This is a genomic window from Streptomyces griseus (assembly GCF_001715295.1).
Lineage (GTDB): Bacteria > Actinomycetota > Actinomycetes > Streptomycetales > Streptomycetaceae > Streptomyces > Streptomyces griseus_G.
Map to the genome: position 1 here is coordinate 754475 of NZ_MDKB01000002.1, position 57342 is coordinate 811816.

At 71.6% G+C, this 57342-nt stretch carries 53 protein-coding genes and 1 pseudogene (1 of these 54 running past the window's edge); 22 read left to right on the forward strand and 32 right to left on the reverse strand.

The features are described 5' to 3' along the window. The first annotated feature begins 181 nt into the window (after positions 1–181). From BA175_RS09845 to BA175_RS09860, 4 genes are all read left to right on the forward strand, one after another. The gene (locus BA175_RS09845; RefSeq protein ID WP_069170920.1) at positions 182–1525 is read left to right on the forward strand and encodes an APC family permease; all 1344 of its coding nucleotides are present in this window, start codon (positions 182–184) and stop codon (positions 1523–1525) included. 55 nt (positions 1526–1580) lie between these two features. Beyond that, positions 1581–2792, forward strand: a complete 1212-nt coding sequence (gene xseA / locus BA175_RS09850) for an exodeoxyribonuclease VII large subunit (protein WP_069170921.1) — start codon at positions 1581–1583, stop codon at positions 2790–2792. Positions 2793–2955: 163 nt separating this feature from the next. Then, on the forward strand, positions 2956–3207 hold the full coding sequence (locus tag BA175_RS09855; protein WP_069170922.1) for an exodeoxyribonuclease VII small subunit: 252 nt from the start codon (positions 2956–2958) through the stop codon (positions 3205–3207). 168 nt (positions 3208–3375) lie between these two features. Continuing rightward, positions 3376–3966 (forward strand): malonic semialdehyde reductase, encoded by a 591-nt coding sequence (locus BA175_RS09860; RefSeq protein ID WP_069170923.1) that lies wholly within the window; start codon positions 3376–3378, stop codon positions 3964–3966. A 148-nt stretch (positions 3967–4114) separates the two neighbouring features. Here the strand turns inward: BA175_RS09860 and BA175_RS09865 are convergent, their stop codons facing one another. Continuing rightward, complete coding sequence (locus BA175_RS09865) at positions 4115–4636, reverse strand: DUF4245 domain-containing protein (RefSeq protein ID WP_069170924.1); 522 nt, start codon at positions 4634–4636, stop codon at positions 4115–4117. Between the two features lie 144 nt (positions 4637–4780). Here BA175_RS09865 and glpX point away from each other — a divergent pair, with 144 nt between their 5' ends. Beyond that, entirely contained in the window at positions 4781–5812 is a 1032-nt protein-coding gene (gene glpX, locus BA175_RS09870) for a class II fructose-bisphosphatase (protein WP_069170925.1), read from the forward strand. A 214-nt stretch (positions 5813–6026) separates the two neighbouring features. Here glpX and BA175_RS09875 read toward each other — a convergent pair whose 3' ends face one another. Both BA175_RS09875 and BA175_RS09880 read right to left on the reverse strand, forming a co-directional pair. Further along, the gene (locus BA175_RS09875) at positions 6027–6398 is read right to left on the reverse strand and encodes a WhiB family transcriptional regulator (RefSeq protein ID WP_069170926.1); all 372 of its coding nucleotides are present in this window, start codon (positions 6396–6398) and stop codon (positions 6027–6029) included. Positions 6399–6561: 163 nt separating this feature from the next. After that, entirely contained in the window at positions 6562–7233 is a 672-nt protein-coding gene (locus BA175_RS09880) for a DUF1707 SHOCT-like domain-containing protein (protein ID WP_069170927.1), read from the reverse strand. A gap of 224 nt (positions 7234–7457) precedes the next feature. On the opposite strand from BA175_RS09880, the gene BA175_RS09885 reads away from it, so the two are divergent. The 7 genes from BA175_RS09885 (at position 7458) to BA175_RS09915 (ending at position 16109) form a co-directional block, all read left to right on the forward strand. Next, positions 7458–9125, forward strand: coding sequence for a fumarate hydratase (locus BA175_RS09885; RefSeq protein ID WP_175420794.1), 1668 nt, complete (start codon positions 7458–7460; stop codon positions 9123–9125). A gap of 222 nt (positions 9126–9347) precedes the next feature. After that, the gene (locus BA175_RS09890) at positions 9348–9845 is read left to right on the forward strand and encodes a SigE family RNA polymerase sigma factor (RefSeq protein WP_069170929.1); all 498 of its coding nucleotides are present in this window, start codon (positions 9348–9350) and stop codon (positions 9843–9845) included. Continuing rightward, complete coding sequence (locus BA175_RS09895; protein ID WP_069170930.1) at positions 9838–10239, forward strand: hypothetical protein; 402 nt, start codon at positions 9838–9840, stop codon at positions 10237–10239. Before BA175_RS09890 ends, BA175_RS09895 begins: the two co-directional genes overlap by 8 nt. A gap of 54 nt (positions 10240–10293) precedes the next feature. Further along, on the forward strand, positions 10294–11538 hold the full coding sequence (locus BA175_RS09900) for a mannosyltransferase family protein (protein ID WP_069170931.1): 1245 nt from the start codon (positions 10294–10296) through the stop codon (positions 11536–11538). A gap of 142 nt (positions 11539–11680) precedes the next feature. After that, a complete protein-coding gene (locus BA175_RS09905; protein ID WP_069170932.1) occupies positions 11681–13084 on the forward strand; it encodes a class II fumarate hydratase in 1404 nt (467 codons plus the stop codon). 38 nt (positions 13085–13122) lie between these two features. Further along, positions 13123–13812: a cytidylyl-2-hydroxypropylphosphonate hydrolase gene (gene fomD / locus BA175_RS09910; protein ID WP_069170933.1), complete on the forward strand. Its 690-nt coding sequence runs from the start codon at positions 13123–13125 to the stop codon at positions 13810–13812. Positions 13813–14192: 380 nt separating this feature from the next. Next, positions 14193–16109, forward strand: a complete 1917-nt coding sequence (locus BA175_RS09915; protein WP_069170934.1) for a SpoIIE family protein phosphatase — start codon at positions 14193–14195, stop codon at positions 16107–16109. Positions 16110–16208: 99 nt separating this feature from the next. Here BA175_RS09915 and BA175_RS09920 read toward each other — a convergent pair whose 3' ends face one another. Beyond that, complete coding sequence (locus tag BA175_RS09920) at positions 16209–18416, reverse strand: transglycosylase domain-containing protein (RefSeq protein ID WP_069170935.1); 2208 nt, start codon at positions 18414–18416, stop codon at positions 16209–16211. A gap of 222 nt (positions 18417–18638) precedes the next feature. Between BA175_RS09920 and BA175_RS09925 the strand changes: the two genes are divergently transcribed. Next, complete coding sequence (locus BA175_RS09925) at positions 18639–19610, forward strand: SPFH domain-containing protein (RefSeq protein WP_069170936.1); 972 nt, start codon at positions 18639–18641, stop codon at positions 19608–19610. Next, positions 19607–19927 (forward strand): hypothetical protein, encoded by a 321-nt coding sequence (locus BA175_RS09930; RefSeq protein WP_069170937.1) that lies wholly within the window; start codon positions 19607–19609, stop codon positions 19925–19927. Before BA175_RS09925 ends, BA175_RS09930 begins: the two co-directional genes overlap by 4 nt. A gap of 32 nt (positions 19928–19959) precedes the next feature. Here BA175_RS09930 and BA175_RS09935 read toward each other — a convergent pair whose 3' ends face one another. Further along, positions 19960–20919 carry a hydrogen peroxide-inducible genes activator gene (locus BA175_RS09935; RefSeq protein ID WP_079159488.1) on the reverse strand — a complete coding sequence of 320 codons (960 nt, stop codon included), beginning with the start codon at positions 20917–20919 and terminating at the stop codon, positions 19960–19962. Between the two features lie 132 nt (positions 20920–21051). Here BA175_RS09935 and BA175_RS09940 point away from each other — a divergent pair, with 132 nt between their 5' ends. After that, on the forward strand, positions 21052–21606 hold the full coding sequence (locus tag BA175_RS09940; RefSeq protein WP_069170938.1) for a peroxiredoxin: 555 nt from the start codon (positions 21052–21054) through the stop codon (positions 21604–21606). 12 nt (positions 21607–21618) lie between these two features. After that, positions 21619–22155, forward strand: coding sequence for an alkyl hydroperoxide reductase (locus BA175_RS09945; protein ID WP_069170939.1), 537 nt, complete (start codon positions 21619–21621; stop codon positions 22153–22155). Positions 22156–22225: 70 nt separating this feature from the next. Here the strand turns inward: BA175_RS09945 and BA175_RS09950 are convergent, their stop codons facing one another. From BA175_RS09950 to BA175_RS09965, 4 genes are all read right to left on the reverse strand, one after another. Beyond that, positions 22226–23644: an AI-2E family transporter gene (locus BA175_RS09950; protein WP_069170940.1), complete on the reverse strand. Its 1419-nt coding sequence runs from the start codon at positions 23642–23644 to the stop codon at positions 22226–22228. 168 nt (positions 23645–23812) lie between these two features. After that, on the reverse strand, positions 23813–24523 hold the full coding sequence (locus BA175_RS09955; RefSeq protein ID WP_069170941.1) for a transglycosylase domain-containing protein: 711 nt from the start codon (positions 24521–24523) through the stop codon (positions 23813–23815). A 389-nt stretch (positions 24524–24912) separates the two neighbouring features. After that, on the reverse strand, positions 24913–26211 hold the full coding sequence (locus BA175_RS09960) for a PhoH family protein (protein ID WP_069172032.1): 1299 nt from the start codon (positions 26209–26211) through the stop codon (positions 24913–24915). Positions 26212–26615: 404 nt separating this feature from the next. Beyond that, positions 26616–27407: an isoprenyl transferase gene (locus BA175_RS09965; RefSeq protein ID WP_069170942.1), complete on the reverse strand. Its 792-nt coding sequence runs from the start codon at positions 27405–27407 to the stop codon at positions 26616–26618. Between the two features lie 206 nt (positions 27408–27613). Here BA175_RS09965 and mgrA point away from each other — a divergent pair, with 206 nt between their 5' ends. Then, a complete protein-coding gene (mgrA, locus tag BA175_RS09970) occupies positions 27614–28651 on the forward strand; it encodes an L-glyceraldehyde 3-phosphate reductase (RefSeq protein ID WP_069170943.1) in 1038 nt (345 codons plus the stop codon). Positions 28652–29352: 701 nt separating this feature from the next. On the opposite strand, the gene BA175_RS09975 is transcribed toward mgrA, so the two are convergent. The 3 genes from BA175_RS09975 to BA175_RS09985 form a co-directional block, all read right to left on the reverse strand. Then, positions 29353–29823 carry a hypothetical protein gene (locus BA175_RS09975; protein ID WP_069170944.1) on the reverse strand — a complete coding sequence of 157 codons (471 nt, stop codon included), beginning with the start codon at positions 29821–29823 and terminating at the stop codon, positions 29353–29355. A gap of 105 nt (positions 29824–29928) precedes the next feature. Beyond that, positions 29929–30792 carry a class I SAM-dependent methyltransferase gene (locus BA175_RS09980; protein ID WP_069170945.1) on the reverse strand — a complete coding sequence of 288 codons (864 nt, stop codon included), beginning with the start codon at positions 30790–30792 and terminating at the stop codon, positions 29929–29931. 99 nt (positions 30793–30891) lie between these two features. After that, positions 30892–31677, reverse strand: a complete 786-nt coding sequence (locus tag BA175_RS09985) for a prepilin peptidase (protein ID WP_069170946.1) — start codon at positions 31675–31677, stop codon at positions 30892–30894. Between the two features lie 103 nt (positions 31678–31780). On the opposite strand from BA175_RS09985, the gene BA175_RS09990 reads away from it, so the two are divergent. Next, the gene (locus BA175_RS09990) at positions 31781–32194 is read left to right on the forward strand and encodes a DUF192 domain-containing protein (protein WP_069170947.1); all 414 of its coding nucleotides are present in this window, start codon (positions 31781–31783) and stop codon (positions 32192–32194) included. Between the two features lie 96 nt (positions 32195–32290). Here the strand turns inward: BA175_RS09990 and BA175_RS09995 are convergent, their stop codons facing one another. After that, positions 32291–33478, reverse strand: a complete 1188-nt coding sequence (locus BA175_RS09995) for a hypothetical protein (RefSeq protein ID WP_069170948.1) — start codon at positions 33476–33478, stop codon at positions 32291–32293. 417 nt (positions 33479–33895) lie between these two features. Between BA175_RS09995 and BA175_RS10000 the strand changes: the two genes are divergently transcribed. The 3 genes from BA175_RS10000 to BA175_RS10010 all read left to right on the forward strand — a co-directional run bounded on the left by BA175_RS10000 (position 33896) and on the right by BA175_RS10010 (position 37126). Next, positions 33896–35878 carry a hypothetical protein gene (locus BA175_RS10000; protein ID WP_069170949.1) on the forward strand — a complete coding sequence of 661 codons (1983 nt, stop codon included), beginning with the start codon at positions 33896–33898 and terminating at the stop codon, positions 35876–35878. A 178-nt stretch (positions 35879–36056) separates the two neighbouring features. Beyond that, positions 36057–36656, forward strand: coding sequence for a hypothetical protein (locus tag BA175_RS10005; RefSeq protein WP_254667843.1), 600 nt, complete (start codon positions 36057–36059; stop codon positions 36654–36656). A 20-nt stretch (positions 36657–36676) separates the two neighbouring features. Beyond that, positions 36677–37126, forward strand: a complete 450-nt coding sequence (locus BA175_RS10010) for a DUF3592 domain-containing protein (RefSeq protein WP_069170950.1) — start codon at positions 36677–36679, stop codon at positions 37124–37126. Positions 37127–37284: 158 nt separating this feature from the next. On the opposite strand, the gene BA175_RS10015 is transcribed toward BA175_RS10010, so the two are convergent. The 19 genes and pseudogenes from BA175_RS10015 to BA175_RS10105 form a co-directional block, all read right to left on the reverse strand. Further along, positions 37285–37740, reverse strand: coding sequence for a hypothetical protein (locus tag BA175_RS10015; protein ID WP_254667844.1), 456 nt, complete (start codon positions 37738–37740; stop codon positions 37285–37287). A 26-nt stretch (positions 37741–37766) separates the two neighbouring features. Beyond that, positions 37767–38522, reverse strand: a complete 756-nt coding sequence (locus BA175_RS10020; RefSeq protein ID WP_069170952.1) for a hypothetical protein — start codon at positions 38520–38522, stop codon at positions 37767–37769. 33 nt (positions 38523–38555) lie between these two features. Next, entirely contained in the window at positions 38556–40901 is a 2346-nt protein-coding gene (locus BA175_RS10025; RefSeq protein ID WP_069170953.1) for a restriction endonuclease fold toxin 5 domain-containing protein, read from the reverse strand. Positions 40902–41435: 534 nt separating this feature from the next. Next, on the reverse strand, positions 41436–42680 hold the full coding sequence (locus BA175_RS10030) for a hypothetical protein (protein ID WP_069170954.1): 1245 nt from the start codon (positions 42678–42680) through the stop codon (positions 41436–41438). Positions 42681–42813: 133 nt separating this feature from the next. Further along, positions 42814–43266, reverse strand: coding sequence for an SRPBCC family protein (locus BA175_RS10035; protein WP_069170955.1), 453 nt, complete (start codon positions 43264–43266; stop codon positions 42814–42816). Positions 43267–43769: 503 nt separating this feature from the next. Beyond that, positions 43770–44426 (reverse strand): OmpA family protein, encoded by a 657-nt coding sequence (locus tag BA175_RS10040; RefSeq protein ID WP_069172034.1) that lies wholly within the window; start codon positions 44424–44426, stop codon positions 43770–43772. An 8-nt stretch (positions 44427–44434) separates the two neighbouring features. Beyond that, the gene (locus tag BA175_RS10045) at positions 44435–45022 is read right to left on the reverse strand and encodes a hypothetical protein (RefSeq protein ID WP_175420795.1); all 588 of its coding nucleotides are present in this window, start codon (positions 45020–45022) and stop codon (positions 44435–44437) included. 27 nt (positions 45023–45049) lie between these two features. Then, positions 45050–45649, reverse strand: a pseudogene (locus BA175_RS10050) (pilus assembly protein TadG-related protein); the annotation flags it as partial. A gap of 35 nt (positions 45650–45684) precedes the next feature. Further along, positions 45685–45915 carry a hypothetical protein gene (locus tag BA175_RS10055; RefSeq protein WP_069170957.1) on the reverse strand — a complete coding sequence of 77 codons (231 nt, stop codon included), beginning with the start codon at positions 45913–45915 and terminating at the stop codon, positions 45685–45687. 239 nt (positions 45916–46154) lie between these two features. Then, a complete protein-coding gene (locus BA175_RS10060) occupies positions 46155–47234 on the reverse strand; it encodes a response regulator transcription factor (RefSeq protein WP_069170958.1) in 1080 nt (359 codons plus the stop codon). An 81-nt stretch (positions 47235–47315) separates the two neighbouring features. Then, positions 47316–48716: a histidine kinase gene (locus BA175_RS10065; RefSeq protein ID WP_069170959.1), complete on the reverse strand. Its 1401-nt coding sequence runs from the start codon at positions 48714–48716 to the stop codon at positions 47316–47318. A 10-nt stretch (positions 48717–48726) separates the two neighbouring features. Further along, positions 48727–49614: a DUF5936 domain-containing protein gene (locus BA175_RS10070; RefSeq protein WP_069170960.1), complete on the reverse strand. Its 888-nt coding sequence runs from the start codon at positions 49612–49614 to the stop codon at positions 48727–48729. 13 nt (positions 49615–49627) lie between these two features. Further along, entirely contained in the window at positions 49628–50563 is a 936-nt protein-coding gene (locus BA175_RS10075) for a type II secretion system F family protein (protein ID WP_069170961.1), read from the reverse strand. 10 nt (positions 50564–50573) lie between these two features. Next, positions 50574–51911 (reverse strand): CpaF family protein, encoded by a 1338-nt coding sequence (locus BA175_RS10080; RefSeq protein WP_069170962.1) that lies wholly within the window; start codon positions 51909–51911, stop codon positions 50574–50576. Positions 51912–51942: 31 nt separating this feature from the next. Further along, positions 51943–52335, reverse strand: coding sequence for a TadE/TadG family type IV pilus assembly protein (locus BA175_RS10085; protein ID WP_069170963.1), 393 nt, complete (start codon positions 52333–52335; stop codon positions 51943–51945). A gap of 6 nt (positions 52336–52341) precedes the next feature. Then, positions 52342–52755 carry a TadE/TadG family type IV pilus assembly protein gene (locus BA175_RS10090; protein ID WP_069170964.1) on the reverse strand — a complete coding sequence of 138 codons (414 nt, stop codon included), beginning with the start codon at positions 52753–52755 and terminating at the stop codon, positions 52342–52344. A gap of 5 nt (positions 52756–52760) precedes the next feature. Beyond that, positions 52761–54029, reverse strand: coding sequence for an AAA family ATPase (locus BA175_RS10095; protein WP_069170965.1), 1269 nt, complete (start codon positions 54027–54029; stop codon positions 52761–52763). Positions 54030–54036: 7 nt separating this feature from the next. Continuing rightward, positions 54037–54741, reverse strand: coding sequence for a Flp pilus assembly protein CpaB (gene cpaB / locus BA175_RS10100; protein WP_069170966.1), 705 nt, complete (start codon positions 54739–54741; stop codon positions 54037–54039). An 80-nt stretch (positions 54742–54821) separates the two neighbouring features. Beyond that, positions 54822–55670 (reverse strand): hypothetical protein, encoded by an 849-nt coding sequence (locus tag BA175_RS10105; protein WP_069170967.1) that lies wholly within the window; start codon positions 55668–55670, stop codon positions 54822–54824. Between the two features lie 588 nt (positions 55671–56258). Between BA175_RS10105 and BA175_RS10110 the strand changes: the two genes are divergently transcribed. Then, a protein-coding gene (locus tag BA175_RS10110) for a chitinase (RefSeq protein WP_069170968.1) crosses the window boundary here: on the forward strand, positions 56259–57342 show its 5' portion. The gene runs 650 nt beyond the window's last position; the window shows 1084 of its 1734 coding nt (coding positions 1–1084); it begins with the start codon at positions 56259–56261; its stop codon lies off the right edge, out of view.

Below are 57342 nucleotides of genomic sequence, written 5' to 3' on the forward strand. Positions count from 1 at the left end.
GACGGCGATCACGGCACGGTCCACGCCGGCGCAGTAGCCACGGGGTGCTGCGAGGAGGACTCGGCGGGCAGGCGAAGCAGTCATGCGTCCCATCGTAAGGCCGTACCGAACAGGCGCCGGATCGACGGGCTCGGGAGACTGAAGCCCCGGGTGACGGGGCAGGCGAAGCGACGGAGGTCCTATGGCCGGCAGCAGCGCGGACGAGCAGAGACTGCGGCGCACACTCGGATTCCGGGACCTGGTGGTCTACGGACTGCTGTTCATCGCCCCGATGGCCCCGGTGGGCGTGTTCGGCACCCTGGACGCGAGGTCGGGCGGCGCCGTCGCACTGGTGTACGTGGTCGCGACGGTCGCGATGGCGTTCACCGCCTTCAGCTACGCCCAGATGGTGCGCGTCGCACCGCTGGCCGGCTCGGTCTTCGCCTACGCCCGCAAGGGGCTCGGCGAGGGGCCCGGTTTCATCGCCGGGTGGATGGCGATGCTCGACTACCTGCTCATCCCCGCCGTCGCCTATCTCTTCTCGGGGATCGCGATGAACGCGCTGGTGCCGGAGGTGTCGCGGTGGGTGTGGACGGCGATCGCGGTCCTCGTGACCACGCTGCTCAACCTCTGGGGCGTACGGGCGGCGGCCCGGGTGGGCTTCGCGGTGCTCGCCATGGAGATCGCGGTCCTGCTGGTGTTCGTGGTGTCCGCGGTGGTGGTGCTCGTACGGGACGGGGCTCAGCGCGGCTGGCTGACCCCGCTCACCGGGGACTCCGGGTTCTCGACGACGGCGGTGATCGGGGCGGTGTCCGTCGCGGTGCTGTCCTACCTGGGTTTCGACGCGATCGCCTCGTTCGCGGAGGAGGTCACCGGTGGCTCGGCGAAGGTGGCACGGGCGGTGCTGTTCTGCCTGGTGCTGGCCGGGGCGCTGTTCGTCCTCCAGTCGTATCTGGCGGCCTTGCTGGAGCCGGTCTCCTCGGCGGAGCTGGCGGCGGATCCGGTGAAGCAGGGACCGGCCTTCTACGACGCGGTCGACGCCTCGGTCGGGACCTGGCTGCACGACCTGGTGGCCGTCAGCAAGGCGGTCGGCGCCGCCTTCGCCGCGCTGGCGGGGCAGGCGGCGGCGGGGCGCCTGGTGTTCGCGATGGCGCGTGAGCGGCGGCTTCCGTCGTTCCTCTCCCGGATCGACGGCCCGTCCGGGGTGCCGCGGGTGGCGATCACGTGCGCGGCGGTCGTGACGCTGGTCGCGGCGGTGTGGGCCGCCCGGCGCGACGACGGCCTCGACCATCTGGTGTCGGTGGTGAACGTCGGGGCGCTCACGGCGTTCGTGCTGCTGCACGCGTCGGTGGTGGGGTGGTTCGCCGTGCGCCGCATGGAGGGCCCGCCCAGCTGGTGGCGCCATGTGGTGATGCCGGTGGTGGGCGCCGGGGTGCTGATCGCGGTGATCTGGGAGGCGACGGCCACCGCTCAGCTGGTGGGGCTGTGCTGGCTGGGTGTGGGGCTGGTGGTGCTCGCCGTCCAGTGGGGGCGCCGGACTGCCTGAGCGCGTGCGCGCGGGCGTGCCCCGGATGTCGGTACCGGCCGATACGCTCCCCCGTATGGCTCTCACTACGTCCCCGGAAGCCCCACTGCCCGTAGGCGACGTGTCGCGCCTGATCGGGGGGTGGATCGACCGGCTGGGCGCGGTCTGGGTCGAGGGACAGATCACCCAGCTGTCGCGGCGGCCGGGCGCGGGGGTGGTCTTCCTGACGCTGCGCGACCCGTCCCACGACATCTCGGTGAGTGTGACCTGCTTCCGGCAGGTCTTCGACCGGATCGCCGACGTGGTCACCGAGGGCGCGCGCGTCGTCGTCCTCGCCAAGCCGGAGTGGTACGCGCCGCGCGGGCAGTTGTCCCTGCGGGCGACGGAGATACGGCCGGTGGGCATCGGGGAGCTGCTGGTCCGGCTGGAGCAGCTGAAGAAGGCGCTGGCCGCCGAGGGGCTCTTCGCCCTGGACCGCAAGAGACCACTCCCCTTCCTGCCGCAGCTGATCGGGCTGGTCTCGGGCCGGGCGTCGGCGGCCGAGCGCGACGTCCTGGAGAACGCCCGCCGGCGCTGGCCGGCGGTGCGCTTCGAGGTGCGCAACACGGCCGTACAGGGGGTCCACGCGGTCAGCCAGGTGGTCCAGGCGGTGCGGGAGCTCGACGAGCTGCCCGAGGTCGACGTGATCGTCGTCGCCCGGGGCGGCGGCAGCGTGGAGGACCTCCTGCCGTTCTCCGACGAACAGCTGATCCGGGCGGTGGCCGCGTGCCGTACGCCGGTGGTGTCGGCGATCGGCCATGAGCCGGACTCCCCGTTGCTGGACCTGGTCGCCGATCTGCGGGCGTCCACACCGACGGACGCGGCGAAGAAGGTCGTACCCGATGTGGGTGAGGAACTCGACCGGGTGCAGCAGCTGCGGGACCGGTCGTTGCGCACCCTCCGGGGGCTGATCGACCGCGAGGAGCGGGGGCTGGCGCACGCGCTGGGCAGGTCCTCCATGGAGCGGCCCCAGCGGATGGTGGACGAGCGGGAGGCGGAGATCGACGCGCTGACCGGGCGGAGCCGCCGGGTGCTGGGGCACCTGCTCGACCGCGCCGACTCCGAGCTCGCGCACACCCGCGCCCGGGTGGTCGCCCTGTCGCCCGCCGCCACGCTGGAGCGGGGGTACGCGGTGCTGCAGCGGCCGGACGGACACGTGGTGCGTTCCCCCGCGGACGCCGGGCCTGCCGGCGGGGAGCTGCGGGCCAGGGTCGCGCAGGGTGAGTTCACGGTACGGGTGGAAGGGTGACCGGCCGATTCCCCGGTACCCACGGGTTCCTCCGGGACCGGCGGTACCTCCGCCACCGGCGGTTCTCGACGACCCGGCGGCCGGGTGCCCCGTGGACTCCGGACGCGGGTGGCCCGGCGGCGGGCGGCCCGGTTTGTCAGACCTCACGCATAGGGTGGATCACATGACGGACGACGGGACGACGGCGGCTGCCGCGACGGGCACGCTCGGGTACGAGCAGGCGCGGGACGAGCTGATCGAGGTCGTGCGCCGCCTGGAGGCGGGCGGCACGACGCTGGAGGAGTCACTGGCCCTGTGGGAGCGGGGCGAGGAGCTGGCGAAGGTGTGCCGCCACTGGCTCGAAGGCGCGCGCGCCCGGCTGGACGCCGCGCTGGCCCGCCCCGAGGAGCCCGTGACGGACGGCGCGACGGACTGACCGGGCCCCTGCATCCGCCCCCGGTCCTGCCGGGGCGGTCGCGTACCGGCAGGGTCCGGCGCGGTGTGCAGTGGATCACCCTGCCACCATTTAGTTGAAAGTTAACCTACTTCTCGGTTACGGTGATCGCGTTGCTCATCCCCGTACCACCGGAAGGCAGTACCCCCGATGTCCCTCGTTCTTGACCCCGCCGCTCAGGACCTCCTCTTCCGTGAGGCCCGCACCGCCAACACGTTCACCGACGAGCCGGTGACCGACGAGCAGGTCCAGGCGATCTACGACCTGGTCAAGTACGGCCCCACCGCCTTCAACCAGTCGCCGCTGCGCGTCGTCCTGGTCCGCTCCGCCGAGGGCCGCGAGCGCCTTGTCCAGCACATGGCCGAGGGCAACCAGCCCAAGACCGCCACCGCGCCGCTGGTCGCACTCCTCGTCGCGGACCACGAGTTCCACGAGGAGCTCCCGGCCCTCCTGCCGCACTTCCCGCAGGCCAAGGAGGCGTTCTTCTCCGAGCGCCCGGTCCGCGAGCAGTCCGCCCTCCTCAACGCCGCCCTGCAGGCCGCCTACTTCATCATCGGCGTCCGCGCCGCCGGCCTCGCCGCCGGCCCGATGACCGGCTTCGACGCCGCGGGCATCGAGAAGGAGTTCCTGGACGGCGACCACAAGCTGCTCATGGCCGTCAACATCGGCAAGCCGGGCGAGGACGCCTGGTTCCCGCGCCTGCCGCGCCTCTCCTACGACGAGGTCGTCACGACCGTCTGACCGTCACGCCCGATACGGAAGGGCCCCGCCGTGCCGAGCGCACCGCGGGGCCCTTCCGGGTACGGCGAAGAGTGACGCGGACCCGTTCCTCGACGGGGGCCGGCACCCGTTCAGGCGTTCGCCCCTGCGGGTGTGCGGCCCGACGAGGTCAGCTGTCCGTCCTGAGCGCCGCGGCCATCTCCGCCAGCCGCTCCATGGGCGCCGAGCCCGTGACCACCGTCGTCGCATCCTTGCCGTGCAGCACGAGGGCGTCGTACTTCGGCCCCTCCCAGCGCTGCCACTCCTCGCCGGCCACCCGCTGCGTGCGCCCGGTGTCCTCCGCCTGCCGGCTGACCTGGGGCACGTACTTCTTCGCCGGGGTCGTGGACTGCTCCACCGCGACGTACCTGCCGTCCGGGTCGAGGAAGCCGAGGTGCCAGCCCGCACCGTTGTGCCCCTCGTAGGAGACGGACGTCGGCTTCCAGCCCTTCGGCAGCCCGTCCGGGGCGGCGACCGGATACGGTGCGGCGCGCCTCGCGGTCGCGAGTTCGACGCGGTAGTCGACGGCCTTCAAGGGGTCGGCCTTGTCGTCGTGCGGGATGAAGATGTAGACGACGCCCGCCACTGCGGTGATCACGAGCATCGACAGGAACATGTCCCGGACCGTCTGCTTGCCTCGCTTGCTTGCCACGGACTCAATGGTGGCATGAGCAGGTACACCACCGGCCAGCGGGGCGCCGCTCATCCGTGCCCCGCAATGCTCATTTTATCGGCCTACCGATAGAGTCACAGCACCCTCTTTTCCGGTCGTCGTCGTACAGAAAGGTGCGCTCCGATGTCCGAGCATCATCTGCCGTCCCAGCTCGAGGTCTCCCCGGAGGCCCCCGACCGCAACCTGGCCCTGGAGTTGGTCCGGGTAACCGAGGCCGCCGCCATGGCCGCCGGGCGCTGGGTCGGCCGCGGCGACAAGATCGGCGCCGACGGCGCCGCCGTGAAGGCCATGCGCACCCTCGTCTCCACCGTCTCGATGAACGGCATCGTCGTCATCGGTGAGGGCGAGAAGGACGAGGCCCCCATGCTGTTCAACGGCGAGCGGGTCGGCGACGGCACCGGCGCCGAGGTCGACATCGCCGTCGACCCGATCGACGGCACCACGCTCAACGCCAAGGGCATGCCGAACGCGATCGCCGTGCTGGCCGCCGCGGACCGCGGTGCCATGTTCGACCCGTCCGCCGTCTTCTACATGGACAAGCTGGTCACGGGCCCGGAGGCCGCCGACTTCGTCGACATCAACGCCCCGGTGTCGGTGAACATCCGGCGCGTGGCCAAGGCCAAGAGCTCCACGCCCGAGGACGTCACCGTCGTCATCCTGGACCGCCCCCGGCACGAGGGCATCGTCAGGGAGATCCGGGAGACGGGCGCCCGGATCAAGTTCATCTCCGACGGCGACGTCGCCGGGTCGATCATGGCGGCCCGCGAGGGGACCGGCGTGGATCTGCTCATGGGTATCGGCGGCACCCCGGAGGGCATCATCTCGGCCTGCGCCATAAAGTGCCTGGGGGGCGTCATCCAGGGCAAGCTCTGGCCCAAGGACGAGGCCGAGCGGCAGCGCGCCCTGGACGCCGGGCACGATCTGGACCGCGTCCTGTCGACCGATGACCTCGTCAGCGGGGACAACGTCTTCTTCGTCGCCACCGGCATCACCGACGGCGAACTGCTGCGCGGTGTGCGGTACCGCGCGGAGACGGCGACCACGGAATCCCTGGTGATGCGCTCCAAGTCGGGCACGATCCGGAAGATCGACTCCACGCACCGGCTCTCGAAGCTGCGTGCCTACAGCGCGATCGACTTCGACCGCGCGCAGTAGGGCGGGGCGGCGGGTGTCCGGGGCCGCTGGTGCGGGCGGCCCCGGACATCGCCGGTCCGTGGGCCGGGCACTCGGCGCCGTGAACAGGACGTCACCTCCGTACGCGAGAGACCGAGCCCTCGGCCCGTGACTCCAGGTGCCCTGCCGGCAGGCGCCGGTTTCGTACGGAGACGCCGGGAGGGGACGTCAGGGCGACGGTTCCGGACACCGGCCGTCAGCCCGCTGCGGCTATGCGCTCCCCGGGGGCCGCCGTCTTGCGTTCGATGTCGCGCCTGCGCCGCCGGGCGAGCGCCACACGGCGCTCGGCGGCCGTCAGGCCGCCCCACACCCCGTACGGCTCGGGCTGCATCAGCGCGTGTTCGCGGCACTCCACCATGACCGGGCACCGGGCACAGACCTGCTTGGCCGCCGCCTCGCGGGACAGCCGGGCAGCAGTCGGCTCCTTCGACGGGGCGAAGAACAGCCCCGCTTCGTCCCGGCGGCACACCGCCTCCGCGTGCCAGGGCCCCGTCTGGTCCTCCCGCGCGGGACTGCGCTGGGACGGCACGGCGGCGACCTGCAGGGGCTGATGCGGCAGTTGCAGCACGGTCCACTCCTGACGACGGCTTCGGCTTCGTGAGCGAGAGGCGATGCAGCACTCCCTACCCGCTGTACGCACGCCTATGCACTGAGTGGCACCGACTCCGGCCGTCGGCAAGACCGCGCGGCCCTGTTCTGGCCTGAATGCGGCAGGGGCCGCGCGGCGGTTCTCAGTGGCCCAGGTGCTTGCGCAACTGGGCGTGGAGATTGGCGACGAGCTTGCCCCGCTTCGGCTTCGCCTCGACGTGCCCGAAGACCGAATACCCGTTCACGACGACCACCGGGGCCTCCGGGTCGGTCGATTCCAGGGTGTCGACCTCGAAGTTGCCGAAGATGCCGGTGCCGCTGCCGCGCAGCGAGATGTTCTCCGGCACCTTGATCTCGACGCTGCCGAAGAGGGACGTCGCGTTGACGACCGTCAGACGCTGGCCGAAAAGGGCTTCCGTCAGATCGATCTCCACGCTGCCGAAGAGCGCGAAGGCGTTCGTCCGGCCCCCCACACGCCAACGCCCTCTGCGCGTCGAGCTGCTGAAGACCGCGACGAGGTTCTCCGCGGGACCGGCCGGGGCCTCGGGGCCGTACGCGTACGGGGACGCGGCCTGGCGGGCCGCAGCACCGCTCGCCGGCAGGTCGCTCACCAACGGCTCCAGCTCGCCCACGGTCTTGGCCCGGTAGACCAGGTCCACCCGCTCGGCGTGCTCCTCGGCGGTCAGCCGGCCTTCGGCCATGGCCTCTCGCAGGATGTCCGCGATCCTGTCGCGGTCCGCGTCGGACGCACGGATACCGGCGGGCGCGGGACCGGCCGGCGCGACGGGCTGCTGGGGCTGCTTCTCGAGGTCCACCGGGTCAGCGTACCCAGACGCGATAGATCGCGACCAGTACCTCTGCGGCCCTGCGCCCGAATACTCCGCGCGGGAAACTCGGGAAAGCGGCCGGGCCGAAAGGACCCGGCCCGCCGGGGGGGTGAGCCCTACCTCACAGGTACGGCGCGTCGGCGGCGCTCTACCCTGGTGGATGCGCTGCCCGAGGGAGGTCAGCCGCTGTCGCCGAGTGAGGAATGGCCGAAATGCCAGAGTTTGCGTACTCCGATCTGCTCCCGCTGGGAGAGGACACCACGCCGTACCGGCTGGTGACCGCCGAGGGCGTCTCGACCTTCGAGGCCGACGGCCGTACGTTCCTCAAGGTGACTCCGGAGGCCCTGCGCACGCTCGCCGCCGAGGCCATGCACGACATCTCGCACTACCTGCGCCCGGCCCACCTGGCGCAGCTGCGGCGCATCGTAGACGACCCCGAGGCCTCGTCCAACGACAAGTTCGTCGCGCTGGACCTCCTGAAGAACGCGAACATCGCCGCCGCGGGTGTGCTGCCCATGTGCCAGGACACCGGTACGGCGATCGTCATGGGCAAGCGCGGGCAGAGCGTGCTCACCGAGGGCGGTGACGAGGAGGCCCTGTCGCACGGCATCTTCGACGCGTACACGAAGCTGAACCTGCGGTACTCGCAGATGGCCCCGCTGACCATGTGGGAGGAGAAGAACACCGGCTCGAACCTCCCGGCCCAGATCGAGCTGTACGCCACCGACGGCGGCGCGTACAAGTTCCTCTTCATGGCGAAGGGCGGCGGCTCGGCCAACAAGTCGTTCCTCTACCAGGAGACCAAGGCGGTCCTCAACGAGGACTCCATGATGAAGTTCCTGGAGCAGAAGATCCGTTCGCTCGGTACGGCCGCCTGCCCGCCGTACCACCTGGCGATCGTGGTCGGCGGTACGTCGGCCGAGTTCGCGCTGAAGACCGCCAAGTACGCCTCCGCGCACTACCTGGACGAGCTGCCCGCCGAGGGTTCCCCGACCGGTCACGGCTTCCGGGACGAGGACCTGGAGCAGAAGGTCTTCGAACTCACCCAGAAGATCGGCATCGGGGCGCAGTTCGGCGGCAAGTACTTCTGCCACGACGTGCGCGTCGTCCGTCTCCCCCGCCACGGCGCCTCGCTGCCCGTCGCCATCGCCGTGTCCTGCTCGGCAGACCGCCAGGCGACCGCGAAGATCACCGCCGAGGGCGTCTTCCTGGAGCAGCTGGAGACGGACCCGGCGCGCTTCCTGCCGGACACCACCGACGAGCACCTGGACGAGTCCGGTGACGTGGTCAAGATCGACCTGAACCGCCCGATGGACGAGATCCTGGCCGAGCTGACCAAGTACCCGGTCAAGACCCGGCTGTCGCTGACCGGCCCCCTGGTCGTGGCGCGCGACATCGCGCACGCCAAGATCAAGGAGCGGCTCGACGCGGGCGAGGAGATGCCGCAGTACCTCAAGGACCACCCGGTGTACTACGCGGGCCCGGCGAAGACGCCCGAGGGTTACGCCTCCGGTTCCTTCGGCCCCACGACGGCGGGCCGGATGGACAGCTACGTCGCGCAGTTCCAGGCGGCGGGCGGCTCCAAGGTGATGCTCGCCAAGGGCAACCGGTCCCAGCAGGTCACGGACGCCTGCGACGCGCACGGCGGCTTCTACCTGGGCTCGATCGGCGGGCCGGCGGCCCGGCTCGCGCAGGACTGCATCAAGAAGGTCGAGGTCGTCGAGTACGAGGAGCTCGGCATGGAAGCGGTCTGGCGGATCGAGGTCGAGGACTTCCCCGCGTTCATCGTGGTCGACGACAAGGGCAACGACTTCTTCACCGAGCCCGCCGCGGCCCCCACCTTCACCAGCATCCCGGTCCGCGGCCCCGGCCTCGGCTGACCGGACGACGGCCGAAGGGGCGCTCCGGCCGCGGGCCGGGGCGCCCCTTCGGCGTGCGGGCCGGACCACGAGGGCCGGGCAGGTGGGAGGCGGGGGTCGTGTCGCGGGTTCCTTCCGGCCGCGTTCCGTGATGACCATCACACTGTTCCGGCGTCCCGCATGTCGACCGGACGCCCCGCGCCGGGCGTATGCCTGGTGAGGCGAGAGATCCGGGAGTGGCCCTTGACCGTCGAGGAGTTCGAAGAGTTCTACGCCCAGCGGGCGGCGCGGCTCACGGGGCAGTTGTACGTGATGCTCGGCGACCTGCACGAGGCCCAGGACGTGGTGCAGGAGGCGTTCGTCAAGGGGTGGAACCGGCGGCGGCACCTGGACCGCGACGGACAGCCCGACGCGTGGATCCGCACGGTCGCGTGGCGCCTGGCGGTGAGCCGGTGGCGTGGGAGTCGGCGTACGGCGGACGCGTGGACGCGCACCGGCGCGCCGCCGGACATCGACGGTCCGGGGCCGGAGCGCGTGGCGCTGGTGGAGGCGTTGCGCGGGCTGCCGCCCCAGCAGCGCCGCACGCTGACGCTGCATTACCTGTGCGACCTCACGGTCGAGCAGATCGCCGGCGAGACCGGGCTGTCGGCCAGCACCGTCAAGACGCACCTGGTCCGCGGCCGTTCCGCGCTCGCTCACCGCCTGCAGGACCCGCGTATGGAGGAGGTCACCGGTGCCTGAGACCCACGAGACGCTGAGATCACTGTTCGAAGAAGCGGCCGCGGCCGGGCAGTCCCACGCCCGCACCGCGCCGGTGGCCCGTATCGCCGAACGCGGGCGGCGGGCCCACCGGTGGCGCCTCGCCGCGCTCGCGACGTGCTGCCTCGTCCTCGTCGGGGGCACCGTGGCGACATCGGTGTTCCTGTCGACGAGCGCACCGGCCCCGGTGACACCGGCGACCGGCGGTACGCCGCCGCCCGCTCCCGCGTCCGTCCCCGGCACGCCGCCGTCCGATGCGACGGAGTCCCCTGCGCGGCCGTCCGGCGACCGGACGGCGGGCCGTACGCCGACGTCCGCGGGCACGCCGACGGACTCGGTCCCGCCCGGCGGGGCCACCACCACGTCCCCGTCCTGACCGCGTCCCCGTGACCCGGCGATCCCCCACGCCCGCCCCCCTCCGGAGAGCCGTATGTCCGCCACGTCGTCCCGTCCGCGCGAGAGCGCACCCGTGCCCGAACGACGCCCCGTTCCGGATCCCCCGCCGGCCGGGGACGGGACCGCCTCACGCCCGTGGGCCCCGCGCGCGCTCCTGGACCCCGCCGACCGTCAGGTCCTGTGGCTGTACCTGCTGACGCGCGTGGCCGTCTGGGGGACCGCTTACGCCGCCCGCCGGGTGTTCACGGCCGACCGGGGCGCCCGTCACTCCGGCTCCGTCGCCTCGGCGTTCGAGCAGTGGGACTGGGGCCACTTCCTGCACATAGCGAGGGACGGATACTTTCCCGGGCGGTCCGGGCCCTGGACGGCCGGCTGGGACCACCGGGAGGCCTTCTTCCCCGGGTTCCCGCTCGTGCTCCGGGCCGTCCACACCGTCATCCCGGACTGGACCGCGGCCGGCCTGCTGGTCTCCTTCGTCTCCGGCGGCGTCGCCGTCCTGGCGCTGGCCCGGATCGCCCGGTTGCACCTCGCCCACCAGGACGTGGGCCGGCGTGCCGTCCTGATGCTGCTGTGCTCGCCGTGCGCGGTCTTCCTGGCCGCGGGCTACACGGAGTCCCTCTTCCTCGCGCTGGCCCTCCCCGCCTGGCTCGCCGCCCGGCGCCATCACTGGGTCCTGGCCGGCACCCTGACCGCGCTGGCCACCACGGTCCGGGTGAGCGGCCTCTTCCTCGCCGCCGCCCTCCTCGTCCACTTCCTGCTGTCGAAGCCCGCCCACCGGCGCCCGCGCCACCTGCCCTGGCTGGCCCTGCCCGCCCTTCCCGTGGTCGCCTACTCCTCCTACCTGCACGCGCACACCGGCGACTGGATGGCCTGGAAACACGCCCAGGAGGCGGGCTGGTACCGCACCTTCCACACGCCGTGGGAGGCCTGGGGCAACACCTGGAACGCCGCCTTCGGCCACGCCCACGGCCCCGGGTACGCCTTCATGTCCCAGGTCGAACTCGCCGCCATGGTCGTCGGGGTCCTCCTGTTCGGCCTGCTGGTCCGGCAGCGCCGCCCGGCCGAGGCCCTGTACGTCGCTCTCAGCCTGTGCGCGCTGGGCACCTCGTACTGGTACACGTCCGTCCCCCGCGCCACGCTCCTGTGGTGGCCGCTGTGGATCACGGTGGCCGTACGGAGCCTGCGCACCCCGCGGTTCCTGACCGCCTACCTGTGTCTGGCCGCACCCCTGACGACCGTCTTCGCCCTCGCCTTCCTCTCGGGGCGGTGGGCCGGCTGACGCCCGGTGGCGGTCCGGGCCGCGCGGTGCGGTCCGCGGGCGCGCGGGCCGCATGCCCCCAACGGCGCCGGGGCTGGAGTACAAGGGAGGGGGAATACGGCGGGCAGGCCCCGCGCTCGCTCCAGCAGGAGGTTCACTGACCATGGACGGATCGGCCGACAGCACCCGGTACCGCATCGAGCACGACTCGATGGGCGAGGTGAAAGTACCCGAGCACGCCAAATGGCGGGCCCAGACGCAGCGCGCGGTGGAGAACTTCCCTGTCTCCGGCCGGCGGCTGGAGCGCGCGCACATCGAGGCCCTGGGCCGGATCAAGGCCGCCGCGGCCAAGGTCAACGCCGAACTGAAGGTGCTGGAACCGGACATCGCCGACGCGATCCAGGAAGCCGCGGCGGAGGTCGTGGACGGGCGGTGGGACGAGCACTTCCCCGTCGACGTGTTCCAGACGGGTTCCGGCACCTCGTCCAACATGAACACCAACGAGGTCGTCGCCACGCTCGCCACCGAGCGGCTGGGCCGCGCGGTCCACCCCAACGACCACGTCAACGCGTCCCAGTCGTCCAACGACGTCTTCCCGTCGTCCATCCACATCGCCGCGACCGCCGCCGTGACCGTCGGCCTGATCCCGGCGCTCGAACACCTGGCCGAAGCCCTGGAGCGGAAATCGGCCGAGTTCGCGGAGGTCGTGAAGGCCGGACGTACGCATCTGATGGACGCCACGCCCGTCACACTGGGCCAGGAGTTCGGCGGCTACGCCGCCCAGATCCGCTACGGAGTCGAACGCCTCCAGGCCTCGCTCCCTCGCCTCGCCGAACTGCCCCTGGGGGGAACGGCGGTGGGCACCGGCATCAACACGCCACCCGGGTTCTCCGCCGCCGTGATCGCCGAGGTCGCCCGCACGACGGGCCTGCCCCTCACCGAGGCCCGTAACCACTTCGAGGCCCAGGGGGCCCGGGACGGGCTCGTCGAGGCGTCCGGGCAGCTGCGCACCATCGCCGTGTCGCTCACGAAGATCTCCAACGACCTGCGCTGGATGGCCTCCGGCCCCCGCACCGGCCTGGCCGAGATCAGCCTGCCCGACCTCCAGCCCGGCTCGTCGATCATGCCGGGGAAGGTGAATCCGGTCGTTCCGGAGGCCGTCCTGATGGTCGCGGCCCAGGTGACGGGGAACGACGCCACGGTCGCCGCGGCCGGAGCGGCCGGGAACTTCGAGCTCAACGTGATGCTTCCGGTCATCGCCAAGAACCTGCTGGAGTCCGTACGACTGCTCACCAACGCCGCCCGGCTGCTCGCCGACCGCACGGTCGACGGCATCACCGCCGACGTGGAACGGGCCCGCGCGTACGCGGAGTCCTCGCCCTCGGTCGTGACCCCGCTGAACAAGTACATCGGCTACGAGGAGGCCGCCAAGGTCGCCAAGAAGTCGCTGGCCGACGGCACGACGATCCGTGAGACGGTGCTGGCGGCCGGTTACGTCGAGCGCGGGGACCTGACCCTGCGGCAGCTCGACGAGGCCCTGGACGTCCTGCGGATGACCCGGCCGTGACCGGTGCCCCGCCGGACGGGGCGCTCTAAGATCCTTTCATGACAGCCACGGACGCAGGGGCTACCGAAGCGGAGAACAGCGGGCGCTGGGCGCCGGGGGACCACATCCTCTGGCGCTACCGGGGCAACGGGGGTGACGACGCCGTGCACATCTGCCGGCCCGTCACCGTCGTGCAGGACACCGGCGACCTGCTCGCCGTGTGGATGGCATCGGGTACCGAGTGCGTCAAACCGGTGCTCGCCGACGGCACCCAGGTGCACGCCGAGCCGCTCGCCACCCGCTACACCCGCCCGCGCACCACGGTGCGTTCACGCTGGTTCGGCTCGGGTGTGCTCAAGCTCGCCCGGCCCGGCGACCCCTGGTCGGTGTGGCTCTTCTGGGACCGCGGCTGGCTCTTCCGCAACTGGTACGTCAATCTGGAGGAGCCCCGCTCACGCTGGTCGGGAGGCGTGGACTCCCAGGATCACTTCCTCGACATCTCCGTTCACCCGGACCGTAGTTGGGCGTGGCTGGACGAGGACGAGTTCGCCCAGGCCCAGCGGGTCGGCCTGATGGACCGGGCCACCGCACGCCGGGTACGGGCGGCCGGCGAGGCGGCGGTCGAGGTCATCCGCGCCTGGGGCTCCCCGTTCGCCGACGGCTGGGAGCACTGGCGGCCCGATCCGCGGTGGCAGGTGCCCCGGTTGCCCGATGACTGGGACCGCACCCCTGTCAGCAACCTGCCGTGAGACCCTTGGTGCACCCCCGGGGGACATACGTAGGATCATCCCCCGTACGCCGCTCCCCCGGACCGCTTCACCGCAACGCGGGTGTGCGGCAAGCTAACTGACCACAAGTCACCGCACATATCGCAGGTGTCGCACGGACCACGGAGCCGGGTGACGCGTGCGGTCGAACCACCACGACGAGGGGGTGGAGACATGCGCGCTGCCCGCTGCCCCGCCACCGGACAGAGCCGTATCGGCCCACTGCGCGGCCGAACGGTTTCGGCCCCGCGCACCGGGGCATCCGGTGACAGCCGTTGTTCTCACCGCTCTCGCCGGGGCACAGTGGCGCCCCACGAGGTGATCGCCTCATACAACCGGCCCGGACGGACGGAATCCCACGCGTGACGGAGCATCCCCCCTCCCACGAAGGCCGGCAGCCACTCGCCGCCCGGCCGCAGGAACGCGCCCGGCCCCGGCAGCAGGAGGCCGCACCCGGCGCCGCCACCACCGCCTCGCTCCCCGGTCCTTCGGCGGCGGAGCCGGGGCCGGCCACCGCCGCCGACACCGCCCCGCCGGGCACCGACCACCAGGCGGCCGCCCGGCGCGAAGGTGACCGCCTGCGGTTCGTCGGGGCGGCGACCCGCCGGATCGCCCGGGGCATAGACCTGGACGAGATCGTGCTGGGCCTCTGCCGGGCCAGTGTCCCCACGTTCTCCGACGCCATACTCGTCTACCTCCGCGACCCGCTCCCGGTCGGTGACGAGCGCCCCGTCAACCCCTTCGTGCTGCGACTGCGCCGCACGGACCGGCTGCGGCTGACCGACGAGGACACCGACGGCGGGCCGGAGGGCGAGCGGCTGCGGCTGCCCGTCACCGGCCCGCTGGCCGGCCTCATGCCGGCCGCCGACCTCTGCGAGGTCCTGGCCGGCGGTGCGCTGGCCGAGGTGCTGCGCGGCGTACGCCCGGTGTTCGGGGACGCCGCCGCGGCGCGCGTCGCCCTGCCCGAGCTGCTGGGCGCCGGCCTGAGCGTACCCACCGGACACCGGGCGATCCTGGCCCCGCTGCGGGGCCGGCGCCGGGTCATCGGTGCCGCGGTGTTCCTGCGGGGCACGGACCGGCCGCCGTTCGAGGCCAACGACCTGCTGGTCGCCGCCCAGCTGGCGACACACACCGCCCTCGGCATCGACAAGGCGGTGCTGTACGGCCGTGAGGCGTACATCGCCGACGAGCTGCAGCGCACGATGCTGCCCGACTCGCTGCCCCAGCCCACCGGCGTACGCCTGGCCTCCCGCTACCTCCCGGCGGCCGAGACGGCCCGGGTGGGCGGCGACTGGTACGACGCGATCCCGCTGCCCGGCAGCAGGGTCGCGCTGGTCGTCGGGGACGTGATGGGCCACTCGATGACCTCGGCGGCGATCATGGGCCAGCTGCGCACGACCGCGCAGACGCTGGCCGGTCTCGACCTGCCGCCGCAGGAGGTCCTGCACCACCTGGACGAGCAGGCGCAGCGGCTGGGCAGCGACCGCATGGCGACCTGCCTGTACGCGGTGTACGACCCCGTCGCCCACCGGATCACCGTCGCCAACGCGGGCCACCCGCCGCCCGTCCTCCTCCACCTGGGCGGCCGGGCAGAGGTGCTGCGGGTGCCTCCGGGCGCGCCGATCGGCGTCGGCGGGGTCGACTTCGAGGCCGTGGAGCTGGACGCCCCGGCCGGCGCCACGCTGCTGCTGTACACGGACGGTCTGGTGGAGTCGCGGATGCGCGACGTCTGGACCGGCATCGAGATACTGCGCGAGCGCCTCGCGGCCACGGCCCAGCTGACCGGGCCGGACCACTCGCCGCCGCTGGAGGCGCTCTGCGACGACGTGCTGGACATGCTCGGCCCCGGTGACCGGGACGACGACATCGCGCTGCTGGCCGCCCGGTTCGACGGGATCGCGCCGAGCGATGTCGCCTACTGGTCCCTGGATCCGGAGGACGCCGCCCCGGGGCGGGCCCGCCGGCTCGCCCGCAGGGCACTCGACCGGTGGGGGCTGGACGACCTCTCGGACGAGATGGAGCTGCTCGTCAGCGAGGTGGTGACCAACGCCGTGCGGTACGCGGAGCGGCCGGTGACCCTGCGGCTGCTGCGCACGGACACGCTGCGCTGCGAGGTGGGCGACGACTCCCCGCAGCTGCCCCGGCAGCGCCGGGCCCGGGAGACGGACGAGGGCGGGCGCGGCCTGTTCCTGGTCAACCGGCTGGCGAGGCGCTGGGGGGCGACCCGGCTGTCGACGGGCAAGGTGGTCTGGTTCGAGATGGCCACCTCCGGCGCCTGAGGGCTGTCCGCCATTCCCTGCGGGCGCGGGGCAGCCCTCAGGCCGTCGGCGGGGAGCGGTGGAGGGGTGGTGCCGGCCGGCACCACCCCTCCACCGCGTTCACTGCCCCGGCAGGGCGGGGTCGCCGACCGGGCGCTCGCCGGGCGGCTGGTCCACGTTCCCCGTCGGCTCGGGCGCGCTGGGCGTCTCGCTCGGTGTCGAGGAGGGCGACTCGCTCGGCGGCCGGGACGAGGGCGACTCCCCGCCCGGGGTCTCGCTCGGGCTCTCGGAGGAGGCGTCCGGCTCCGGGGACGGGGTCTCCTGCGGTGACGGCGTCTGCGACGGGGTGACGGAGGGGCTCTCGGTCACCGTGGTCTCACCGCGTTCCACGCCCTCCAGGTCGAAGGTCGCGTCGGAGCCGCCGCCGAGTGCCCCCAGGGTGTAGTCCGCCCAGATCCGGGCGGGGAAGCCGCCGCCGTTGGCCCGGCCGGAGTTGGCCGTACCGGTGAGGCTGACCTGCGTGCCGCCCTGGGGTGACTCGCCGTACAGGGCCACCACCGTGGTGAGCTCGGGTGTGTAGGCCGCGAACCAGGCGGACTTGTTGTTCTCCGAGGTGCCGGTCTTGCCCGCGGCGTCGTACGCGGCGGTGTCCGCCTCGTGGCCGGAGCCGACGTCGACGACCTCGGTCAGCGCCTTCGTGACGGTGTCGGCCGAGGTGCGGCTGATCACCTGGCCGCCGGTGCCGTCGACGGGTTCCATGGTGCGGTCGCGGTGCTCGGCGCTCTTGACGATGGCCGGGGTGACCTTCTTGCCGTGGTTGTCCAGCGTGGCGTAGACACCGGCCATGTCCCACGTCGAGGCGTTCATGGTGCCGAGCGTGATCGCGGGGCTCGTGGGGAAGTTCTTGTCCGGCACTCCCAGGGAGAGCGCCGTCTTCTTCACGGCGCTCGGGGTGACGTCGACGACCATCTGCGCGAAGACGGAGTTGATCGACTTGTCCATCGCCTTCCGGACGGTCGGGCTGTCGTAGCTGACGTCGTCCTCGTTCTCCGGGGCGAACGGGATGTCGCTGCCGACCACGGGGCGCTTGCTCGTGCCGTCGTAGACCGTGTCGAGGCCGATCAGGTCGCCGTCCTGGGTGGTCGACCCGTTCTCCAGCGCGGAGGCGAGAACGAGCGGCTTGAAGGTGGAGGCGGGCTGGTAGTCCCGGCGGGTGGCGTTGGATATGTAGTGCTCGGTGGCGCCCACCCCGCCGTACAGCGCGAGGACCTTGCCGGTCTTCGGGTCCACGGAGGTGGCGCCCGCCTGGACGGTCGCGTCGACCTTGTTGTCCTTGCGGTCCAGCCGGCTCTCCAGCTCCCGGTCGACCGACTTCTCGAGCTGCTTCTGCTTCTTCCTGTCGATGTTGAGGGTGATGGTCCAGCCGCCGGCCTCGCGCATCTCCTCGGTGACGCCCTGGCGCGCCATCTCCTGGTTGGCCGCCTCGACGAGGTAGCCGGTCTGGCCCTCCATGCCGGGGGCCGCCTTCGGGGACTGCGGGACGGGGAACGTGAGCTTCGCGCGCTCCCCCCGGTCCAGCCATCCCTCGTCGACCATGTTGTCCAGCGTGTAGGCCCAGCGGTTCTTGACGAGCTTCTTGCCGGTCGCGGAGGCGACCGCCCAGTCGTACTGGCTGGGGGCCTGGAGCAGCGCGGCGAGATAGGCGCCCTGGGAGACGTCGAGGTCCTTGGCGTCGACGCCGTAGTAGGCCTGCGCCGCCGCCTGGATGCCGCTCGCGCCGCGTCCGTAGTACACGGTGTTGAGGTAACCGGCGAGGATGTCGTCCTTCTTCATGCGCTGGTCGACCTTGAGCGAGATGACCAGTTCCTTGAGCTTGCGGGTGACCGTCTGGTCCTGCGTGAGGTAGTAGTTCTTCACGTACTGCTGGGTGATCGTGGAGCCACCCTGCTTGCCCTTGCCGGTCAGCGTGTTGAACATGCCGCGTGCGGTGCCCTTGAGGTCGACGCCCTGGTCCCGGTAGAAGGACTTGTTCTCGGCGGCGACGAAGGCGTGCTGGACCTTCCGGGGTACGACGTCCAGGTCGACTATCTCCCGGTTGACGCCGGAGCCGGTCCGGGCCAGGAGAGAGCCGTCGCTGTACTTGTAGACGTTGCTCTGCTTCTCGGCCTGGGCGTTGGCGGCCGGCACGTCGACGTACAGGTAGAGCGCCGCGAAGGCGCCCATCACGAGCAGGCAGAGCCCGAAGAAGGTGCCCAGCAGCTTCCGCCAGGTGAAGAGCCGGCGTATGCCCCCGCTTCCGGCGGCCCGGCGTGCATCCGCTCGACCCATTGCAGTGGTGCTCCTGTTCCTCGCTCGGACCGCTCCGGTCAGACCTGCCAGCTAACACCGAAAGCCTGGACAAATGACAAGCGATCCGGTCTTTTCCGGGCGTGAGAATGAGCACCCGCCCTTGATGGAACCGACTCACGAGGGGTGCGCAGGGTTGCCACGGCAGGTAATGTGTAATCACATTGCTAGCTCGGTGATGCACCGTACGAGACGGGGGAACCCATGTCCGCACCTGACGACCGCACCGGCGCCACAGGCCCTGGCACCGACCTGACACCCGACGCACCCGACATGCCCGCTCCGCAGGTCAGAGAGGTGACGGCCCACTCGATCCCCGGCGGTCTCGGCCTGCTGCTGACCGTGCTCGGAGTACTCCTGGGCATAGGACTCGCCATCGTCGGCGGGGTGCTCGACTCCCGTGGCCACAGCGGCGCCGGCGTCCCGGTCCTCATCCTCGGCCTGCTGCTCTTCGTCGCCTCCCTGTTCTGCATGAGCGGTGTGAAGATGGTCGCTCCCGGCGAGGCACGGGTCATCCAGCTCTTCGGCAGGTACGTCGGCACGATCCGCGCGGACGGACTGCGGTGGATCAACCCGCTGACCTCCAGCCGCAAGATCTCCACCCGCGTCCGCAACCACGAGACGGCCGTCCTGAAGGTCAACGACGCCTACGGGAATCCCATCGAGCTCGCCGCGATCGTCGTCTGGAAGGTCGAGGACACCGCCCAGGCGCTCTTCGAGGTCGACGACTTCCTGGAGTTCGTCGCCACCCAGACCGAGGCGGCCGTGCGGCACATCGCGATCGAGTACCCGTACGACGCCCACGAGGAGGGCGGCCTCTCGCTGCGGGGCAACGCGGAGGAGATCACCGAGAAGCTGGCCGTCGAGCTCACCGCGCGGGTGCAGGCGGCCGGCGTCCTGATCATCGAGTCGCGTTTCAGCCATCTCGCGTACGCCCCCGAGATCGCCTCCGCGATGCTCCAGCGGCAGCAGGCCGGGGCGGTCGTCGCGGCCCGCCAGCAGATCGTCGAGGGCGCGGTCGGCATGGTCGAGATGGCACTGACCCGAATCGCGGAGCAGGACATCGTCGAACTCGACTCCGAGCGCAAGGCGGCCATGGTGAGCAATCTGATGGTGGTGCTGTGCGGGGACCGCGCGGCCCAGCCGGTCCTGAACACGGGCACGCTCTACCAGTGACGGACGACACGGCCCCCGCCCCCGGCGGGCCCCGGCGCGGGCCGCAGCAGCGCAAGCAGATGCTGCTGCGGCTCGATCCCGCGGTGCACGACGCACTGGCCCGGTGGGCCTCGGACGAGCTGCGCAGCGCCAACGCCCAGATCGAGTTCCTGCTGCGGCGCGCGCTGGCGGATGCGGGGCGGCTGCCGGGGGGCGCGGCGCCGATCCCGCGCCGCGGCCGCCCGCCGAAGGCTCCGCCGGAACCACCCGGGGAAGCCGGCCCCCGAGGGCTGCCCCCCGGCCCGGGGCTCGGGGCCGGGGGCTCGGGGCAGCCGTGAGGGTGGCCCGGCCCGTGCGGGCCGGGCCACCCTCATCCGCCTTCCGCCACCCGCACCGGCAGGTCCGTCATCGCCCCGCGCAGCGCCTCCGCGAACTCGGCGAACTCCTCGTACCTCGCCGTTCCCGCGCGTACGGCCAGCGCCACCCGCCGCGAGGGAGCGGGGTCCGTGAAGTACCCGGTCGACAGCGCCTCGTTGCGCCCGGTCTCCACCGTCACCGCGGTACGGGGCAGCAGGGTCACCCCGAGCCCGCCCGCGACGAGTTGCACCAGTGTCGAGAGACCGGCCGCCGTCGTCGTCACCGGCGCGCCCTGGGTGCGGCCCGCCTCCCGGCAGATGTCCAGCGCCTGGTCGCGCAGGCAGTGCCCCTCGTCGAGCAGCAGCAGCGGCAGGTCGCGCAGTGTCTCGCGCGGCACGTCGAAGCGGCCGCCCAGCGGGTGCTCCTTCTCCATGACCAGGACGAAGTCCTCGTCGAACAGCGGGAGTTCCGTCACACCGGGGACTCCGAGCGGTACGGCGAGCAGCAGCAGGTCCAGTCGGCCCGCCGCCAGTCCGTCCAGCAGCGAGGAGGTCTGCTCCTCGTGGACCTGGAGGTCCAGTTCCGGGTAGCGGTCGTGGACCAGCTTGAGCACGGTGGGCAGCAGGTAGGGCGCGACGGTGGGGATCACCCCGAGCCTGAGCACCCCGGTGAACGGCGCGCGCACCGCCTCGGCCTCCTCCATGAGCTCGCCGACGGCCTCCAGGACCGCGTGGGCCCGCAGGGCGAGCCGCTCACCGGCGGGCGAGAGCAGCACCTTGCGCGTCGTACGCTCGATGAGCTGGACACCCAGTGCCACCTCCAGCGCGGACACCGCCCCGGAGAGTGCGGGCTGGCTCATCCCGATCGCCGCCGCCGCGTCCCGGAAGTGCAGATGCTCGGCCACGGCCGCGAAGGCGCGCAACTGGGAGAGGCTGGGCTGCTTGGGCCTGCCGGTCTGGTTCACATACGTCACTGATAGGTACCTCCGATCACCACGCCCGAGTGTAGCTATTTCCGTGATCAATGCACTCTGTGCCAGAGTGATGACCGTCCAACCCTCAGGAACGCCCCCAAAAGGGGATTTCCTACGCTTCAAGGAGTGCGCGTGCTCACTGTCGGTGACAAGTTCCCCGAGTTCGACCTGACCGCTTGCGTGTCGCTGGAGAGCGGCAAGGAGTTCGAGCAGATCAACCACAAGACCTACGAGGGTCAGTGGAAGGTCGTCTTCGCGTGGCCGAAGGACTTCACCTTCGTGTGCCCCACCGAGATCGCCGCCTTCGGCAAGCTGAACGACGAGTTCGCCGACCGGGACGCCCAGATCCTCGGCTTCTCCGGCGACTCCGAGTTCGTGCACCACGCCTGGCGCAAGGACCACCCGGACCTGACCGACCTGCCGTTCCCGATGATGGCCGACTCGAAGCACGAGCTCATGCGTGAGCTCGGCATCGAGGGCGAGGACGGCTTCGCCCAGCGCGCCGTCTTCATCGTCGACCAGAACAACGAGATCCAGTTCACGATGGTGACCGCCGGTTCCGTGGGCCGTAACCCCAAGGAGGTCCTGCGGGTCCTCGACGCCCTGCAGACCGACGAGCTGTGCCCGTGCAACTGGACCAAGGGCGAGAACACCCTCGACCCGGTCGCGCTCCTCTCGGGCGAGTGAGCTGATACGGACATGGCTCTCGACGAACTGAAGTCCGCCGTTCCGGACTTCGCCAAGGACCTGAAGCTGAACCTCGGTTCGGTCATAGGCAACAGCGAGCTCCCCCAGCAGCAGCTCTGGGGCACCGTCCTGGCCTGCGCGATCGCCTCGCGCTCCCCCAAGGTGCTGCGTGAGCTGGAGCCGGAGGCCAAGGCGAACCTCTCCGCGGAGGCGTACACCGCGGCGAAGGCCGCCGCCGCCGTCATGGCGATGAACAACGTCTTCTACCGGACCCGGCACCTGCTGTCGGACCCGGAGTACGGCAACCTCCGTGCGGGCCTGCGGATGAACGTGATCGGCAAGCCGGGCGTGGAGAAGGTCGACTTCGAGCTGTGGTCGCTCGCCGTCTCCGCGATCAACGGCTGCGGCCAGTGCCTGGACTCCCACGAGCAGGTGCTGCGCAAGGCCGGCGTGGACCGTGAGACCATTCAGGAGGCCGTCAAGATCGCTTCGGTGATCCAGGCGGTCGGCGTGACCCTCGATGCCGAGGCCGTCCTCGCCGAGCAGTAACCCCTGTACGAGAAGGGCCCCGAGGACGACCGACCGTCCCCGGGGCCCTTCTTACGCGCGGTCCGCCGTATCACGTGGCGGGCGCCTCGTCCCGTGTACCGGGGACGTCTCCCGCCCGGTCCGGCCCGTCGGCCGGCCGGGGACCGGGATCGGCCGCCCCGGGGGACGTCCGCCCGGCGGCCGGGTCCGTCGGTGCCGTCGAGACCGCCGTGGCACCGTGCGGGCCGGGGCCGTGGCGCAGGGCCGGCTCCACGCTGTACGACCGCAGGTAGCCGACCACCGTGTTGGTCACGGCGACCAGCGGCACGGCGACGACCGCGCCGCCGATGCCCGCGATCATCCCGCCCGCGGCGACCGAGAGGACGACGGCGAGCGGATGCACGCGCACGGCCCGGCCGAGGATGAACGGCTGCAGGATGTGGCCCTCGATCTGCTGCACGGCGAGCACCACGATCAGCACCATCAGGGCGGTGAACACGCCCTGCGTGACGAGCGCGACGACGACGGCGAGCGCTCCGGAGACCACGGCGCCGACCAGCGGGATGAAGGCGAACAGGAAGATGAAGACGGCGAGCGGAACCGCCATCGGCACGTCGAGGAAGTAGATCCCGAGCCCGATGAAGATCGCGTCGATCAGGGCGACGATCACCGTGCCGCGCACATAGGCGGTCAGCGTCCGCCAGGCACGCGGTCCCGCGCCCGCGACGCCGGGCCGGGCCTGGGCGGGTACCAGCTTGAGCACCCACTGCCAGATCCGCTTCCCGTCGTACAGCAGGAAGAGCGTCGAGAACATCGCGAGCAACAGCCCGGTCAGGAACTCCACCATCACGGTGACGCCCTGGAGTCCGGCGGAGGTGATCTCCTCCGTGTTGGTGCCGATGGTGTCGCTGAGGTTCTTGGCGATGTCGTTGATCTGCGACTCGGTGACGTGGAAGGGGCTGTCCAGCAGCCAGCGCTTCAGCTCGTCGATGCCGTCGCGGACCCGGTCGGAGAGCGTGTCCAGGTTGTCCATCACCTGCCACACGACGAACCAGCCGACGAGGCCGATGACGACGAACCCGAGGACGGCGGTGACCGCCGTGGCGAACCCGCGTGGCAGCCCGAGCCGCTTCAGCCGTACGACGGTGGGCTGGAGCATCGCCGTGACGAGCAGCGCCGCGACGAAGGCCAGGACGACCAGCTGCACGGCGCTGATGACCCGCATCAGCACCCAGAGCGTGCCCGCGAGGACGAGCAGCCGCCAGCCCGCCTCGGCCGCGACGCGCATCCCCCACGGGATGGCGGCGACGGGATCGGGCCGGGCTGCGACGGCGGGCGCGTACGCGGGTGGGGGCGGCACCTGTTCGGGGGCCGACGCGACGGGGAAGTCCGCCGCGGCCACGTCCTCGTCCTCCATACGGTCGTCCTGCGCGCGCCGCTCTTCCAGGCGCGCCCCGATCTCGGTGAGTTCGGCACCCAGCCGACCGAGCCACCCCGGAAGTCTCGACATGATGTTTCCCTTTCCCCCGCAGGCCCGCACCACGCCCCCGGATCTCTCCGGACCGACCGTACACCTGAAGCCCCGCACCGTAGGACGGTGCGGGGCTTCAGGAGGTTGAAAGCCGGGGGCGGGCCCAGCAGGTTCTCCGGGTGGCTTCACGGGCCTCCCGGCTCCCTCCTAGTACCAGCTGTTGGCCTGCCAGAAGGACCAGGCGCCGCACGGGCTGCCGTAGCGGCCGTCCATGTAGCTGAGGCCCCACTTGATCTGGGTGGCCGGGTTGGTCTGCCAGTCGGAGCCGGCGGAGGACATCTTGGAGCCGGGCAGCGCCTGCACGAGGCCGTACGCCCCGGAGGAGGGGTTGGAGGCCCGGTAGTTCCAGGTCGACTCGTGGTTCACGATGTTGCTGAAGCACTGGAACTGGTCCGCGGGGACCATCTGGCGGGCCATGGCCTGGACTTCCGCCACGCTGTACGACCCCTGGGCCGAGAACGAGGAGGCGTCGCGGACGGCGGACCGGCTCGCACGCTCGGCCTCCGCCTTCTCCTTGGCCTCGCGCTCCGCCTCGAGCTTCGCCTCGGCAGCCTTCTTCTTGGACTTGGCGTCCTTGGCCGCCTGGAGGCGGGCGGTCTCCTCGGCCGACTTCTTCGCCTCCGCGTCCGCCGCGGACGCCTGGGCGTCCGCCTGCTGCGTGAGCGACGCGGTCTGAACCTGGGCCTGCTGGCCCGCGGGGATGTCTGCGAGCAGCGTGGTGTCGGCTGCGGCCGCCTCGAAGTTGTTGCTGTCGTCGGCAGCGGGAGTGCTGCCCGAAGCAACGCCTACGACGGCGCCTACGGTGGTGACCGCGGTGGCGGATGCCACGGCGAACCCCCGGACCGAAATCCGGCTCACACGGTGTCCTTCCAGCATCGCCCGCTTAGGTGACCTCGCGGGCGCAATCGTGCCCTTGACACTGGCCTCCCTACTGCTTGGGTCACGGGAGGCACGGGCCCGGTGGGCAGCTCCCCTGCGGGAGTGCCGCGTGGTACTCGCGGGCGGCATACGGACGGCGGTTGTTGAGTTGTGTGGTGCGTGGCGCCTCTTGAGGTGCCCAAGTGCCGTATGCGGGGCCTGACGGAAGCAAGACTCTGCCGGACGGACACGGCCTGTTGCAATTCTGTGTCGGGTGTTAAAGCTCACACCCCGTTCGGAGCACCTCTTTCTCGAAAATGACGGCGCAGCACGATGCCGCCCGGCTAAGCTCCTTGGCCCGCCGGGCGGCATCAATCGGATGTTCCCCGTCAGATGTGGCCTTCCTCCAGCATTTCGGTCACGAGCGCGGCGATGGGCGAACGCTCGGAGCGGGTCAGCGTGACGTGGGCGAAGAGCGGATGGCCCTTCAGTTTCTCCACCACCGCCACGACTCCGTCGTACCGGCCGACCCGGAGGTTGTCCCGCTGGGCCACGTCATGGGTGAGCACCACACGCGAATTCGTCCCGATCCTGGACAACACGGTCAGCAGGACGTTGCGCTCCAGCGACTGGGCCTCGTCCACGATCACGAACGCGTCGTGCAGGGAGCGGCCCCTGATGTGGGTCAGCGGCAGGACCTCCAGCATCCCGCGCCCCAGCACCTCTTCGATGACCTCGCGCCCGGCGACCGCCGACAGGGTGTCGAAGACGGCCTGTGCCCAGGGGCTCATCTTCTCGGCCTCGCTGCCGGGAAGGTATCCGAGCTCCTGACCGCCGACCGCGTACAGCGGCCGGAAGACCATCACCTTCTGATGCTGTCTGCGTTCCAGGACGGCCTCCAGCCCCGCGCAGAGCGCGAGGGCCGACTTGCCGGTGCCCGCCCGGCCGCCCATGGAGACGATGCCGACGTCCGGGTCGAGGAGCAGGTCCAGGGCGATGCGCTGCTCGGCGCTGCGGCCGTGTATCCCGAAGGCCTCCCGGTCACCGCGGACGAGACGGACGTTCCCCTCGGCGGTGACCCTGCCGAGTGCCTTGCCGCGCTCGGACTGGAGGACCAGGCCGGTGTGGACGGGGTATTCGGCCGCCTCCGGGACGTACAGCGTCTCCTCACCGAACAGCAGGTCGACCTGGTCCGCGGCGAGGGTCAGCTCGGCCATCCCGGTCCAGCCGGAGTCGGTGACGGCGAGCTCGGCGCGGTACTCCTCGGCGAGCAGACCGACCGAGGAGGCCTTGATCCTCAGCGGCAGGTCCTTGGAGACGACCGTGACGTCGTACCCCTCGGCCTGGAGGTTGCGCGCGACCGCGAGGATCCGTGAGTCGTTGTCCCCCAACCGGTAGCCGGCGGGCAGGACGCCGGGGTCGGAGTGGTTGAGCTCGACGCGGAGCGTTCCGCCCAGGTCCCCGAGCGGGATCGGGGCGTCCAGCCGGCCGTACCTCACACGGAAGTCGTCCAGCAGGCGCAGGGCCTGCCGGGCGAAGTACCCGAGCTCGGGATGGTGCCGTTTGGCCTCCAGCTCCGTGACCACGACGATCGGGAGCACCACTTCGTGCTCGTCGAAGCGGGCCATGGCGTTGGGGTCGGCCAGCAGGACGCTGGTGTCGAGAACATAGGTGCGCCTGTCGGGCATGCGGCGCTTGCTGGTCACCACGGAAGGACGTACCCCCTCGGACGAGGTCGGGGAGTGCGACGGGCGTCGCGGAACTTCCCGAAGGAAGAGGACGGACCGGGTTCGGGCCCCGAGCGCGGGCCGAACACCGGCCCTCCGCGTCGGCCGCACGGTGTGCGGTCCTTCGTGTGCAAAGGGCCTCCCGGGCGAGCGGGCTGGGTGCCGCTCACTTGGCTGCGACGTCCGCCTGGTTGGTGACCGGACATCGACCTGAGAGGGGTATTCCCAGCCACACGCGAAGCCATGCAGCCGCCTGCCACAAGGTCAGCACGCGTCCTGGTGAACGGGCGAGGGCGACCGGGTGGACGGCCGGGGCCGGCGGACAGCCGGACGCGGGGGCGGCGGGCCCGTGCGGACGGGGAAGTTCAGGTGCCGTAGCGGCGGTGGCGGGCCGCGTAGTCACGCAGGGCCCGCAGGAAGTCGACCTTGCGGAAGGCCGGCCAGAAGACCTCGCAGAAGTAGTACTCCGAATGGGCGCTCTGCCAGAGCATGAAGCCCGACAGCCGCTGCTCCCCGCTGGTGCGGATCACCAGGTCGGGATCGGGCTGCCCGCGGGTGTACAGGTGTTCGGAGATGAGGTCCGTGGAGACGACCTCGGCGAGCTCCTCGAAGGTCGTGCCCTTGGAGGAGTGCTCCAGCAGCAGGGACCGCACCGCGTCCGCGATCTCCTGGCGTCCGCCGTAACCGACGGCGACGTTCACGATTATCCCTCTGCGGGAGCCACCGGCCCCGGAGCCGCCCCCGACGCCCGCCGTGGCCTCCTCGGCCTCCTTGAGCACCGTCTGGGTCCGTGCGGGCAGCAGGTCGAGCGTGCCGACGTGGTGGATCCTCCACCGGCCGTCGGCGGCCAGGTTGCGCACGGTGTTCTCGATGATCCCGAGCAGCGGGACGAGTTCCGCCTCCGGCCGGTCGAGGTTGTCCGTGGAGAGCAGCCAGAGCGTGACGACCTCCACGTCGGTCTCGCTGCACCAGCCGAGCAGCTCGGAGATCTTGTCGGCTCCGGCCTGGTGCCCCTGCACGGGCGATCCGCCGGACGCCTTCGCCCACCGCCGGTTGCCGTCGAGGATGACTCCGATGTGCTTGGGCACCTGGTCGTGGTCCAGGCGGCCCTCCACCCGGCGTGCGTAGAGCCCGTACACCAGGTCGCGCAAGTTCACTGAGTTCACCCTCTCGGTTCCGTACGGGCCCGCGGCCCGTCCTCCCCGTCACCGGGGGCCGGGGGGTCGCCCCCGGGGGAGTGCCGTGCGGTCCGCGCACCGCGCTCCCGCGCCGCGGATCGGCAAGTCCCGAAGCGGCCACATTACTGCGGGTGGGCCTCGGGGGCCCAGCCCGGACTGTCACAACTCCGTGATAAGGGTGAAACGTGACTGATTCCCTCTTCTACCGCGCCGACGCCTCGCGCTACGACTCCATGGAGTACCGCCGCACGGGCCGCAGCGGCCTCGAACTCCCCGCCGTCTCGCTCGGCCTGTGGCACAACTTCGGCGACGACCGCAGCCTCGGCTCCCAGCGGGCGATCCTGCGCCGCGCCTTCGACCTCGGCGTGACCCATTTCGACCTGGCCAACAACTACGGCCCGCCGCCCGGCTCCGCCGAGCTCAACTTCGGCAAGATCTTCCGGCAGGACTTCGCTCCGTACCGCGACGAGCTCGTCATCTCCACCAAGGCGGGTTACGAGATGCACCCGGGTCCTTACGGGGAGTGGGGCTCCCGTAAGTACCTGCTGTCCTCGCTCGACGCGTCACTGCGGCGGATGGGCCTGGACCACGTCGACATCTTCTACTCCCACCGCTTCGACCCGCACACCCCGCTGGAGGAGACCATGGGGGCGCTCGCCTCCGCGGTCCACCGGGGTAAGGCCCTGTACGTGGGCGTGTCCTCGTACAACGCCGCACAGACCGCCGAGGCGGCCGGGCTCCTGCGCGAGATGGGCGTCCCCGCCCTGATCCACCAGCCCTCCTACTCGATGGTCAACCGCTGGGTGGAGGCCGACGGGCTGCTCGACACGCTGGAGACGGCGGGTATGGGCTGCATCTCCTTCGCACCGCTCGCCCAGGGCCTGCTCACGGACAAGTACCTCGCGGGCATCCCGGAGGGCTCGCGCGCGAGCCAGGGCAAGTCCCTGGACCCGGGTCTGCTCTCCGACGAGATGGTGCGCCGGCTGCGCGGGCTGAACGAGATCGCACGCGGCCGCGGCCAGTCGCTCGCCCAGCTGGCCCTCAACTGGGTCCTGCGGGACAGCCGCATGACCTCGGCCCTGATCGGCGCGTCGAGCGTGAAGCAGCTGGAGGAGAACGTGGCCGCGCTCGGCGCACCGGCGCTGTCCGCCGCCGAGCTGAAGGAGATCGACACCTTCGCGGTCGACACCGCTCGCACGAACATCTGGGCGAACCGGGGCTGACTCCGGGCCTTCCGTCCGGGTCGGACCGGTACGAGCCGAGGGAGGCGCCCTCGCCCTCCCCCTGCCTCCGCACACCCTTCACGGGGCGCGAGGGAGCGGGGCACAAAAAACGGGCCGGTCCGTGGGGGGGGATACGGACCGGCCCGAGGGGGGGTTTCCACCTTAACCCTTCGTAAGTGCCGATGGGTGCCACGCCACTCCACAATTACTCTCCGGATGCGCGGGAACGCGCTGCGGAGACGTTTCCGTACGAGGGACTCGGCGGACCGGCCACGCCCGGCCGGCCGCTCCGGCGGGACCGGCCGGAGTGCGCGGAGGCCTCCCACCCAGGACCGGCCGTCCCGGGGAGGGCCGGGGACACCCGGTGGCCCTCGGCTGCGGCACACGGTGCGCGGCCCCGCCCCCCGCTTCGACGCGCTCACCGTCGGCTCCCGGTCCCGCGGGAACCGCTCCACCCGCCGGGGGCGGCCTGCGAGCGCGCCCCGGCGGGTGGTCCGGCGGGCACTTCCCCGTGCGGGTGGACGGTGGGATCCGGCGCAGGCGACGCCCCGGGAGTCGCATCGACGTGCGGCCCGCCCCTCTGCCGGTCCCTGCGGCGGGCCGGCGTGGCGACCGGAGGGTACGGCTGGACACGATCTCGGCGTGGGCTGCGCGACTGACGGCACATCAGCTCACGGCGGGGACGCAGGGCCGCCCTCATGTCAGTGGCGGAGGAACCGGATCTCCACCGTGTCCCCGCCGTTGACCACGAAATCACCGTTCTCGCACCGGATCACGGCCTCGCAGACCTCCCCGTAAGCGTCGCGCGTCTCGTGCGTCCCGATGACCGTCCACGCCCCGCCGTAGGGCGGTGGTGGCAGCCGGCTCAACTCCGCCAGCTGCCACTGGCCCGCGGGGACACACCAGTCGGGAAGATCGGGCCAGGCGCCGGAGGTGATGCGCAGTGACCGGTCGGAAGCGCAGGTCAGGAGCACCGACTGCCCGTCCGCGAGCACGAATTCGACGGCTTCCGGTTCTCCCGCGCATCCTTCGGGCCGGTAGAAGAGGCCCTGCACGGCGGTGATCCGCGCTCCCGTGAGCCAGTCGGCCTTGCCGTGGCGCGGGCGGCCGGGCGGCCGGTCCTCCCGGCCTGGGCTCAGCTCGTCGCCGGACGTTTCCCTTCCCACCGTCATGACCCGCTCCTTCGTTGTGCGCTCAACCGAAACAAGGGTCGCACTACCGGTGAGTGGGACGGTGGGGCAGCTGACGCAGTTGCGTCCGGCGGCGGTGAACTCTGCTCAGCGGCAGGCCTGTTCCGCGCGCTTCGGCTTGCGCGCCTCGATCAGGAAACGGGCGGAGTGTGCGACGAACAACCCCTCGGCCTCGATCAGGCGGTGCAGGGAGCGGAGCCGGGGCAGGTAGGCGTCGACGGTGAAACCCGGGACCATCCAGACGACCTTGCGCAGGAAGTGGACGACGGCCCCGATGTCGAGGAACTCGACGCGCAGTCGTTCCTCACGCAGGTCGACGACGTCGAGCCCGGCCGCCTCGGCGTCGGCGCGGGCGCGCCGCGGATCGCGGGCGGCGCGGGCCGTGGCCGGCTGCGGACCGAGGAAGTACTCGACGAGCTCGAACACGCTCGCGGGGCCGACCTGTTGGGAGAAGTACGTGCCTCCGGGCCTCAGCACCCGGGCGATCTCCTCCCACCATGTGGTCACCGGGTGCCTGCTGACCACCAGATCGAACGCCTCGTCCCCGAAGGGCAGGGGAGGTTCGTCCGTGTCCGCGACGACGACGGCGCCGCGCGGGTGCAGCAGGGCGGTGGCGCGGGCGACGTTCGGGGGCCAGGACTCGGTGGCGACCGTCAGCGGCGGGAGTACGGGCACCGATGCGAGGACCTCACCGCCGCCCGTCTGGAGGTCGAGCGCCGCCCCGGCGCGTGCCATGCGGTCCGCCATGGCACGGGCGTACCCCCAGGACGGGCGCTGCTCGGTGGCCCGCCCGTCGAACCAGGAGAAGTCCCAGCCGTCGACGGACACGGCTTCGGCCTCGGCGACCAGGGCGTCGAACCGCGCGTCGGAGGCGGCCGGCCCGGGCCCGGACTCGTGCCCTCGTGCGGGCCGGGGTTCCGGTCGGGGTCCGGCGAGGGGCGGTTCGCTCATGCGGGCATGGTGTCAGCCGGTGGCGGAGTACGCGACCGTATATCGGGGTGCACCGGCGGACCCGCACGGGCGCACCCGTACCTCCGCGCTTTGGGGTGGTCAGGCGGCGACTCCACCGGCCAGGAGGCCGAGCAACGCCCCCGCGATCATGAACGGGCCGAACGGGATGCCCGTCCTCCGCCCGGCCCGTCGCAGCAGCATGAGGCCGACGCCGTACAGGGCGCCGAGCAGGAACCCGGCGAACCCGCCCGCGCACAGCACCGCCCAGCCGTACCAGCCGAGTGCCACGCCCAGGGCGAGCGCGAGCTTCACGTCGCCGAAGCCCATGCCGTTCGGGTTGACGAGGAAGAGCAGGAAGTAGAAGCCGCCGAGCGCGGCCCCGCCCAGGAGGGCCGACGTCCAGGATCCGGCGTGTCCGGGCAGCAGGGCCGCGCCTCCCAGCAGCAGGGCGGCGGCACCGGCCAGGGGCAGCGTCAGCCGGTCCGGCAGCCGGTGGACCCGGCGGTCGATGACGGCGAGGAGCACGGCAACGGGGGTGAGCAGGAGCCAGACGGCCAGTTCCGGCCGGGCTCCGGTCGCGGCGGCCAGGACGGTGCAGGCGAGCACGGTGACGGCGGGGGCGAGGACCGCGGGCGCGTAGCGCGCGGCCGGGACGGGGACTGCGGGGGCGGTGCTCCCGGGGGCCGACGGGACGGCCACGGCGCAGGTCGCGCACCGGGTCGAGCCGAGCCAGCCGCCGCCGGGCCCGGTGAGCGTGTGTCCGGCCGGACAGGCGTCCCGCCAGGGCTCCTCCGGCCGGACGGAGAAGCGGTACGCGGCGCGCGGCAGCAGCAGTCCGGTGGCGGCGCCCCAGAGCACGGCGACCGCAGTCAGTGTGGCGTCCACGGACCGACCCTAGTCCGGTCCTCCCGTGGGGTCGTGGGCCCGGGGGCCCACCGGGTACCGTTCCGGGCCCACGGGGCGGCCACGGAGGCTACGGTCGGTGTCCATGGGGACATGGCGCAACGGCAGCGGTGTACTGACGGTCGGCACGGGGGCCGGGAGCCGGGAGGTGCCGCTGCGGATCGCGGCCTCGTACGGGGCGAGGGCGCGCGGACTGCTGGGCGCGGACGGGGTCGACGGGGCGCTGCTGATCACCCCGTGCGGGAGTGTGCACACCTTCCGGATGCGGTTCGCCATCGACGTGGCCTACCTGGACCGGGAGTTCACGGTCCTGGCCGTCCGGACGATGCGGCCGGGCCGCCTCGGGCTGCCCCGGCCGCGCGCCCGCCATGTGGTGGAGGCGGAGGCGGGGGCGATGGAGAGATGGGGAGTCCGTCCGGGCACCCGGCTCCGGGTCATGGCGACGGACGGCGCCGGGGCTACCGGCCCCGTCACGGACGGCGGCCACGGGCCCCGCTGAACCCGAACCGGCCGAGGGACGGCGGCCCCTGACCCCGGACCGGCGGCGGGCGGCTGCGGGGCGCCCCGCCGAACGCCGCCGCCCCCGGGACCGGCGTCACGGCGGCCCGGAGCCCAGCAGGGTCCAGGCGCCGTACGCGGCCGAGCCGAGGGCGAGCACGGTGACGGTCACGGCCGCCCGGACCGCCGTACGCGGCCCTGCCAGCGCGACGGCGGGCGGGAGCAGCAACGGGAAGGCCGGCATCATCAGGCGCGGCCGGGACCCGAAGTAGCCCGAGCCGATCAGCGAGACGACGACGATCGCGAGGCCGTACACCAGCACGGGAAGCGGCTGCCGCTGCCGTACGCACAGGAACACCAGCCATGCCAACAGCCCCAGGGCCGCGCAGAGTCCGAGCGCGGCGGGGAGCGGCAGCCCGACGACGAACGCGGCCAGTGCCCGGCCCCCGTCGATGCTGTTTCCCCACTGTGCCTGGACCTCGAAGTACGCGAACGGGCTGCTCTCGCGCACGGCGACGAACACCACATGGCCCAGCCAGCCCAGCGGGGCGACGCAGACCCCGGCCAGCATGCGCCGGTTACGGCGCAGCAGCCCGTCCCCGCCGGCGGTCCGGTACTCCCGTACGAGGACGGCGACGGCGCTCACGCCGAGGGCGGCGACGAGCGCGGCCGCCGAGGGGCGGGTCAGCCCGGCCGCGACGCAGAGCGCGCCCGCCACGATCCAGCGGTCGCGGAGCACGGCGTACAGCGCCCAGGCGGCGAGCGCGGTGAACAGCGTCTCGGTGTACGCCATCGACTGCACGAACGCCGTCGGGTACACGCCCCACAGCGCGGCCAGCAGCACCCCGGTCCGCCGCCCGTGGAGCCTCGCCCCCACGGCGTACATCCCCCAGGCGGCGAGCAGTCCGGCGGTCCAGGCGACGAGCAGCCCCGCGTCCCGCACGGTGAGGGGGGTCAGTTCGGCGAGGGCCCGTTCCAGGGCGGGCAGGAGCGGGAAGAACGCCAGATCGGGGTGGAGGCTGCCGTCGGGCAGGGTGGCGGTGTAGCCGTAACCGTGCTCGGCGATCCGCTGGTACCAGACGGAGTCCCACCGCCCGCCGAGCAGGTGCACGGCGTCCTTCCCGGCGGCGGAGGCCCAGAGGTGCAGGACGAGGAGCCCGACGGCCCGGACGGCGGCGTAGGCGCCCAGAGCGGGTGCGGCGGCGGTGAGCGCGGCCGTGACACGGTGCCGGCCGGCGGGCGTGCGGGGCGCTGCCGGCCGGGAGCGCGTCTGCTGTTCGGGCATGGGGCCGATTATGACCGCACCCGTCCACGGCGCGGCCCGGCCCGGCACCGTGGGGGGTGCGCCGGGACGGGCGTCGCTCCGTGACGGGAGAAACGCTAGCCGTCACCGGGGCCCACGTCGTGGGCCCCAGGGCCCAACCCGCTCCCGATTCCGCCCGATGGCCGAGGCGATCACACGCTCGGTCACCGCGCCGGCGCGGCCGGCCCCGCCCGGTGCTCCGGCAGCCGGAAGCCACAGGGGCGGTGAAATGCCGTCGAACCGGGCGTGAGCATGTCCTCGGCCTCACCGCGCCCCGCACGTGACGCGCGGCCCGCGTGGGCCCGGGAATGGGGCCGGGGGCCCGGGTCAGGCGGTGGGTCGCGACCGTACGCTCCCCGCGGGCAGGCAGCTCGGCGAGTGGTGGAGAGGGGTCGGACCGTGAGCGGTGGCGAGGGCTGGGGACGCGGGGACGCGGGCCGTACACCGGGCGGTGGGGGTGGCGGCTGGTTCTTTCCCCTGACCCGCAGTTGGGCGGCGGGCGCGCTCGTGTACGTCGCCGCCGGCTACGTCGTCACGCGGGCCCTGGTCGAGACGCTCGCCACCGCGGAACGGCTCGACGTCTTCGGATGGCGGCTGGCCCTGCTGCATCTGCCGGGCGTCGTCGTCACCGTACTGACGGTGCTGGCCGCCGTCCGGGCGCTGCCCGAGGAGCGGCGCGACTCGCGGGCGCCCCGTCTGCTCGCCGCGTCGGCGGTGCCGGTGGCCGGGCTCGCCTACGGCTACGCCGTGTCGTGGGACGTGGTGGACGCCGAGGGTGTCACGATGCCGGTCGTCGTGATGGTCACCGGCGCGGCGGTGGGGCTGGCGCTGGAGCGGCTGCTGGAGGCGCGCGGCTCGGAGCGCCCGGCCCCGACGCCGTACCACCGCTCGTACGACTGGCGCGACGCCGGTGCCACCGCCACGGAGTACCTGGGCGTCATCGTCCTGGTGGCCGCGTTGATCGGCGCGCTCGCCATGGCCGGTCTCGGGGGCCGGATCGGCGAGGGCATCCGGTGTGCGATCAGTTCGCTCACCGGTGACGGCAGCGGGTGCACCGCGGGCGGGAACGGCACGGCGGAACCGAAGACCGACGACGACTACGAGCCGGCGCTCTGCCAGGTGTCGAGCATCTCGGACACCGCCGGCGGCAAGGTCAAGATCGGCTGGTTCGAGTGGGGAGAGGAGTACGGCTTCCAGCAGAAGGTCGCCCAGGCCAAGACCGACGTGAACGAGGACGGGAAGGTCGACGAGAACGACAAGCTCGTCTACATGACGTTCACCGACGCCGCGTCGGCCGGGCTCAACGCCAGTACGCCGGGCGTCAAACTCGGCAAACTCGGCAAGGCGGACATCGATGTCGGCGGCGGCGTCAAGATAACCAACGGGGACACCTGGGTGTTCACGAGCGAGACGGACGCCCAGAAAATGAGGGACGACATCGAGGAGATGAAGATGTGGGAGACCTCGATGAAGCACAGCGGCGGCTACGGCGGCAACTGGTACTCCGGCATGAAGTGGGCGGAGAAGAAGGAGGCCGTCGAGAAGAAGATCGGTGACAAGAAAATCTCCTACTCGACCATCGGCATCAACGTGTTCGCGGACGGCGGCCTCTCCCTCAAGCCGGGTGACGACACGAAGCTCGGCGCCAAACTGGGCGGCAAGGCGAAGTTCTCCCCGGACGTGACGATCACCAAGGACGACGTGAAGGGCAACGAGTCCTACACGTACACCGCCAAGCTGGAGATCGAGGGCAAGGTGAGCGGCACAGCGGGCCCGCTCGGCGGTACGGCCGGCGCGAAGGACACCCGCACGGGAGCGCTCACCGTCACCCGCGACCAGAAGACCGGGAAGATCGTCCGGATCGACATGACGCAGACCGTGGAGAAGACCTCGACGTCCGACAAGGGCGAGGCCGGGGGCGACAACGGGGAGAAGGGGAAGGACAAGCGCGGCGGGAAGGGCAGCGTGACCGACTCCTCCGGGGACACGGGCATCGAGGTCCGGACGAACTCGATCGTCTTCGGCAAGGAACCGGACAAGGTCACGGAGGCCAAGCGCGACCTGGCCGAGCAGTGGCTGGACGGCTCCGGCAACAACACCGCCCCGTTCGAGTACATGTTCGGCGACCATTCCCTGGAGAAGAAGCCTGCCGGGAGCGACCCCTTCGAGCAGATGATGTTCCAGGACGGCCTGTCCAGCACGATGCGGTACCACGGCGAGGCGGACGCACAGGAGTTCGGGTTCGAGGTGTCGCTCGGCATGAGTCTGGGGTTCTCGGTCTCCGACGAGCACAAGAAGGAGACACTGACCGATGCGCGGTTCCTCGGGGCTCCGCGGGGCGACAAGCGCTCGTACCTCCCGTACAGCTACTGCGCCCGGTGACGGGCACGACGAAGAGGCGATGACGTTGACGAAGTCCGAGGCGCTGGACCGCGGGTCGAAGAGGGTGCCGTCCGCCCGGAGGGCTGGCCCGGCGGCGTCCGGTGCGTGTGCCCGCACGGCCTGGGGCCGACCCGGTACCGGCGGTACCGGGGTGATCCCGGCGACGCGGCGCGCGTGCGTGCCTGGAGCCGCCGGGCGGAAGGGCCTTCCGGGACGCGGCCTGGGCGCGGTGGCCGCCGCCGCCCTCGGTCTGACGCTGCTCACCGGCTGCGGCGGCGGGGACACCGCGGCGGTCCCGGAGGGGTGGGGCACGCTGGACACGAAAAGCGTGTCCGTCGGCTACCCGGAGGACCAGGGGTACGCCCCGCAGCCGGCCGCCGAACGCGGCCCGGCGAACGCGGCGGTCGCGGTCAAGGAGGAGAAGGGGCTGCGCACCGGCATGGTCTCGGTGCAACTGGACTTCGCCACGGGCGTCGGCGACGCCGGCGAGGCCGCCGCCGCGGCAGGCGCCGGGATCGGGCTCGGGACGACCCGCAAGGACACCCGGGACGTGCGGCTCGCAGGCGAGGAGAGCGCCCGCGACGCCCGCAGGATCGACTACGAGTTCACGTCGGGCGGCGAGGACCGGACCCCGGCGAAGGGCACGCGGATGACCGGGGTCGTGGTGGCCGGGGTGGACTCGCGGGACGTACCGTTCGCGGTCCGGGTCAACGCGGTGAAGGGTGCGCTGACCCCTGCCGACCTCGACGCGTTCGTCGGGTCCATCACGGTCAAGTAACCCGCTGCGGAGCCCTTTTCATGGACGTACTGCCCGGTGGCACGGCCACCTTCCTGCTGGTGTTCGGCCTGTTCCTCGGGGCGTTCGCGGGCCGCTCCGCCCTCCGGCTGGTCCGGGTGCTCGGGCTGATGAGGCGGGGCGCGCATGCCGAGGGGCGGTGCTCCGAGCGGCGCGTCGTGGACCGGGGCGCGGGGACGGAGCGGCGCTACACCACCGAGTACGTCTTCGCCTTCCGCACCCCGGACGGCCGGGAGGTGGAGTTCACCGACCACTCCCCCGGGCCGTTCGGCCTCGAGGTCGGGGCACCGGTGCGGGTCTCGTACGACCCGGCGGACCCGGCGCGGCGGGCCACCGTCGCGGGGCCGGGCGCGTGGGGTCCGGTACTGATGCCGACGGTGTTCGCCGTGGTGCTCGGTCTCTTCTCGCTGGGCCTGCTGCTGGGGTTCGCGGCGATGCGGGGGTGGATCTGACGGGCCGGGTACGGGGTACGCCGGGACAGGTGCCGAGGCCCGGTCCTTACGGGGTGCGCGGCGCCGTGTGAGGGCGGACGCGGTGGCACGGACCTCATGAGACGGCGGACGCCGTGACCCCGGACCTCACGTGACGGCGAACGCCGTGGCCCCGGACCTCATGTGACGGCGGACGACGTCAGGAGGACGGCGAAGAGTACGACCGGTTCCTCCCGGTCCATCTGCCCCACCCCGACCCCGACCCGGCGCCCGTCGCCCACGTCCCAGATCTGCAGGTCGCCGTAGTAGCCGAGTTCGAAGAGCGCCTCGAAGAACGGCGGCACGGACCCGCCCTCCACATCGCGTTCGGCATACGCGTCGGTGGAGAGTACCCGGTGCGGCCCCCAACGCTCGTCCAGCGCGAGAACCACCCCCCAGCGCTCGCTCTCGAACTCCTCGTACGCCGCCTCCGACGCCCCGCCGTCCCCGGGGCCGTAGAAGTCCTCGCTGACCCGGAGCGCCACGACGGCGAAGTCCTCGCCGGGGGCGGATCGGGTGGCGTCGGCGCAGCCGGCCCAGGGCGGTGCGGTACTGCCGGTGCGCAGGGCCTCGACCGCCGCGAGGGCAGCGTTCACCCTGGCCGCGAACCCCGGCGCCCCACTCACCACGCGGCCCGCGGCGCCGACGCGGACAGCGGCTCCAGCGCGCCCGCAGCGGACAGCGTCCGCTGGGCGGCGACGACCGCTTCGGTGGTGTCGCCGGTGTCCAGGACCAGCCCCCCGCCCGCCGTGGAGCGACGCGTACCGGAGAAGTCGGCGGGCACGAGGGCGGCGCGGTTCGCGGAGAGGTACGTCGCCCAGCCGCAGCGCGGGTGCGAGTTGCGCAGGCCGAAGGCGGCCTTGACCGCGCTGAACAGCTCCCGGTCGTACGTCAGCCCCGTGTCGGGGTCCCAGGACTCGGCGAGAACGGTGAGCGCCTCGGACAGCCGGTCGGTGAGAGGGGCCGGCCCGGGCACCGCCCCGGTTGCGGCTCCGGGCGCTGTTCCGGTCACTGCTGCTGGGGAGGGGAACAGCTGGAGCGTCGCCGTGAACGGGGTGTACTCGTCGCTGCCGCCGCCCTTGGCCCGCAGGTAGGCGTAACCACCGTCCGGCCACCTGCCGACGACGGCAGCCGTCCGGCCGACGATGTCGGCGTCCTCCTCCGGTCCGCCGGCCTCGACCACCACGGCCACGTCCTCGGCCGTGTCGGGGACCACCTCGCCCGTGTCCGCGCCGTCCACGTCCCAGCGCCAGTCGACCGCCGCACCACCCGAGAGCTCCGTCAACCCGCGGAGCATCACCAGCCAGCGCTCCGCCAGCTCGAGGGACGACTCGGGCCGGGGCCCCCAGGACACCTTCACTACCACTTCGCCGGACATCCGCGTCTCTCCACCCTCGTGCGTCCACTGACGTTACTTCTCTACCGCAGTGTGCTTCACGATCACGTCCACGTCGGCGTCGTCGAACGCCTTCTGCGCCGCTTCGGCGACCTTCGGGTTGGAGAAGTTCCATTCGACCGGCTTGCCCCGGGCCGCGCGTACCTGGCGCTGCGCCTGTTCCACGAACTTCGCCGCCTGCCCCGGTTCGAGGGTGCCGTCCGGCCGGACCTTCTTGCCGTACCCGAACTTCGCCTCCTTGTACGTCTGCGAGGCGGAGTCCCAGCCGTCGAAGTCGACGTCCCGCCCCGTCCGGGGGTCCTTCACGGCATACTCCTTGCCGCGCTTCACGCCCGACACCTGTTCCTGGTAGCGCATCCAGCGTTCCATGCTCGGCCAGTACGCCACGGACTTCTTGGCCTTCCAGGTGCCGTCGCCGAGGTCCTTGGACCCCTTGCGCGGGTTCTTCAGGTCGCCGTACCAGGACGGCTTCGTCCACTTGGCCACCTTCTTGCGACTGGCTTCCTTCGCCGCCGCCTTCGCCGCGTCCGCGTCCTTCTGCGCCTGCTCGGCGGCGTCGACCTCGTCCTGGTCGACGCCCTCGCACTTCTTCTGCGTGACGAGGAGGACGGGCGATCCCTGCACGCGGTACGCCACCGCCACGTGTCCCGCAGCGTTCACGCCACCGGCGTACGAGGGCTGCCGCGGGCCGGGGCCGTCCAGGCCGGGGCCGAGCGGGCGGGTGCCGGGGGGCCTCTTGTCGAGCGGCCCCGCACCGATGACGCATCCCTTGCCCGCCAGTTCCTCGGCCGCGTCGTCGGCGTGCCGCTGGGCCTCGTCCGCGGCCTTCCTGGCCCCCTCGACGTCCCCCTTACCGGCCGCCTTGCGGGCCCGTTCCGCCGCCTCGCCCGCCTTCCGGGCGGCCGCGCCGAGCTTGCCCAGTTTCCCGAGCTTGCCGACTTTCCCGAGCTTCTGGACTACCTTCGCCTCGCCGTACCCGGGAATGAAGAGTGACCCGACGTTCCATACGACGTTGGTGGCGGCCCGGGTCTTCTGACCGTTCTTCCACTGGTCCTTGACGTCCTCGCCGATGAACATGTCGTCGAGGACGGTCAGTCCGGTGTCGACGGAGGCACCGCCCCAGTCGGTCAGCGCATCCCAGTAGTCACCCTTGCGCCATTTGTCACCGGCGTCCTTCGTACCCTCCGACCACGCGTCGCCCAACGAGCTGCCGTAGTCCTTGAGGCCGTCCCACGTGCCGGGAAGATCCGTGACCGTGTCCCAGATGCCGGTGAGGTCACCCCAGATGCCGTCGACGAAGAGACCCCCGCCGACCTGGCCGATCTTGTCGCCCGCGCAGGAGAAGAAGGCGCCGAATCCCGAGAAACAGCCCTCGTCGTCGCCCCCGTCACCGGCGGACTCCGCCTCGTCGTCCTCCCAGCCCGGCTCGTCCCCGGCAGCGTCGTTCTTCTCGTCCTCGGACTCTTCCCACCCGGCCGGCACGGGAGGCAGGGCCTCTCCTCCGCCGGTGCCGTTCGTGCCGCCGGTGCCGTTCGTACCGCCGGTGCCGTTCGTACCGCCGGTGCCGTTCGTACCGCCGTCGGCAGCCGTACCACCGGGACCTCCGGGGCCACCCGTACCGTTCGCCCCTCCCGCGTCCCCGCCTCCCGCGCTGTCACCGGGCTCGTGAGGTGCGGTTTCTCCGCCGGCTTCGACCGTTCCGCCGCCTTCCCCCGTTGCGGGGCACGCGCTCCCGGTGAGCGAGCAGATCGCGGACTGCAGGCCGTTGGATATCTGCCCGCCGACGCCCCCCAGGATCAGGGCCAGAATGATCGCTGCGACGAGCGCGATCAGCCCGGCGTACTCGACGGTCGACTGCCCCCGGTCGCGCCGCCAGGTGATCATCCGGGCCAGGGAGAACGGGGGGTCACCGCCCTCCTCACGCTGCGCCGCGTCCAGCCGGAACCACGACCTGCTGGTCGCGTGGCTGAGGAGGACGAGGATCAGCAGCGGCAGGAACATCTGCGTGAGGCCCCGGTAGGAGCCGTCCCGGAGGCTGGACAGCCCGCCGAGCAGCAGCCAGACCTGTACGGCGACCAAGCCGCGCCAGACACCGGCACCGCCCGTGCGGACCCGGCGTACCAGCACCCAGCCGGTGACCCCGGGGGCCGCACCGTACGCGACCAGGGCCAGCATGGTGGCGTCCAGCGCATCGGCGGCTGAGGCCGCCAGCAGCAGGCCCACCCCGCCGAACACCGTGACGGCGAAGAGCAGGTGGACGAGGATGCGTGCCACGCTCAGCAGCTGCGGCATCTCGTGACGCCGGCCGGAAGGCGGCTGCCAGGAACCGCCGTAGCCCGAAGAAACCCCCACGCTGGACATACCGGCCCCAACCCGCCTTCCCCCGAAGCTCGTTGTCCATGACAGTACGAGCCGGACGCTCCCGGCGCGTGGGCCCTGGGACCCAATTTCCCCACCGCCCCACCCGGTCCCCACGCCGGAGCGGATCACCGGTCAGCGGGGATTCACGGACGCCCATGGACTGCTGGAGCGGGCGCACTTACATCCCCTCCCTGGTTGCCACCTTCGTCATCCACAGGCCCGGGGCGGTGGCTCCGAGCTCCGGTCGGCGCAGTACCGGGGCGCACTCGGACCGGAGGGAGAGGACGACGGTGCCGCCACGCGGCTCACGGGGTCTCATCCGCACGCTCGCACGCCGACTCCGAGGGGACCGACGAGGTCATACATCCAAGGGAAAGAACCGTTCCGCGACGGGAACTAGTGCTTCCGGACAGGCGCCGACGCCCAGGGCGACGGCGGTATCGACGTCCCCGGGCGGGAGGGGCACTGTCCGACCGACAGCCGCGAGGCGCTTCGGCAGATGATCCCGGACATCCAAGCCGCCGGCGAGGCGGATCACCTGCTCCGGACGGCTCCGGCCGTACGACGGCGGGCCGCGTAGGACCAGGCTCCCAGGCCCAGTACCAGGGCCGTGCCGGTACCGATGCCCGCGATGCCCAGGACGCGCATGCCGGGGTCGCCCCCTGTCCCGGCCACCGGGTCACCGAGGCCGAAACCTGCCGCCGCCGGGTCACCGTCGTACGGCGGGCCTGACTGTGCCGTTCCCCTGAGGTCGACGTCCAGCCTGAGGGGCACGGCCTCACGGGCCCGGTCTCCGAGGGTCACCTGGACGTAGTACCAGCCCTGGAAGTGCATCGCTCGCTCCGCTTCCGTCTCGGCCGCGAAGCGGTTGGCGTACGCGGCGGGAGCGGTGCCGAACTCGACTCCGGCCGGCTTGCCCGTGTAGCCGACGGCCTTGTCGGCGACCCGGGCGCGAGCCGTGTTGTACAGCTCCAGTCGCAGACCGTCGACTGCGAAGAACGAGCTGCCAGACCCGGAGCCGGCCAGCTGCGCCCGTAGGAACAGCTGCTGTCCCCAGGCCACGGGGACGCGGTAGAAGCGGCTCTCACCGGGCCGGATCTCGTCCTGCCACACCCCTTCGCGGACGGCTGCCGCGTCGTTGAAGCCCGTGCCTCCGGCGGCTTCCTTCCGGGTCATGGTGCTCGGCGCGGGCGGGCCCCCGGAGCTCCAGCCGGTCGGCGCCCGGGGTTCGTCGGCGCCGGGCTTCAGACCGGGCTCGGCCATGTACGTCAACTCGAGGGGCCAGGGCTCGACGGCCTTCTCCGAAGGGCCGGTCCACTCCACGGCGTAGAGGTACTCCCCCGCCTCCTGGCAGTTCCGGTCCCGCTCCATCCGCCGGGACACCGCCCCCGCGACGGGGCGGGTGGACTCGCCGCCGAACGTCAGGCTGACGTCCGTGCCGCACTTCGATCCGTCGGTCGAGGTCAGCGAGAGCCGGACACCGTCGGTGAAACCGATCTCGGTGCCGGGGGGCGGAGCGACGACGGTCGAGACGAAGGCGTTCGACGAGTCGTCCAGTCGGACCCGGTAGTACTTCTTCTCGCCCGGCCCGAGGGTGTCCGCGTAGACGGCCGACTTCTCGAGGAACGGGCTGTCGACGCCGGACTCCGTGCCCTGGACGGTCCGGGCGCCGGAGGCGGGGGTGTAGGCGGGTGGGTCCTCGGCTGTGGCCGCCGCCGGGAACAGGGCGAGGCAGAGGGCTGCGGCTCCGACCACGACACCGCTCCGGGACCACACCATCGTTCCGCTCCTCGCTCCCCGCAACCGGACCCACCCTTCCTACCAGGACACGCGGAGGGCCGGAGCACTGTGCCGTCGACCGACCGGTGCAGGCCCGAACTGGTCCACGCTCCCCCGGTGGACCCCAGGGTGTTCAGCCATTCGTCCGTGCGGCGAGGAAGGCGGCGAGTCCGTCGAGGAGCATGGTGCTGCCCTGCTCCGCCATGTCGCGTTCCTCGGCGGTGTCACAGCTCTGCTGGAGCACGATCTGCGTGCGGTGGTCGGCCTGCGGGTCGATCTCCAGGGCCATCGCAGCGGGCTCGGCTCTGCCGGGGACGTCCATGCCGATCACGAGGCGGCGGTTCTCGGTGACCTCGATGTAGGAGCCGGTCAGCGGGAACTGCCCGCCGTCGGGGGTGAGCATCGTGGCCTTCCACGCGCCTCCCGGCCGCACGTCCATCTCGACGGAGCCGGCGGCGGCGCCCGCCCACCCGGCGTACTGCTCCGGGGTCGTCCACGCCCGCCACACCGTCTCCGCACGGGCGTCCAGGGTGCGGGTCAGCGTGTAGGCGAAGCCGTCGGTCGTAGGGGTCTGCCCATTGCTCATGAGATGTCTCCTCGTTCTGTTCCGTGTTCCCGAGCGGGGTGTCGCACAGGTAGACGCGCGCAGGCGGACAGACTCATCGCTGTGCCGCAGGAGGTCACCACCGGAGCCGGGGGCTCCGGCCCTTCCTCGTGCCCCCACCGGTGCCGCCCGGCGCCGCGCACACCACCGACGCGGGCCGGTGGAGCCTGCGCGCCGTCCGACCTGCGACGGACCCGTACGCTCCGCCCCCGCCCGGCGGGGACGACAGGGCCGGGGGATGCCGCTACGGAGACCACCGCGTCACGGACGCGCGGGGCGCCGTCCGATGCGTCCGGCCGATCGGCGTGCCGCAGACGCCTGGCCAGGTTCGTCGGCCACTCCTCGACCGTCACAGGGCGGCGGTAGGCCGGGCAGACCGACCACGGGGGGTTCCCGGACCGGGCAACGGCGGCACACGTGCCGCCGCCGGCCCTGCCGGGGAGTCGCGGAGGGCTCCGCGACTCCCACGACTTCGGTCGGTTACGTCAGCTCTGCGAGCCGCTGGTGCGCGGGAAGGAGACCTCCACGCGGCGGTTCTTCTTGCGGCCCTCTTCGGTGTCGTTGTCGGCGATCGGGTACTGCTCGCCGTACCCGCGGATCTCGAAGGTGACGCTCGGGAGCTTCTGTGCCAGCACTCCCTGGACGGCATTCGCCCGCTCCTTGGAGAGCACGTCCCCATGGGCGGAGGAACCGAGGTTGTCGGTGAACCCGAAGACCCGCACCTTGGGCGCGTTCTGCGCCTGGATCTCTGCGGCGATGGCGTTGATACGGGCCGTGGCGGCGCTGCTCAGCTTGGCGCTGTCCTTGCCGAAGAGGACCTCGGCCTGAAGGGCGAAGGTGATGTCGGCATTGGTGTCCTCGCGGCGTTCCTCGCCACCCATGTCCTCGACGATGGACTTGATGTCGAGGACACGGACGTCACCGAGGGTCGCGCCGTCACCGAGCATCAGCCCCGGCGAGTTGGCGTCGACCTCGACGGGGGGCGAGGCGCTCGGGACAGCGGTCGGACCGTCGTCGGCGGAGGCGGTGGGGGCGCCCCAGAGAGCCGAGGTACCGAGGACGGCCACCGCGGCGGCGCAGAGACCGATGCGGCAGCGCAGCGCGCTCCGTGGGGCGGTCGGTGTGGGGGCGGGTGGCTGCATGGCGGTCGTCACCCCGAGATCTTGATCGTCGCGGTGGGCATGGTGGGGATCTGGAAGTCGACTTCGGTGGTGCTCTGCGGCGGGGCCGGGAACTGAGCGAAGAACGGAGTCTCCGCCCCTGGCGTCAGGCCTTCGAACTTGGTGCACAGGCAGCGGCCGTCGGTGTCCCGGAGGATGAGATAACGCTTCTTCCCCTGCTGATCCACCAACGTCGCTCCCGCCATGGATGCGCCGTTGCTGACCAACTCCTGTTCGGTCCCCTGCCAGCCGACCGCTGCCCAGATCTGCTTCGAGCCGTTCTTCACCCGCCCCTTGACCGTGACGAATCCCCCCGCTTCGCGCGTGGCCGAACTGATCACCACCTCGACACCGTCCTTACCCTTGATCGAGGCAATCACCTGAGTCTCGTCGTCCTCGGCAGGCGCGGCTTCCTCACCCTTCTGGCTGGAGGGCGCAGCCGATGAGCCTTGTGGCTTGCTCTTCGGCTCGTCCGATCCACCATCACCCCCACAGGCCGTCAGCGCGACAGCCATGGCTACGGAGGCGGCGGCGACAGCTGCCCCCTTGAAGCGAATCCGGGTCATGGCTGCACGCATCGGCGTGTTCCTCTCGGTGACGTTCACTTACTTGTCGGCCAGGTGGACGGAGAATAGGTCTGCCAGGTCCGGCAGCAGGTCAAGCTTCTTCGGATCGATACTGAAGTCTTCGTCATCGCAGACGACTTTGTACGACTTCTGGTCCTCGGCCTCACCCGTGTCGCCGTCGTCGTCCTCCTTCGGGGGACGCGGCGCGGGCCGCATGTCCTCTTCGATACGGCAGCGGGGCTCGATCACCGCTCTGGCAGTCGCGCTGGCCTTCTTCGTCTTGGTACCGGCTATCACCGAGCTACCGACCGTCTTGTTGGTGGTGACCTCGACGATGTACGCGGTCTCAGGGCCGACGTCCGGGCCACAGGCGTCCTGGTGGGCGTCGTTCTGCGCCGCGAGCAGGGCTCCCGCAGAACACGAGCTCGACCCGGTGGGCTGACCGCTCAGCAGGTCGTCCCACTCCTCGGGGTCGAAAGCGTCGGGCCACCGCCACTCGTCCCGGGCGTCCAGCGCCACCGCGAGCGCGGCGGCGTCGGCGGCCGTCTGGGCCTCGTTCTTCTTCATCGATGCCTGGCCGACGGCGAAGTAGGCGAACGCAAGGAAGAGCAGGCCCGCCACCACCGCGATGTAGATGGGGAAGGCCTGCCCTGCCTCACGGGTACGTCTGGCGACTACTCGCCGCCTCCGCCCGTGATCTTGCTGATCTGCGTGGTGATGGCCGTCGCGATCGTGGTTCCGAAGTTCGTCGTCATGAGCACCCCGATGATCGCCACCACCACCACGATGATGCCCAGGTACTCCACCGCGCCCTGCCCCCGGTCCGCCCGGGCCTTCATGCGCTCGACGGACGTGTTCGCCCAGACCTTGGCGTTGACGGAAGCCTTCAGCATCAGCTTGCTCATGGTGTTCCCCTCCGGGTTCGGCCGGCCGGGTGGCGGCCGACTCGCACGTCTTCGTGGTGGCGCCTGCGGTACCGGCTTCCTCCCGGCCGGTGACGTCGGCGACAGAAGAAACGTACGGCCGGGCGGTCCGTCCGGCGCAGGGCCCCAGGGCCCAAAGGCAGGCCCAAAACGCACGGTGGGCCCGTACTGCCGTTCCCGGCCCGGTCGGCGTCGTCGCGTCCGGGCCGGTCCTCCCCCGTTCAGCCATGGCGGCCTGTCCCCCTCGTCCCAGGTCCCGAGCCCGGCGCCGTGCCGAGCCAGCGGGCGATCGCTTCACTGCGGCTGCCGCTGTGGAGCTTGGTGAAGATCCTGTTGATGTGGTTCTTGACTGTCTTCTCGCTGATGAAGCAGGTGGCCGCGATCTGATGGTTGCTCATCCCGGACGCGATGAGATCCATGACCTCCGCCTCCCTCGCACTCAGGTCGTACTGCCGCCTGTCGGGAACCGGCGGCCGGTTGCGGCCCCCGTCAGTCGAAGACTGTGCCATAACCGGTTGCATGTGCGAAAGGCCTTCCGGTCGGCCGGTCGCTCCCCCGCCGGTGGACCCCGGAGGCGGAGCGGGGTGCGCAACGCCCGCCGGGGACTGGACCCGGTAGTCGTCCCCCTCCGGCCCGGTGCCGGCCGTCAGGGCCGTTCCCAGCCCCTCGGGGAGGTTCCTCGGCACCTGCCCCGGACCCTGGCGCATATGGGCAAGAAGGGCACTGGAGGCGGTGGCGGTGAAGGGGGCGCGACCACTCCTGGTGTCCCGTACGGCCTGCACCAGCTGGTCTGCCGTGAACTCGCCGTGGACCAGGTAGCCACCCGCGCCGAGGCGCAGCGCCTCGTGGACGATCTCGGTCTCGCGGCTGTACGTCAGCACCATCACAGGTGCAATCTGGACGAGGTGCGGCAAGGCGGAGATACCGTCCACGCCAGGCATCCGGACGTCCAGCAGGACCACGTCGGGCCGGTGGCGGACGGTCGCGTCGTAGGCCTCCCGGCCGTCCGCGGCCTCGGCCACGACCTCGATGTCGGCGCGACCGCTGAGCAGGACTCCGAGTCCCGCCCGGACGACGGGGTTGTCGTCGGCGACCACGACCCGCAGAGGGCCGGGGTCCGGCAGGTCGGGGGCGCCGGGGAAGGGGGGCAGGGCATCGACTGCCGGGGAGTGCTGCACGGCCGGGAAGCCGGGTGAACTGTGTTCCGCGCTGGGGGGGTCGGTGTGCGGGGAGGTGTGCTGGGAGACATGGGCCTGCGGTGTCCGGTTGCGGCCCGAAGCACGGGAGACATCGTCCGGCATTCTGCGACCTCCTCTCGGATGGGATGGGGACGGGTTTCGGAGCGGTTGTCGAGCGGGTCTCCTGCCGGTTCGACCGCCCGGTCAGGAAACGGGGTTCAGGCCCGGACTCGGCCCTTGGCCCTCCGGGCCCGGATACGGCCCCCTGTCCGAGCCCGGAGACGGCCCGGGCCGCGGTGCCCCCGGAGCCCTCATTCCCGGCGCCAGGGCGGCCAGGGGAAGCTCCAGCCGTACCTCGGTACCCTTGGCCGCCCTGCCCTTGCCGATGCGGATGCGGGCGCCGATCGAGGCCGCGCGTTCGACCATGCCGACGAGGCCGAAGTGGCCGGCCCGTCTGAGGTCGTCGAGGGTGGTGCCCGCGGGGAGGCCCTGGCCGTCGTCGTACACGCTGACGCGCAGGACGTCGCCCTTGATGCCGGCCAGGACGACGAGGTAGGTGGGGTGGGCGTGCCGGTGGGCGTTCTCCATCGCCTCGGAGGCGACGGTGAGCAACTGCCGGGCGACGACCTGCGGGACCGGGGGGACGGGGGCGTCGCCGAGGGTGCGGAACACGGTGTCCATGCCGTGGCGGCGGGTGAAGTCCTCGGCCCGGGCACGGAGTTCCCCGACGATGTCGACCCCACCGTCCAGGCCTGATTCGCGGCGCAGGTCGGCGAGGAGTTCGCGGGACTCGGCGGCGGCCCGCCGGGCCGAGCGGGCCACCAGCTCGGCCTGGTGTTTGACGGTGAGCGGGTCCATGCGGTCGGCGGAGTGGGCCAGGCCGTCGGCGGCGAGGGCCAGGCCGTGGAGCGTCTTGGCGACGGAGTCGTGCATCTCGCGGGCCAGCCGGGCGCGTTCGTCCTCGACGGCCACGCTGACGGCGAGCCGGGCCCGGGTCTCGGTGAGTGCCTGGCTGGCCGAGCCGACGCGGAGCATCAGGTTGCGCAGGGCGACGCCGACCGCCCCTGCGAGGACGCAGAAGCCGGGCAGGAGCAGGACCGAGGCCAGGCCGCCGGTCCGCAGCTGTCCCTCGGCGGCGTAGGCGGCGGCCAGGATGAGGCTCTGCAGGCCGGCGAAGACGCCCGCCGCCCGCCAGCCGTAGAGCAGTCCGGCCAGGAGCGGGGTGCAGACGACGGCGTAACCGAGGGACGACTCCGGGGTGGCGGTGAAGAGGAGCAGGGCACCGAACCCCGTGTCGGCGCCGAGCAGCAGCGGGTGGCGGACCAGGAGCGGGCCGAAGCGTTCCCAGTCGCGGTGGAGGGCGTACGAGGCGACGACCGTCACCAGGACGGCGGAGGCGACGAGCCAGCTCGCGAGGCCGGGGGCGGTGTTGGCGAGGGCCTGCGGGGTACCGATGGCGATCATGGCGAGCCGGAAGAGGAACACCTGGCGGGCCAGTGCCGAGAGGGCGTTGACCTGGATGGAGACGGTCGGCGCCGGTCCGGTGGGCGTGGACAGGGCGGCGTGCCGTGATTCCTCGGCTTCCGGGTGCAGGGAGATCGTCATCGGTGGCCGCTCACTCCCCTGTGAGGGATCCGAGGCTGGTGTCGGATCCGAGCAGCATGGCGGCCCCCATGAGGATCATGGTGGCGGGGATCATGAAGGTGGTGACCATCAGGGTGGCCTTCGGGACCGCCTTGGCGGCCTTGCGCCGGGCGTTCTGCGCGTCGGTGCGGCGCATGTCGTTGGCGATGGCGATGAGGGTGTCGACGATCGGCGCGCCGAGCTCCTCCCCCTGCTGAAGGGCGGTGACGAACATGGCGACCTGCTCGGAGTCGTTGCGCCGGCGCAGTTCGTCGAAGGCCTGGCGGCGGCTCACGCCCATGTCCATCTGGCGCAGGGTGATGCGCAGTTCGTCGGACCAGGGGCCCTGGTACTTCTCGGCGACCCGGTCGAGGGCCTGGCGGAAGCCGAGGCCCGCCGAGACGACGACGGCGAGGACGTCGAGGAAGTCGGGAAGGGTGCGGTCGATGTCGTCCCGCCGCTTGCGGACGGCGGCCCAGATGCCCACCTCGCCCCAGAACAGGCCGAAGGCGACCATGAACAGCGCCATGAAGATCTTGCCGCTGCTGAGCATCGCGAAGGCGGCGAAGCCTCCGAGGGCGCTGTAGACGGCGCGGCGGGCGGCGTAGCGGTCGATCGTCAGGCCGCCGGGGTTGCCGGCCATGTCGATCTTGCGGCGCTTCTCGTTGACCTTCTTGGGCCCCATGAGGCGCAGGACGAGGGGGGCCCAGCGCATGCCGAGCCGGTCGATGCCGGAGCCGACCGCGGTGGTGCGGGTCGAGCCCACTTCGAGGGCGAGCGCGAGGTCGCCGGGGAGGGTGGCCTCGGCGCGGTACATCCGGACGCCCTTGAAGACGCCGAGCACGCTGAGGCCGACGACGAGAGCGAGCAGCAGTTCCATTCCGGTCCCCTCCTCAGATATCGATCTTGGAAATGCGGCGGATGGCGACGAAGCCGAGGGCGTAGAGGCCGAGCGAGACGATGACGGCGATCTGGCCGGCGACCGATCCCGTCATACGGTCGAGTGCTCCGGGGAGGATCGAGTTGACGAGGAGCATCGCGCCGATGCCGATGGCCGGGACGGCGTAGGCGGTGGTGTTGACCTGCGAGAGCTGGGTGCGGACCTCGCGCCGGGTCTCCTTGCGCTCCTCCAGGGTGACGGTGAGGTTGCGCAGGGAGGAGACGACCTGGCCGCCGGCCCGGTTGGAGAGGATCAGGGTGGAGACGAGGACGACGAGTTCACGTGAGGGCAGGCGCTCGGCGAGTTCGTCGAGGGCGTCGTCGAGGGTGCGGCCGACGGCGAGCTGGTCGGCGACGACACGGAGTTCGTCCCCGGCGGGTGCGTCGAGTTCGTCGGCGGCCATGGCGATGGAGGTGCGCAGGGAGAGTCCGGCCTGGGTGGCGTTGGCCAGGACCCGGGAGATCTCGGGGAGCTGGCCGATGAACGCTTCGGTGCGCTTGGTGCGGTGCCAGTTGAGGAAGGTGTTCGCGCTCCAGATACCGATGATCGCGGCGAGCGGCCCGAAGAAGGAGGCGAGGACGGAGGCGGCGATCAGCCAGAGGGCCGCCACCGAGCACACGACGTAGAAGAAGTACTCGCCCGGAGTGAGGTCGAGGCCGGTGGCCGCGAGTTTCAGCTCGATCCTCTTGCCCAGCTTCGTACGGCGCAGCCGGCGGTCCAGGGCCCGGAAGCGGCGCTGGGGGCCCATGTCGATCTGCCCCGTCGAGGAGAGCCGGTCGACGAGCGCTTCGCGCTGGGCCTTGCCCGAGGTGTAGGAGTGCAGGCCCATGACGCCGAGTACGCAGCACAGCAGCGTGACGCCGATGGTGAGCGGTGCGAGGTTGTCCATGGCGGGGTACCTATCTGGCCTCTCGGGTGGCGAGGTGTTCGTCCGACGGGGCGACCCCGAAGGCCTGGGGGATCGGCTGTCCGGCCATGTAGAGCCGGTCGGCGATCCGGCGCGGGAGCGGGAGTGCCTGGAACTCGCCGTGGACCACCCCGTCGGTGGACATCGGCCGGGCGGCGAACCGCGCCACCGTGACGATCCGGTAGGGGTCGCGGCCGTGCGAGTCGAGCACCGCGATCTCGGTGACCTTCCTGGTGCCGTCGGCGTGCCGGGTCAGCTGGACGATCACGTCGACCGCGCTGTTGATCTGGTCGTGCAGCGCCTCGAAGGGGATCTTGATCTCGGACATGGAGGCGAGGGTCTGGAGACGCATCAGGGCGTCCTCCGCGCTGTTGGCGTGGACCGTGGCCAGCGAGCCGTCGTGGCCGGTGGACATCGCCTGGAGCATGTCGAGCGACTCGCCGCCGCGGACCTCACCGACGACGATGCGGTCGGGGCGCATGCGCAGGGAGTTGCGCACCAGGTCGCGGATGGTGACCTGGCCCTTGCCCTCGACGTTGGCCGGGCGGGTCTCCAGCCGGATCACATGGTTCTGCTGGAGCTGGAGCTCGGCCGAGTCCTCGATGGTCACGATGCGTTCGCCCTCGGGGATGAGCCCGGAGAGCGCGTTGAGGAGCGTGGTCTTGCCCGTGCCGGTGGCCCCGGAGACGATCACGTTGAACCTGGCCTGGACGAGGCCGGCGAGGAGCAGCAGCATCTGCTGGTCCAACGAGCCGAAGCCGATCATCTCCTGGAGCGAGAAGGACCGGGGGAAGCGCCGGATGGTCAGGGTCGCGCCGGTGAGCGAGAGCGGCGGGATGATCACGTTGACGCGCTCGCCGCTGGGCAGGCGGGCGTCGACCATCGGGTTGGCCTCGTCCACCCGCCGGTTGACCGTGGAGACGATGCGCTCGATGGTCTGCATGAGCTGCTCGTGGCTGGCGAAGCGCATCGGGAGCTGTTCGACCCGGCCCGCGCGCTCCACGAAGATCTGGTCGGGGCCGTTGACCATGATCTCCGTGATCGAGGCGTCCTCCAGGAGCGGTTCGAGGACACCCAGGCCCAGTGCCTCGTCGACGACCCGGCGGATGAGCTGGGAGCGTTCGACGGTGGAGAGGACCGGGCCCTCCCGGCTGATGATGTGGCCCAGGACGCGTTCCAGCCGGGCCCGGCGGTCGGCGGCGGCCAGCGAGGACATCTCCGCGAGGTCGATCTCCTCGAGGAGCTTCGCCCGGTACGTGGCGACCAGGTGGCCGTCCTCCCGTCCCCCTCCGCGTTCCTCGGGGGCGGTGATGCGTGCCCGCAGGCTCATGGGTGGTACTCCTCGGATGCGATGGGTGTACTCAGTCGCGGGGCATGGTGGCGGACTTCTCCACGGTCCGGTCACCGAGCAGGCCGAGCAGGACGTCCGGGATCTCCACGGTGACCCTCACCGTGACCGTGTCGCCGCCCGTCGGCGGGGAGATCCGCGCGCGGTCGGCCACCCAGCCGGTCATCGACGCCTTGCCGACGCGGTCGTACGACCCGGACAGCTCGTCCTGCGAGGCGGTGCGGGCGGCCGCCCGGGCGCCGGTGCCCGCCTGCTGGGCGGTGTAGGCGACCAGTCCCAGCTGAAGGCCGGCGAGGCCGATGAGGATGAGCACGGGCAGGAAGCCGAGGTACTCGAGGGCTGTCGAGCCGCGGTCCCGGTCCCGCCCCGCCTCGGGCCCGGCCGCGCGGAGGATGCGTACGGCCATGACGCGTCACTTCCCTTCCGCGGCCGCGCCGGCCGTCGCGTCGACGTCGATGGGGAGGCTGGCGAAGCCGGGGAACAGGACGGGGGCCTTCAGGGTGAGGCTGACCTCGACCATGTCGCCCCGCTCGGCTCCGCACCGTCTGATCACGGCAGGCCCGTCCCAGGCCCCCGGGAGCCGTTCGTGCACGGCGGCCTCGCATCTGCTCCGCCGGTCCCAGGCGCCCGCCGCGACCGCCTTGCGTACGCCTTCGTCCGCCGCGCCGCTCGCCAGGGTGAAGGTGTAACCCACCAGGACCGCCTGCCAGAGCAGCACCAGCGTCACCAGGATGATCGGCACCATCCCGGTGAACTCGACGATCAGCTGTCCCCGGTCGCTCCTCAGACGCGCCCGTATCCGGTCCGGTGCACCCGTGGTCCGCATCGCTGTCAGCCTCCCCCGCCGCTCGTACCGCCCTTGCGCCGGCGGCCCCCGATGGATCCCCTGTCGCCGCGCAGTATCCCGCCGCGCGCCTCCGCTCCCTGGGAAGGCTTCACGAGTCCGAGCTCTCCCGCCAGGGCCCACAGGGCCTGTTTCACGGTGGAGCGTGGGTCCAGCTCGTGCATCCGCCCGGCGTCGACCGCGCCCTGGAGTTCCTTGAAGTTCGCGGGGACGGCGGTTCCCGCCATGCGGGTCCCGGTGATCCGCTGGATCAGCGGGGGCTGGATCTCCGTACTGCGGTTGAAGCGGTTGACGAGGGTGACCGTCTCCTCCGCCTTGCGGATCTGCAGCCGGTCCCACATCCGGACGATGCGCTTGGCGCCCCTTACCGCGACCACGTCCGGGGTGGTCACCAGGACCGCGGTGTCGGCCATCTCGATCGCGGCGGCGTTGGCGCCGTTCATCTGGCTTCCGCAGTCGATGACGACGATCTCGTAGCGCGAGCGCAGGGCGCTCACGATCTGGCGGGCCGAACGGTCGCTGACCTCTTCGCCGCGTTCGCCCTCGCCGGGTGCCAGCAGCAGCGCCAGGCCCGTGTCGTGCGAGAAGACGGCGTCGGACAGGACGCGCGGCGAGATGTCGGTGATGGCCGCCAGGTCCACGACGGAACGCCGGAACTGCACGTCGAGGTAGGCGGCGATGTCTCCGGTCTGCAGGTCCAGGTCGACGAGTGCGGCCGCGTACCCCGAGGCCTGCGCGGCGAGGGCCAGCTGCACGGCGGTGAGGGTCGCACCCACTCCGCCCTTGGCGCCCGTGACGGTGACGACGGTGCCGCCGGGCCCGGTGAACACGTCGCTGCCCGCCCCCAGATGGCGCCGTACACCGGTGGACCACTGCGCGGCGGCCTGCACCCGGTTGGCGAGTTCCTCGTAGCTGAGGGGGAGGGTGGCCAGACCCCGGGCCCCCGCGTCCATGGCCGCGGCGAAGAGTCCGGGACTCGCGTCCGCGGTGATCAGCACGACGCCCACGGCGGGGAAGCGCAGGGAGACCTCCCGGATCAGTTCCAGGGCGGGCACCGGCCCGATGCGCTCGTGCACCAGCACGACCTCGGGCAGTTCCTCGATGGACTCGCCGGCCAGCCGGGCGAGGGTGTCGATGAGCTGCGTCGAGTCGCCGACCGGAGCCGCCGGCTCCGCCTCGGGGAGCTGGCTGAGCAGGGTGGTGACGGACCTGGCCGCGTCGGCGTCACCGACGGCCGGGAGGATTCTGGTGGTCATCCCATCCTCACTTGTCCTTGTCGAGCGTGTAGGTGCGGTCGCCCGGGCGGATGGTGCCGTCACTGCCCGGCGCGATGAGTGCGAGACGTACGTGCAGGGCGAAGGACTCGGCGTAGGCCACGCGCTGGGTGTCCAGCGTGTTGAGCGCGAAGGTGATCGGCACGGCCTCGGTCGCCTGGTTCCTGTCGGTCCTGCGCGGCTCCAGCGGAGTCAGCTCGCCGACGTCGAGCACCTTGGCGTTGGAGACGATGACCTTGGACTGGGCCGCCTCGCCGTCCCGCTCGCCCTCGAAGGTGGCGTAGATGTTCACCTTGTCGTTCGGCCGGATCTTGCCCGCCACACCGGTCGCGGCGTCGATCATGATGGCGATCTCCTGCTCGCCGGGCTTTAGTTCGGGGCTCCTCGCCATCATGTCGGACTGCATGAGGGAGCCGGCCTTGAGCTCGGTGACGGCGATCTTGCCGTTGACCTCGTCCAGATCCGTGACGGCGTTGTCCGACAGCCAGCGTTTGGGCATCGACACCTTCTCGAACTGTGCGGCGGACAGGTCCGAGTAAGGCGACACGTTCTGCTTGAGCCGGTAGGCGGAGACCTCGGGCCCGACCTTGGAGTTGACGTCGCTGATCACCGAGAGCACCCCGGCGAAGGCACCGAAGGCGCACAGGACCGACAGGAGCAGGAGTATCACGCCGCGGCGCTGGCGGGAGTTCATGGCCGGACAACCTCGTTCGAATCGGATGGGTGGGCGGCGGACGGAGGGGGTGTGCGGGTCTGGACGGCGGCCCTCGGGCGTCAGGAGCCCGGTGGCCCGGACGCTCCACGGGACAGGACACCCGCGGGGCGCATTCGGTTCTCGGGCGGGGTCAGGGGCGAGGAACAGAACCCGCAGCGGTCACCGATGAGCTCCATTCCGCACCAGTGGCAGTTCTCCCGGCGCACGGAGGAGACGAGTTGGTAGATCACCGAGATGTCCGGCAGATAAGAGGCGAATTCCACGAGCCTCCCGGTGCCCCACCACCGCGGGGATCCGGAAGGCAGCGGGCATTCGTGGACGGCCTGGACCTTCCAGGCGGGGGCCAGGGTCTGCTGTACCCAGTCCGATGACGACTGGCCTCTGGCCACCATCAGGTGAGTGCCGAACGCCGGCCCGGCCGGAGGTTCGGCCGCCGGGCCGATCCGGACGAGCTGGGGGCTGGGCCCGGCGAGTACGGCGAACTGGGAGCCCGGCACCCAGGACTTGGCGTGCGTCTTCAGGCTGACGGGGACCCGGTCCAGCCGGGCGACCGAGTTCAGCAGGGCGCCGGCGTGGATGTAGTGGGTGAGCAGCCGGGCCGCCGACGCCACCACACCGGGGCTGAAGTCACAGATCGACAGCTGACGAAGCTGACGCACCAGCACGGCCACGCCGAGCGGCGGCAGATCCACTTTGACCAGGGCGATCCGGTCGCTCTCCATGACGGAACGGATGGCGTGCAGACGCCGTTCGTGGGCCTGGCCGAGCCCTGCCGGGCAGATCACGACGACATGCCCGTGCTGCTCCAGAAGCAGGTGCATGTCACCGATCGCGAGGTCGAGGGTCTGGGCGTCGGGAGCCTGCAGCACGGCCGCCGTCGGGGTCTGCTGATCGGTCGGTGGGAGCACAAGATCAGCGCTCGTCACTGCTATTGCGGTCGGCACGTTCTTCCCCGTTCGGCTCCGGCCGCGGTCGTCGTGACCCCGGCCGCAAACACTCCTGCTCCGCGCTTCTTCCTCAGCACTTTAGCCACGTCCTCGCAGGCGGAGAACAGAAATCGGAGTCCGGTACGGCGACGTCCGGCGACGGGTCTTCGCGGTACCTCCGTGCGAAAAGGTACGAAAACCGAACTGGTTAACTCCTGTACCACTGCGCAGGGTTACCACGGGCACCGGGTGCGAAGGCTGCGGAAATTCGTTCACCCACGTCAGAGCGGCGCACGGCCGCCCTGACGCCCCGTGGGCGATATCCGTGGCGGGCCCGCTCCGTGACGATCCGAAATGCGTCCCGGTTCCGCGGCGACTCACCCGCGCGAGTGCACCCGCCGGCCCCGGACGTCACCTTGCGGAGCCCGCGGCAGACCGCGGCGGGCACGACCGGGAGCAGTCACCCCCGCCGGAAGTCTTGACAACTCTATTGGTCTGGACCAGTTTATCGGCCAACGGTGGCCACCGTTCCCCGCCGGCATCCCCCGACTCCCCCACCGGAGGCAGCAAGTGGAACGCTCCGCACGCAGCAGACGCACACGTCACCGCACCCGGCCCCTCCTCGGCGCGGCCGTCGCCGTGGTCGCGGCCGGGGCCCTGACCGTCACCGGGCTCGCCGGCAGCGCGGAAGCCGCCGACGTCAACGTCGCCAAGAACGCCGGTTTCGAGTCCGGCCTCGCCGGCTGGACCTGTTCCGGCGGCAGCGGCACCACCGTCTCCTCCCCCGTCCACGGAGGTTCCTCGGCGCTCAAGGCCACCCCCGCCGGCCAGGACAACGCCAGGTGCACACAGACCGTGGCGGTGAAGCCCGGTTCCACGTACACACTGAGCTCCTGGGTACAGGGCGGTTACGCCTACCTGGGCGCGAGCGGCACCGGAACGACGGACGTCTCCACCTGGACGCCCGGCTCCGGGACCTGGACGCAGCTGAGGACCAGCTTCACCACCGGCCCCTCCACCACCTCGGTGACGGTCTACACCCACGGCTGGTACGGCCAGGCGGCCTACCTCGCGGACGACGTCACGGTCATCGGCCCCGACGGCGGCGGCGGTACGGAGGAGCCCGGCCCCGCCGTCCCCGGAGCCCCCGCCGGCCTGACCGTGGGCACCACGACGTCCTCCTCCGTGGCCCTGTCCTGGAACGCCGTCTCCGGCGCCACCGGCTACACCGTCTACCGGGACGGCGCGAAGGCGGCCACCTCCAGCGGCGCCTCCGCGACGGTGACCGGCCTGGCCGCGGACACGGCCTACCAGTTCGCGGTGAGCGCCACCAACGCCGCCGGCGAGTCGGTCAGGTCCGCCACCGTCAGCGGCCGTACGGCGAAGGCGGACACCCCCGGCCCGGGCCCGGTGACCTCCGTGCCCAAGCACGCGGTGACCGGTTACTGGCAGAACTTCGACAACGGCGCCACCGTCCAGAAGCTCAGCGACGTGCCGGCGGCCTACGACATCATCGCCGTCTCCTTCGCCGACGCCACGGCGACCCCGGGCGCCGTCACCTTCAACCTGGACTCGGCGGGTCTGGGCGGCTACACGGTCGCGCAGTTCAAGGCCGACATCAAGGCCAAGCAGACGGCCGGCAAGAACGTCATCA

Bases quoted from the DNA above. Each gene is read 5' to 3' on its own strand.
- BA175_RS10085 (WP_069170963.1), bottom strand. From the start codon at position 52,335: ATGGCCGTACGCATCCTCCGCGCGGCCGGGCCCGAGGCGGGGCGGGAC.
- BA175_RS10090 (WP_069170964.1), bottom strand. From the start codon at position 52,755: ATGCGGACCACGGGTGCACCGGACCGGATACGGGCGCGTCTGAGGAGC.
- BA175_RS10055 (WP_069170957.1), bottom strand. From the start codon at position 45,915: ATGAGCAAGCTGATGCTGAAGGCTTCCGTCAACGCCAAGGTCTGGGCG.
- BA175_RS09960 (WP_069172032.1), bottom strand. From the start codon at position 26,211: ATGCCCGACAGGCGCACCTATGTTCTCGACACCAGCGTCCTGCTGGCC.
- BA175_RS10065 (WP_069170959.1), bottom strand. From the start codon at position 48,716: ATGACGATCTCCCTGCACCCGGAAGCCGAGGAATCACGGCACGCCGCC.
- BA175_RS10035 (WP_069170955.1), bottom strand. From the start codon at position 43,266: ATGAGCAATGGGCAGACCCCTACGACCGACGGCTTCGCCTACACGCTG.
- BA175_RS10020 (WP_069170952.1), bottom strand. From the start codon at position 38,522: ATGTCCGGCGAAGTGGTAGTGAAGGTGTCCTGGGGGCCCCGGCCCGAG.
- BA175_RS10010 (WP_069170950.1), top strand. From the start codon at position 36,677: ATGGACGTACTGCCCGGTGGCACGGCCACCTTCCTGCTGGTGTTCGGC.
- BA175_RS09855 (WP_069170922.1), top strand. From the start codon at position 2,956: ATGACGGACGACGGGACGACGGCGGCTGCCGCGACGGGCACGCTCGGG.
- cpaB (WP_069170966.1), bottom strand. From the start codon at position 54,741: ATGAACTCCCGCCAGCGCCGCGGCGTGATACTCCTGCTCCTGTCGGTC.
- BA175_RS10025 (WP_069170953.1), bottom strand. From the start codon at position 40,901: ATGTCCAGCGTGGGGGTTTCTTCGGGCTACGGCGGTTCCTGGCAGCCG.
- BA175_RS09980 (WP_069170945.1), bottom strand. From the start codon at position 30,792: ATGAGCGAACCGCCCCTCGCCGGACCCCGACCGGAACCCCGGCCCGCA.
- BA175_RS09920 (WP_069170935.1), bottom strand. From the start codon at position 18,416: ATGGGTCGAGCGGATGCACGCCGGGCCGCCGGAAGCGGGGGCATACGC.
- BA175_RS10080 (WP_069170962.1), bottom strand. From the start codon at position 51,911: ATGAGCCTGCGGGCACGCATCACCGCCCCCGAGGAACGCGGAGGGGGA.
- BA175_RS09945 (WP_069170939.1), top strand. From the start codon at position 21,619: ATGGCTCTCGACGAACTGAAGTCCGCCGTTCCGGACTTCGCCAAGGAC.
- BA175_RS10070 (WP_069170960.1), bottom strand. From the start codon at position 49,614: ATGGAACTGCTGCTCGCTCTCGTCGTCGGCCTCAGCGTGCTCGGCGTC.
- BA175_RS09845 (WP_069170920.1), top strand. From the start codon at position 182: ATGGCCGGCAGCAGCGCGGACGAGCAGAGACTGCGGCGCACACTCGGA.
- glpX (WP_069170925.1), top strand. From the start codon at position 4,781: ATGTCCGAGCATCATCTGCCGTCCCAGCTCGAGGTCTCCCCGGAGGCC.
- BA175_RS10095 (WP_069170965.1), bottom strand. From the start codon at position 54,029: ATGACCACCAGAATCCTCCCGGCCGTCGGTGACGCCGACGCGGCCAGG.
- BA175_RS09925 (WP_069170936.1), top strand. From the start codon at position 18,639: ATGTCCGCACCTGACGACCGCACCGGCGCCACAGGCCCTGGCACCGAC.
- BA175_RS10060 (WP_069170958.1), bottom strand. From the start codon at position 47,234: ATGCCGGACGATGTCTCCCGTGCTTCGGGCCGCAACCGGACACCGCAG.
- BA175_RS09885 (WP_175420794.1), top strand. From the start codon at position 7,458: ATGCCAGAGTTTGCGTACTCCGATCTGCTCCCGCTGGGAGAGGACACC.
- BA175_RS09950 (WP_069170940.1), bottom strand. From the start codon at position 23,644: ATGTCGAGACTTCCGGGGTGGCTCGGTCGGCTGGGTGCCGAACTCACC.
- BA175_RS09900 (WP_069170931.1), top strand. From the start codon at position 10,294: ATGTCCGCCACGTCGTCCCGTCCGCGCGAGAGCGCACCCGTGCCCGAA.
- BA175_RS10030 (WP_069170954.1), bottom strand. From the start codon at position 42,680: ATGGTGTGGTCCCGGAGCGGTGTCGTGGTCGGAGCCGCAGCCCTCTGC.
- xseA (WP_069170921.1), top strand. From the start codon at position 1,581: ATGGCTCTCACTACGTCCCCGGAAGCCCCACTGCCCGTAGGCGACGTG.
- BA175_RS09990 (WP_069170947.1), top strand. From the start codon at position 31,781: ATGGGGACATGGCGCAACGGCAGCGGTGTACTGACGGTCGGCACGGGG.
- BA175_RS10045 (WP_175420795.1), bottom strand. From the start codon at position 45,022: ATGCGTGCAGCCATGACCCGGATTCGCTTCAAGGGGGCAGCTGTCGCC.
- BA175_RS09975 (WP_069170944.1), bottom strand. From the start codon at position 29,823: ATGACGGTGGGAAGGGAAACGTCCGGCGACGAGCTGAGCCCAGGCCGG.
- BA175_RS09860 (WP_069170923.1), top strand. From the start codon at position 3,376: ATGTCCCTCGTTCTTGACCCCGCCGCTCAGGACCTCCTCTTCCGTGAG.
- BA175_RS10040 (WP_069172034.1), bottom strand. From the start codon at position 44,426: ATGCAGCCACCCGCCCCCACACCGACCGCCCCACGGAGCGCGCTGCGC.
- BA175_RS10075 (WP_069170961.1), bottom strand. From the start codon at position 50,563: ATGGACAACCTCGCACCGCTCACCATCGGCGTCACGCTGCTGTGCTGC.
- fomD (WP_069170933.1), top strand. From the start codon at position 13,123: ATGACAGCCACGGACGCAGGGGCTACCGAAGCGGAGAACAGCGGGCGC.
- BA175_RS09905 (WP_069170932.1), top strand. From the start codon at position 11,681: ATGGACGGATCGGCCGACAGCACCCGGTACCGCATCGAGCACGACTCG.
- BA175_RS09995 (WP_069170948.1), bottom strand. From the start codon at position 33,478: ATGCCCGAACAGCAGACGCGCTCCCGGCCGGCAGCGCCCCGCACGCCC.